This window comes from Streptomyces lothianensis (assembly GCF_047779955.1).
In the GTDB taxonomy this organism is placed as follows: Bacteria; Actinomycetota; Actinomycetes; order Streptomycetales; family Streptomycetaceae; genus Streptomyces.
In genome coordinates, this window is the sequence record NZ_JBLMKT010000057.1 from 53,912 (window position 1) to 109,544 (window position 55,633).

Genomic DNA, 55,633 nt, shown 5'->3' on the forward strand with positions numbered 1-55,633 from the left:
ACCGGCGACAATGTCCAGGTGACCGTCCCCGATCTCGCCGCCCTGCGGCCGCGGCTGCCCTCCCCGCTGCAGCCGCTGGCCGACGAGCGTTTCGCCCGCCACGGCGTCACGCTGCTGCTCAAGCGCGACGATCTGATCCACGAGGCGCTCCCCGGCAACAAGTGGCGCAAGCTCGCCCTGAACCTGCAGGCCGCCCAGGGCCGCCCGCTGCTCACCTTCGGCGGCGCCTACTCCAACCATCTGCGCGCGGTCGCCGCCGCGGGCCGGCTGTTCGGTTTCCCCACGATCGGCGTCGTACGGGGCGAGGAACTGGCCGACCGCCCCCTCAACCCCTCCCTGTCCCGATGTGCTGCCGACGGCATGCGTCTGGTCTTCGTCGACAGATCGACTTACCGCCTCAAGCACGAGCCCGGGACCGCCGCCCGCATCCTGGCGCAAGCGCAAGCGCAGACGGAAGCGCAGACGCAGGCGGAAGCGCAGACGCAGGCGGAAGCGCAGGCACAGGCGGAAGTGCCCGAGAGCTACGCCGTCCCGGAGGGCGGCTCCAACGCCCTCGCCGTAAGAGGCTGCACGGACCTGGGCCGCGAGCTGCACGACGAGGCCGATGTGGTGGCCGTCGCCTGCGGTACGGGCGGCACCCTCGCGGGCCTCGCCGCCGGCCTCGCCCCGGGCAGCAGCGCGCTGGGCATCCCGGTACTCAAGGGCGGTTTCCTGGCTGCCGAGATACGCCGGCTGCAGACCGAGGCCTTCGGCGCCCCGACCCCGAACTGGCGCCTCGACGACCGCTTCCACGCCGGCGGATACGCCCGTACGACACCCGGGCTCGAGGCGTTCGCGCAGGATTTCGAAGAGCGCCACGCACTGCCCGTGGAACGTCTCTATGTCGCCAAATTGCTGTACGGCCTGCACACGCTCACCGAGGAGGGCGCCTTCCCGCCCGGCACCCGCCTCGCCGCCGTGATCACCGGCAGCCCGGGCCCGGAAACCACCCACGGCTCAAAGGCCACGGACCGCGCCACCCACTGAAGCCCCCGCTACTCCTCCCGATAAGCCGCCGCCTCCTCCAGATCCAGCCGCCTCAGCAGCGTCCGCAGCATCTCGTCGTCGATCCGCCGTGCGTCCCGCAGCAGTACGAAGACCTCCCGCTCGGCGTCGATCATCTCGCCCGCGAGGCGTCGGTAGGTCTCGTCGGCGGACTCCCCCGTCACCGGGTTCACCGTGCCGAGCCGCTCCCACACGGCGTTGCGCCGCCGCTGGAGGACCGCCCGCAGCCGGTCGACCAGCGGGTCGGGCAGGGCGTTGCGCTCGTCGGCGAGCAGTATGTCGAGCCGTTCCTGCGCGGCCCGCGAGGCCTCGCTCTGCGCCTGCGCCTCGGCCAGGGTCTCGGCCCGCACATCCCGCCCGGGCAGCTTCAGGACCTTGATCAGTGCGGGCAGGCTCAGCCCCTGCACGACCAGCGTCCCGATCACGGTTGTGAAGGTCAGAAAGAGCACGAGGTTCCGCCCGGGGAACGGCGAGCCGTCGTCCAGGTGGTGCGGGATCGAGAACGCGATGGCCAGCGAGACCACCCCGCGCATCCCCGCCCAGCCCACGACCAGGGGCCCCTGCCAGCCGATGTCCGTCTCCCGCTCGCGGATCCGGGGGGACAGCCACTGCGGCAGGAAGGTCGCCGGGTACACCCACACGAACCGGGCGAGGACCACGACCACGAAGACGGCCACCGCGTACCAGGCTGCGGTGATCCCCTCGTAGGCCCCGAGTTCCCGCAGGACGACCGGCAGTTGCAGGCCGATGAGCGCGAAGACGGCGGACTCCAGGAGGAACGCGACCATCTTCCAGACCGCCGCCTCCTGCAGCCGGGTCGCGAAGTCGACCTGCCAGGAGCGGTGCCCGAGATACAGCGCGACCACGACCACGGCGAGCACCCCCGAGGCGTGCACCTCCTCGGCCGCCGCATAGGCGACGAAGGGGATGAGCAGCGAGAGTGTGTTCTGGAGCAGCGCCTCCTTGAGCCGCGTGCGCAGCCAGTGCAGCGGGACCATCAGCACCAGGCCGACGCCGACCCCGCCCAGCGCCGCGACCGCGAACTCGGTGATGCCGCCCGCCCAGCCGATGCCCTCACCGACCGTGGCGGCGATGGCCACCTTGTACGCGGTGATGGCGGTGGCGTCGTTCACCAGGGACTCGCCCTGCAGGATCGTGGTGATCCGCGAGGGCAGCCCCACCCGCCGGGCGATCGCGGTCGCCGCCACCGCGTCGGGCGGCGCGATCACCGCACCGAGCACCAGGGCGGCCGTGAGCGGCAGATCCGGAACGATCAGATGAACGGCGTATCCGACGGCCAGCGTCGCGAAGAGCACATATCCCACCGAGAGCAGCAGGACGGGCCGCCAGTTGGCCCGCAGATCCAGATAGGAGCTCTCCACCCCGGCCGTGTAGAGCAGCGGCGGCAGGATGAGCGGCAGGACGATGTGCGGATCGAGTTCGTACGCGGGTACGCCGGGCAGATACGAGACGGCGAGGCCGACCGCGACCAGGAGCAGGGGTGCGGGCACCGGCGTGCGGCGCGCGAACCCGGCGACCGCGGCGCTGCCCGCGACCAGAGTGAGCAGTGGCAAGACATCCATCGCGTTCCCCGTGCCCGTCCTTGTTCCCGGCTGCCCGATGATCCGCGTTCCCCGGCTGCGCGATGATCCGCGTTCTCCGGCTGCGCGATGATCCACGTCGTACGCTGCAATCATGAACGAGTGCACGCACGTCGAGCGGCTGCCCCACCCGGAACCGGCGGCCCTGACCGCCACCTGCCCGGACTGCGAGACGGCCGGCAGCCACCCCGTGCAGCTGCGGCTCTGTCTGACCTGCGGGCATGTGGGCTGCTGCGATTCGTCCCCGTTCCAGCACGGCACCCGCCACTTCAAGGAGACCGGGCACCCGGTGATGCGCACGTTCGAACCCGGCGAGAACTGGCGCTGGTGCTTTGTCGACGGCTCGATCGTCTAGGACCTGTCCGGACAGCGGGCCGCAGCCGCGAACGCCGGGACAGGAAAGCACCCGCAGCGGGCGCACGCGGGCGGGATTCGGCGGCGCGAGGCGCGGGTACGTCAATCCGGCGCGCTCCGTTGGCATTTGGGCCCGCAGACCCCTAGCCACTGTCCGCACACATGGGGTTACCATGAGTGACGCCAAGGAGTCTCAAGCGCAGGATCCCCCGGGACAGGGAGCCTCGGAGCACGATAGCGTCACCGCTGGACCACGCGGCGCGTTATCCACGCGACGCCGTGTAGTCGTCCGCCGCCCGTCGGCGGGCCGATGAGCCCGAAGACGCAGGCCGTCCGGCAGACCGGATGCGGCAGGCGTCCTCGGCCCGACATGTTCGAACACCTTGGAGGTGAGGGTGTCCCAGATCGCAGGCGAGCCCGCGGCCCAGGACTTCGTCGAAGTCCGGCTTCCGGCTGCCGGTGCCTACCTGTCCGTGCTGCGCACCGCCACGGCCGGACTCGCGGCACGTTTGGACTTCACTCTCGACGAGATCGAGGACTTGCGGATCGCGGTCGACGAGGCCTGCGCGATCCTGCTCCAGCAGGCCGTGCCCGGCTCCGTGCTGAGCTGCGTCTTCCGGCTCGTCGACGACTCACTCGAGGTCACGGTCTCGGCCCCCACGACCGACGGACGCGCCCCCGCGAGGGACACCTTCGCGTGGACGGTGCTCTCGGCGCTCGCGGGCAAGGTCGAATCCACGGTGGACGACGACAAGAACGTCGCCATCAGCCTGTACAAACAGCGCGGCGCGGGACCCGGGCCGGCGTGAGGGACGGGGACGGGCCGGTGCGAGGCGACAAACGTGGCGCATGGGGTCTGCCATCCGATGGCAGCGAATCCGGCGCGGCCACCGACGACAGGGTCGGCCCCGCCGGGGCCCGCGGCACGGGCCTTCCCGAGCAGCAGGCCCGGCCGCACCCGGAAGCGGAGGAGACTCCGCAGACAGAACAGCAGGCGAGCGACAGGGGCGAGCGCGGTGCGCTCTTCGGCCAGGCCGGGCACGGGCCGGGGACACCTCCCGGCGGCAGCCGGGGGAGGGCGGGACACATGACTGGGCACGATCCGCAGGACCGCAGCGGCGCGCGGGCGATGTTCGTCGAGTTGCGCAAGCTGCCCGCCGACAGTCCCGAGTACGCGGAGCTGCGCAACCGCCTGGTCCGGATGCACCTCCCGCTGGTGGAGCACCTGGCCAGGCGCTTCCGCAACCGTGGCGAGCCCCTCGACGACCTCACCCAGGTCGCCACGATCGGCCTGATCAAATCGGTGGACCGCTTCGACCCCGAGCGGGGCGTCGAGTTCTCCACGTACGCGACGCCGACCGTCGTCGGCGAGATCAAGCGGCACTTCCGTGACAAGGGATGGGCCGTCCGCGTACCGCGTCGTCTGCAGGAACTGCGTCTGTCGCTGACCACGGCGACGGCCGAGCTCTCCCAGCAGCACGGACGCTCCCCCACGGTCCATGAGCTGGCGGAGCGCCTCGCGATCTCCGAGGAGGAGGTCCTGGAGGGCCTGGAGTCGGCCAACGCATACTCCACGCTCTCCCTGGACGTGCCCGACACCGACGACGAGTCGCCGGCGGTCGCCGACACGCTCGGTGCGGAGGACGAGGCGCTGGAGGGCGTCGAGTACCGCGAATCCCTCAAGCCGCTGCTCGAGGACCTCCCGCCCCGCGAGAAGCGCATCCTGCTGCTGCGCTTCTTCGGGAACATGACCCAGTCCCAGATCGCCCAGGAGGTGGGCATCTCCCAGATGCACGTCTCCCGGCTGCTGGCCCGCACGCTGGCGCAGCTGCGGGAGCGGCTTCTGGTGGAGGAGTAGGCCCCCGCGCCGCACGGGCCTGCTCCCGCACCCGCGCCCCCACCACGCAGCTGGCGATCGGTGGCCCGCGCAACGTTCCGGCTGCCCGCCGGGGGGGTGCCGCTGTGCCCACCCTTCCCCAAGCTCTCAACTCCTTCCCCAAGCTCTCGGCTTCGCTCGAGCAGGGGAGACCCCACTGAGCAGGGGAGACCCCACTCGCCCTGCGGCACGACTGCCCACAGTCGGGTGAAGAGTAGGGGTGGACCCGGCCTGCGGTAAGGCCGCCCACAGCTGGGTGGGAGAGCGGGCCGCACGACTCCCCCACACCCAAGGGGGAGGGGTGAGGCACCCGTCCCGGGGTTCAGGGCTGCTTCGGGCCGATGCCCAGGGCCTGTGTGGTCGTCGGGTTGATCAGGAGGATCAGGGACGCGACCGCGACGACGGCGAGGGCGATGCCCGCCGGAATGGCGATGCTGTCGGCCTGCAGCAGCTGCCACGCGACCGGGAGCGCCAGGATCTGGGTGATGATCGCCGGCCCCCGGCTCCAGCTGCGCAGCCGCAGCAGCCCCCGCGCCGCAGACAGCGGAATCGCGGCCAGCACGATCAGGGTGACTCCCCCGGTCTCGGCCTGCGTCACATCGTCGACCGTGCCGCTGAGCCCCTGCATCAGCATCCACACGCCGAGGGCGAGCAGCGCGGCTCCCTCGGCCGCGGCGAGCCCCGCGGCCACGGTCACACGCGGAGGGCGCTCTACGGACGTCTCGGACCCGGCGGTCTGCTCACTGCTCACCCTTGCAGGGTAACGGGCCCTCCACCCCGGCCCGCCGCACCCGCCCCCTGTCCCCCGCCCCCTTGCCTCACCCCTCCCCCACCACCCCTCCCGGCCACCGCTCCCGGCCACCCCTGGGTATGGGCGAGATCAACCGCCCTGGGTACGCTTCCCGCATGCGCGCACTCCTCGTGGTCAACCCGGCAGCAACCACCACCAGTGCCCGCACGCGCGACGTACTGATCCACGCCCTCGCCAGCGAGATGAAACTCGAGGTCGTGACCACGGAGTACCGCGGCCACGCCCGCGACCTCGGCAGGCGGGCCGCGGAGGGCGGGAACGTGGAACTGGTCGTCGCCCTCGGCGGCGACGGCACCGTGAACGAGGTCGTCAACGGCCTGCTGCACGAAGGTCCCCGCCCCGAGAGCCTGCCGGGCCTCGCGGTCGTCCCCGGTGGCTCCACCAATGTCTTCGCCCGCGCCCTCGGCCTCCCGAACGACCCGGTCGAGGCCACCGGCGCTCTCCTCGACGCCCTGCGCACGGGCAGTCACCGCACCGTCGGCCTCGGCCTCGCCTCCGGCACGGAGGGCAGCGAGGACGAGGGTGTCCCGGCACGCTGGTTCACGTTCTGTGCCGGGCTCGGCTTCGACGCGAGTGTCATCGGCCGGGTCGAACAGCAGCGGGAACGCGGCAAGCGCTCCACCCACGCGCTGTACGTGCGCCAGATGGTCCGCCAGTTCCTCGGCGAGTCGAACCGCCGGCACGGCACGATCACGCTCAGCCGCCCCGGCGCGGACCCCGTCAGGGATCTTGTGCTGTCGATAGTCTGCAACACCTCCCCCTGGACCTACCTGGGCAATCGGCCCGTCTACGCGTCTCCGCGGGCGTCCTTCGACACCGGTCTCGACGTGCTCGGCCTGAGCAAGCTGTCGACGCCCGCGATGGCCCGGTATGCCACCCAGCTGCTCACCTCGTCCCCCGAGCGCGGCCCGCACGGCAAGCACGCCGAACTGCTGCACGATCTGACGGACTTCACCTTGCAATCCAAGGTTCCGCTCCCCCTTCAGATGGACGGTGACCACTTGGGGCTGCGTACGAGCGTCACCTTCACAGGCGTTCGCCGTGCACTGCGTGTGATTGTGTGAGTGGAAGGGCCCAAAGTCCTTTCACTCGAACGTTTAGACCAGGATCCACCCCATGGAAGTACGGCTGTGAGCTAGCCGACACCGAGGAATCAAAAAAAACTTTCCGGAAGGGGTTGTATCCGCCGTCGAGGTTTGCGAATCTCTTCTTGGCGCTCGACGCGGCTCGCACCACCAGCCCCACAGAGAGCCGAACCCCCTCCTCTTCTCACAGGACCTCCACCAGGAAACTGGCCAGGGCCCTTCCGTTGCGGAGGGATTCGTGAAAGCGTTCACATTCACAAGCAACCTGCCAAGAGCACTACCTAGGAGATGGAGCAGCCATGGACTGGCGTCACAACGCCGTTTGCCGCGAGGAAGACCCCGAGCTGTTCTTCCCCATCGGCAACACCGGTCCTGCGCTGCTGCAGATCGAGGAAGCCAAGGCCGTCTGCCGTCGCTGCCCCGTCATGGAGCAGTGCCTGCAGTGGGCGCTCGAGTCCGGCCAGGACTCCGGCGTCTGGGGTGGCCTCAGCGAGGACGAGCGCCGCGCGATGAAGCGCCGCGCCGCCCGCAACCGAGCCCGTCAGGCCTCCGCCTGACACTCCGCCCCGCACGGACCTGAGCCCGGCGGCGCGTACACCGCGTACGCACTCCCCCGCCCCCGAGCCGCAGCGCGCAGCACCCTCAGTGCGCCCCCACCGCCTCAGTGGGAGGTTCCTCTCGGAGCCGCATGAAGCTTTGAGCCCCCGACCGACCGGTCGGGGGCTTACTGCTGTCCGCCCTGCGCAGCCGAGCTGTCCGTCCCGCGCAGCCGAGCCCCGCACCGGTGGCGCTCCCCCGCCGACTCCTGCCTGCCGACGCGCGCTCGCCTACCGCTGCGCCCTTGCCTACCGCTGCGCGCTCACCGGAATGTCGAGGAGCACCTGCGTCCCCCGCTCCGGTGCGGGCCGCATGTCGAAGGTCCCTCCGAGCTCGCCCTCGACCAGGGTGCGCACGATCTGCAGACCGAGGTTGCCGGCGCGCTGGGCGTCGAAGTCCTCGGGCAGGCCGATGCCGTCGTCCTGGACCGTGATCAGCAGGCGGGCCTCCTTGCTGGTGCCGCCGCGGACCGCGGAGACCTCCACCGTGCCGTGCTCGCCTTCGCGGAAGCCGTGCTCCAGCGCGTTCTGCAGGACTTCGGTGAGCACCATCGAGAGCGGGGTGGCCACCTCCGCGTCGAGGATGCCGAAGTGCCCGGTGCGCCGGCCGGTGACCTTGCCCGGGGAGATCTCGGCGACCATCGCGAGCACCCGGTCGGCGATCTCGTCGAACTCGACGCGCTCGTCGAGGTTCTGGGACAGCGTCTCATGGACGATGGCGATCGAGCCGACCCTGCGCACCGCCTCCTCCAGCGCCTCCCGGCCGCGCTGCGACTCGATCCGGCGGGCCTGCAGCCGCAGCAGGGCGGCCACCGTCTGGAGGTTGTTCTTCACCCGGTGGTGGATCTCCCGGATGGTGGCGTCCTTGGTGATCAACTCGCGTTCGCGGCGGCGCAGTTCGGTGACGTCCCGCAGCAGCACGAGCGAGCCGATCCGGGTGCCCTTCGGCTTGAGGGGGATGGCGCGGAGCTGGATCACGCAGTCGGTGCCCTCGACCTCGGTCTCCCGCGGTGCCCAGCCGCTGGCCAGCTTGACCAGCGCCTCGTCGACGGGTCCGCGCGAGGGGGCGAGCTCTGCGGTGGCCTTGCCCAGGTGGTGGCCGACGAGGTCGGCGGCGAGGCCGAGCCGGTGGTACGCGGAGAGGGCGTTCGGCGAGGCGTACTGGACGATGCCGTCGGCGTCGAGCCGGATCAGCCCGTCGCCGACGCGCGGTGAGGCGTCCATGTCGACCTGCTGCCCGGGGAACGGGAAGGCCCCGGCCTCGATCATCTGCGCGAGATCCGAGGCGCTCTGCAGATACGTGAGCTCCAGGCGGCTCGGGGTGCGTACGGTCAGCAGGTTGGTGTTGCGCGCGATGACACCGAGCACCCGGCCCTGTCTGCGTACGGGGATGGACTCGACCCGGACCGGGACCTCCTCGCGCCATTCCGGATCGCCCTCGCGCACGATCCGGCCCTCGTCGAGCGCCGCGTCCAGCATCGGGCGGCGGCCGCGCGGCACCAGATGGCCGACCATGTCGTCCTGGTACGAGGTGGGGCCGGTGTTGGGGCGCATCTGGGCCACGGACACATAGCGCGTGCCGTCGAGTGTGGGCACCCACAGGACGAGGTCGGCGAAGGAGAGGTCGGAGAGCAGCTGCCACTCCGAGACCAGCAGATGCAGCCACTCGAGGTCACTGTCCCCGAGGGCGGTGTGCTGGCGTACGAGATCGTTCATGGAGGGCACGTGGCCGAGCGTACCCACACCCGCGGGCCGCGGCGCTGGGAGGGACCCTCAGCCCTCCCGGCACCGCAGCCCGGAGTTGCATCGGTCATCGGGCGTGCGGGCCCGGGGACCGAGTGGGGGGCGCGAGCGCGGTCAGGGCAGAGAGCGCCGCACCCCACTCCGCTCTTCTGTGCGGGAAGAGCGGAAGTTCATTGTTCACCACCTGCGTGGCGGCCTGCTCCCGCATTGTGGACTAGACCATTCTCGGATGTCCATGCGTCGGCAGCGGTTCGTTCCTGTCGATTCTCCCAGTGTCTACCCGCTGGTAAAAGTTCATGCCTGCGAGGGAAGTCTCGGTTCGGTACCGGATCGGACGGATCAGATGGTCTCCGTGACCTTGGCCAGGGCGCGCGGGGCGTCCGGGTCCTGGCCTCGGGCGATGGTGACCTCGTAGGCGAGGAGCTGGAGGGGAAGGATCTCCAGGACGGGCTGCAGCTCCTCCGGGAGGTCCCGGGTGGGCAGTTCGAAACCGCCCGAGGCGGCGGCGACCTGGCGGCCGGGCCCGATGACGACGAGGTCCGCTCCGCGGCCGCGGAGCCGGTCGAGCACGGGCTGCAGCGCCTCGCCACCCTTGCCGTCCGGGACGACCGCGATGACCGGGGAGATGTTGTCGACCATCGCGAGCGGCCCGTGCAACAGGTCCGCCCCGGAGTACGCGAGGGCGGGGATGTAGCTGGTCTCCATCAGTTTCAGCGCGGCCTCCTTCGCGGTCGGATAGCCGTAGCCGCGCGAGGTGATGACCATGCGCTCGGCGAAGCGGTAGCGGGCGGCCAGCTGCTTCACCTCGTCCCCGCGGGCGAGGAGGCCGGCGGCCAGGTCCGGCAGCCGGGCGGCCTCGGTGCCCGCACCGCCGCGCAGCCCCTCGACAAGGAGATGGAGGCTGAGCAGGGAGGCCGTGTAGGTCTTCGTCGCGGGGAGCGCCCTCTCGGGTCCGGCGAGGATGTCGATGTGGTGCTCGGAGAGCGCGGCCAGCGGGGAGTCGGGGTTGTTGGTCACGGCGAGCGTGATCGCACCGGCTTCGCGGGCGGCCTTCGTGGAGTCGAGCAGATCGGGTGAGCCGCCGGACTGGCTGACCGCGATCACGAGGACATCGCGCAGGTCGGGGCGGGCGCCGTAGGCCGTGGTGGTCGACATGGAGGCGAGGCCGCAGGGCAGGCCCAGACGGATCTCGAGCAGGTACTTCGCGTACAGGGCGGCGTGGTCGGAGGTGCCGCGGGCGGTGAGCAGGACGAAGCGGGGGGCGCGGGCGGCGATCCGCCCGGCGACGGCGCGGATCTTCGGTGCCCCCTGCTCCAGGATCCGGCGGAGGACGGCGGGCTGCTCCGCCATCTCGGCTGCCATGATCCGGCCCGCCTGATCACTGAGAGGCGACATGGGTGGCTACCTTCCCGGGTTGACCTGACCTCAGTCTCCCCCTGGGAGCGCCGGGGCGCCGCTCCGCGCACGGGCGGAGCAGTTCCGGGGGCAGGGCGGGCCCCGCTCTGTTAGATTGGTCTATACCACGAAACGTCTTCTCTCACCCACCGTCCAACTCTCCAGATCGGCAGGCCCAGCGTGGAAGTTGTCATCGTCAAGGACGCCAAGGCAGGCGGCGAGCTGATCGCGGGGGCCATCGTGGACCTCCTGGCCCGCAAGCCCGACGCGCTGCTCGGCGTGGCCACCGGCTCCACCCCGCTGCCCGTCTACGACGCACTGCTCGCCCGGGTGGGCGCCGGTGCGGTGGACGCCTCCAGGGCCCGCATCTGCCAGCTCGACGAGTACGTGGGACTGCCCGCCGGGCACCCCGAGTCGTACCGGGCGACCGTGCTGCGCCAGGTCGTCGAGCCGCTCGGGCTGCCCGCCGGCCAGTTCATGGGGCCCGACGGCAGCGCGGAGGACGTCCAGGCGGCCTGCGATGCCTACGACGCGGCGCTGGCCTCGGCCGGCGGGGTGGATCTGCAGATCCTCGGCATCGGGACCGACGGCCACATCGGCTTCAACGAGCCCTGCTCCTCGCTCGCCTCGCGTACGCGGATCAAGACGCTGACCGAGCAGACCCGGATCGACAACGCGCGCTTCTTCGACGACGACATCGACCAGGTGCCGCACCACGTGATCACCCAGGGCATCGGCACCATCCTCGATGCGCGGCACCTCGTGCTGCTCGCGACCGGCGAGGGCAAGGCGGAGGCGGTGGCGCAGACCGTCGAGGGGCCGGTCGCCTCCCTCGTGCCGGCCTCGGCGCTGCAGCTGCACCGGCACGCGACGGTCGTGGTCGACGAGGCCGCCGCCTCCAAGCTCAAGCTGGCGGACTACTTCCGCCACACCTTCGCCAACAAGCCGTCCTGGCAGGGGATCTGAGGGACCGCACCCCCTGAGGGGCCGCCCTCAGACCGGCTTGCGCCAGACGGAGATGTGCTTCGCGGAGTCCTGGGTGAACGGCGTGCCGTCCCAGTCCGCGAGGCGCCGCTCCGGCTCCAGACCGGCCAGCTTCGCCATCAGGTCCAGTTCGGCCGGCCAGGCGTACCGGTGGCGGGAGTTCTCGCGCCGGTAGCGGCCGTTCTCCCCGTCGCGCGTGAGGTGGTGCGAGGTGAGGACCTGTTCGACGAGGTCGAAGGTGTCGAAGCCCAGGTGGCGCTCGGAGACGTCGAAGGGCACGGCGACCTGGCCGGGCGGCAGCAACCGCAGGGGCGGTACGCCGAGTTCGATGACGAAGCGGCCGCCGGGCGCGAGGTGGCGGGCCGCGTTGCGGAAGCACTCGACCTGCTCGTCCTGTGTGAGCAGGTTCGAGATCGTGTTGTACACGAGATAGACCAGGGCGAATTCACCGGGCACGCGGGTGGTGGCCATGTCCCCGATGGTCACCGGGAGCCGCTCCGCGTCCACCTTGCGGCGCAGCACCGCCGCCATCGGCTCGGACAGCTCGATGCCCGCCACCGGTACGCCGCGCTCGCGCAGCGGGACGCCGACGCGTCCCGTACCGATGGCGAATTCCAGCGCCCGGCCGTCTCCGGCGAGTTCGGCGAGGAAGTCGAGGGCCGGTCCGAGTGCGGCGGCCGAGGAGGATTCGGCCTCCTCGGCGTCGTAGCGTTCGGCCATGGCCTGGGTCCACAGTTCGCTGCTCGTCACAGCAGAACACTCTGCCGTCGGGCGGGTGACCGTGTCGACGCGGTTTTCCGAGGACGGGAACGGCCCTGGCGTGGGGAATCCCCGTACCAGGGCCGTCCGGTGCGTGTCCGGCGGACGGAATCAGTGACCGGAACCCGCCGTCTTCGGCAGCTCCGCCTTGACGCCCGGGTCGCCCGCGTCCGCCGTGTAGTCGGCGGGGCTCGTCTCGTCGACGCCCTCCGGGGCCTTGGCCGCGCGGAGGACGAAGGTCAGGACGATCGTGACGACCGCGTTGAGCACGAAGGCCGTCAGGCCGATGTAGCCCATCTCGCCGATGCCCGGGATGTTCGCCTGCGAGCCGGCGAAGTGCTTCTGCGTCGGCGAGGAGACGTTGTACGCCGCGATCGTGCCGTAGAGCATGCCGACCGCCCAGCCGGCGAGCAGTGCCCAGCGGTGGAACCAGCGCGTGAACAGGCCGCCGACCAGGGCCGGGAAGGTCTGCACGATCCAGATGCCGCCGAGCAGCTGGAAGTTGATCGCGACCGTCTTGTCCATGCCGAGGACGAAGATCAACGCGCCCACCTTCACGAGCAGCGAGACCAGCTTGGAGACCTTGGTCTCCTGTGCGGCCGTGGCGTCCGGCCTGATGAAGTCCTTGTAGATGTTGCGCGTGAACAGGTTGGCCGCCGCGATGGACATGATCGCCGCCGGGACCAGCGCGCCGATGCCGATCGCCGCGAAGGCGACGCCCGCGAACCAGTCCGGGAACATGGTCTCGAAGAGCTGCGGAATGGCCAGCTGGCCGTTCTCCACCGTGATGCCGGCGGCGATCGCCATGAAGCCGAGCAGCGCGAGCAGACCCAGCATCACCGAATACAGCGGCAGGATCGTGGTGTTGCGGCGGATCACCTCGCGGCTCCTGGAGGAGAGCGTCGCGGTGATCGAGTGCGGGTACATGAACAGCGCGAGCGCCGAACCGAACGCGAGGGTGGCGTACGCCCAGTGGGAGGCCTCGCCGGGAATCAGCGAGCCCTTGCCGGTCTCGGCGAACTTCTCGCTCGCCGAGCTGAAGATGTCGTCGAAGCCGCCGAGCTTGATCGGGATGTAGATGATCGCGACGGCGATCACGATGTAGATCAGCGTGTCCTTGACGAACGCGATCAGCGCGGGAGCGCGCAGACCCGAGGAGTAGGTGTACGCGGCGAGCACACCGAAGGCGATGAGCAGCGGCAGGTCCTTGACGAACCAGTTGGTGTTCTCGCCGCCGCCGACGCCCATCACGTCCAGTACGGCCTGGATGCCGACCAGCTGCAACGCGATGTACGGCATCGTGGCGAGGATGCCGGTGACGGCGACCGCCAGCGACAGGCCCTTCGAGCCGAAGCGCCCGCGGACGAAGTCCGAGGTGGTCACGTAGCCGTGCCGGTGCGAGACCGACCACAGGCGCGGCAGGAAGGTGAAGATCAGCGGGTAGATCAGGATGGTGTACGGGACGGCGAAGAAGCCGGCCGCACCCAGGGAGTAGATCGCCGCGGGGACGGCCACGAAGGTGTAGGCCGTGTAGAGGTCGCCGCCGAGCAGGAACCAGGTGACCCAGGTGCCGAACGAGCGGCCGCCCAGGCCCCATTCGTCCAGGCTGTGCTCGTTGGCGGCTCTGCGCCAGCGTGCGGCCAGGAAGCCCATGACCGTGACGAGCACGAAGAAGAAGATGAAGACGGCGAGTGCGACGCCGTTCACGCCGTCGTTCATGCCGAGGCACCCCCGTCCTGCTGCGCGGCGGCCGCGGCGGCCTTGCGGGCGCGCTGGTCACGCTTCCACAGCTGGTACGCGGTCATCGTGAGTCCCGTGGAGATCACGACCCAGAGCATCTGGTACCAGTAGAAGAACGGGATGCCGATGAACTTGGGGTCCGTCTTCGTGTACGAGCTCACCCAGAGCATCGCCACGAACGGCGCGAACAGACACAGGCCGATGACGATGCGGACCGGTGTCACCACCGGTTCGTTCCGGTCCCGCGCGCCTGGTTTCTCCAACATGAAGCATCCCCCGATCGCTCTCGCTGCTGTTGATCACTCGGCTTGGTGCGCAGGCAATCTAGGGGATGCTTCTCGCGTGGCGGAACCCCCTGTCCGGTTATCGGTACCGAAGCAGGGGGCGTTGTCCGCACTTGTTCCTGTGGGTTCCCGTGGGGCCGGTCCTCGGCGGGGCTTGTTCCTTCGGCTTCCTTCGGCCTCAGTCCTGCGGGCGCTTGAGGCGGGCCACGAACTTGTAGCGGTCGCCGCGGTAGACGGAGCGGACCCACTCCACCGGCTTGCCCTCCGCGTCCAGCGAGTGGCGGGAGAGCATCAGCATCGGCAGCCCCACGTCCGTACCGAGCATCGCCGCCTCGGTGGGGGTGGCCAGGGAGGTCTCGATGGTCTCCTCGGCCTCCGCGAGATGGACGTCGTAGACCTCGGCGAGCGCGGTGTAGAGCGAGGTGTACTTGGCCAGCGAGCGGCGCAGCGCCGGGAAGCGCTTGGCCGACAGGTGGGTGGTCTCGATGGCCATCGGCTCGCCGTTGGCCAGACGCAGGCGCTGGATGCGCAGGACCCGGCTGCCCGCCGTGATGTCGAGCAGTCCGGCGAGCGAGTCATCCGCCGTCACGTAGCCGATGTCGAGGAGCTGCGAGGTGGGTTCGAGGCCCTGGGCGCGCATGTCCTCGGTGTACGAGGTGAGTTGGAGCGACTGCGAGACCTTGGGCTTGGCCACGAAGGTGCCCTTGCCCTGGATCCGTTCGAGGCGCCCCTCGACCACCAGTTCCTGCAGGGCCTGGCGCACGGTGGTGCGCGAGGTGTCGAACTCGGCGGCGAGCGTGCGCTCCGGCGGTACGGGGGTGCCGGGCGGCAGCGTCTCGGTCATGTCGAGCAAGTGCCGCTTGAGGCGGTAGTACTTGGGGACGCGCGCGGCACGCGGGGTGCCCGTCGCTTCCGTCCCCGTGGCGTTGCCGCCGGCGCTGCCCGGCTCGGTGCCCATACGTCCGCCCGTCTCCTGGCCGCCGCCGAGTGTGGCGCTCGCTCGCGGCTCCTGTGCTGCTGCCGTCACCGGCTCCTCCGTCTGTCGCGGCTCACATCCTGACACGGCCCTGTCCCGGCCTGCCGCTGTCGCTCAGGTGTCGGTCCGGTAACGGGATGAGGGACCCCTCTTATACACCCTTGACACCCCTAAAGGTCTAGGCCAAGCTCCCCGTACTGGTCTACACCATTAAAGATCAGGTCCCAGCCCCACGGGAGTACTTGGCGTATGTCACCGCAGGGGGCAGGGGGGTGGGCAGATCCCTGAGGAGGGTGACGTGAAGCGCAAGCTGATTGCGGCCGTGGGCGTCGCAGCGATGATGTCCGGTGTCGCGGCCTGTGGCTCGGACAGCGGCAGCGAAGGCACGAAGGACAAGGACGGTAACACCGTCCTCAAGGTCTGGGTCATGGACGGCTCCGCTCCGGAGGCCTGGATCAACGAGGTCAACAAGGAGTTCGAGGCCCAGCACGAGGGCGTCAAGGTCAAGGTCGAGACCCAGAAGTGGGACGGCATCCAGGAGAAGGTCACCACGGCCCTCTCCGAGGACACCCCGCCCGACGTCATCGAGCTCGGCAACACGCAGACCGCGGGTTACGCCGCCACCGAGGGTCTCGCCGACCTCAGCGGTGACAAGGAGCAGCTGGGCTACGACGGCTGGAACAAGGGCATGCTGCCCTCCGCCGAGATGGACGGCAAGCTGTACGCCGTGCCGTGGTACGCGGCCAACCGTGTCGTCATCTACGACAAGAAGGCCTACAAGGACGCCGGCGTCAGCGTGCCGAAGACCCGCGACGAGTGGATCGACGGCCTGAAGAAGCTCAAGGCCGACGGCGCCAAGCAGCCCATCTACCTCCCCGGCCAGAGCTGGTACGTACTCGCCGGCTTCATCTGGGACGAGGGCGGCGACCTCGCGGTCAAGGACGGCGACAAGTGGAAGGGCACCATGTCCTCCGCCGAGGCCACCAAGGCGATGAACTTCTACAAGGAGCTGCAGTCCTACTCCACCGCCCCCAAGGACAAGGACGAGGCGACTCCGCAGCAGTCCACCGACATCGTGCCCAAGGGTGATGTCGCGTCCTGGATCGGTCTGGGCTGGGAGGCCGGCGGCGCCATCGCGGCCATCGAAGAGGCCGGCGGCAAGGCCGACTTCGGCTACTTCCCGATCCCGGGCAAGACGGCCGACAAGCCGGGCAGCGTCTTCTTCGGCGGTTCCAACCTGGCCGTCCCCGCGCGCTCCGCGAACCAGGACCTCGCCAAGGAGTGGCTGGCCCTCGCCGCGGGCAAGGACCAGATGGCCAAGTACAGCGAGGCCGTCGCGGGCGGTCTGCTGCCGAACAACGAGGCATCGCAGTTCACGCCCGAGGCCGGCTCCTTCGCCGAGGCCATGGGCCAGGCCGCCTCGGTCGGCAAGATCACCCCGGTGACCCCGGGCTGGGCGAACGTCGAGACGAACCCCAACCCGATCAAGGAGTACATGACCAAGGTACTCAAGGGGACCGACCCGGCGAAGGCCGGCGAGGAAGCCGACAAGGTCATCACCGAGCGCATCAACCAGGAGTAGCACTCCCCCGGGCGGTACGGCCGGCGCCCTGACGCCGGCCGTACCGCCCGTTCATGCGGGGGTGGTGGACCCGCGTACTGCCGCAGAGCCGGGGGCGAGGTCGTCCCTGAACCGCGAGGAAGCCGGGGGCGAGGTCGTCCCTGAACCGCGAGGAAGCCGGGGGCGAGGGCGCCCCTGAACCGCGAGGAAGCCGGGGCGCGGGCGCCCCTGAACCGCGAGGAAGTAGACCATGACCGTGCACTCCGAACCAGTGGTGGCCTCCACGGTGGGGGACGCGCCCGGAAAGGTGTCGGAGACGACTCCGCCGCCCACCGCCGGATCCAAGGAAGTCCGTCAGCCGCCACGGGGCAGGCGTGTCCTGCCCCAGGGACTGCTGCCCTATCTGCTGATCGCGCCGGCAGTGATCAGCGGCGCGGTTCTGCTGCTCTATCCGCTGCTCCGCAATGTGATCCTCTCCTTCCAGCAGCTCAACCGGAAGGAACTGATCACCCGCGAGACCGTCTGGACCGGCTTCGACAACTACACGAAGCTGCTGAAGGATCCGGACTTCTGGACCGTCGCGCTGCGCAGCTTCCTCGTCACCGCGGTGAACGTCGCCCTGATCATGGCCATCGGCACCTTGATCGGCATCCTGCTCAACCGGCTGGGCAAGAAGATGCGCCTGGTGCTCTCCACCGCGCTGGTGATGGCGTGGGCGATGCCCATCGTGGCGTCGGTCACCGTCTTCCGCTGGCTCTTCGACGAGCAGTTCGGCGTCGCCAACTGGCTGATGCGCACGCTCGGTTTCGACGGCTACGAGCAGCACAACTGGTTCGAGACCGGCCTGTCGACGCTGACCATCATCACCGTGCTGCTGGTCTGGGGTTCGATCCCGTTCGTCGCGCTCAACATGTACGCCGCCCTGACGACCGTCGGCAGCGAGCTCTACGAGGCGGCCAAGATGGACGGCGCCAACGGATGGCGCACCTTCTGGGCCGTGGTCTTCCCCAACCTCAAGCCGTTCTTCCTCATCACCACGTTCCTGGAGATCATCTGGATCTTCAAGGCCTTCGCCCAGGTGTACGTGATGAACAGCGGCGGCCCGGACCGGGCGTCCGAGACCCTCCCGGTCTTCGCGTATGTCGAGGGCCAGAGCCAGGGGCACTACGGACTCGCCGCGGCGATCTCCGTCCTGACGATCCTGATGCTGATCGTCGTCATGTCCTTCTACTTCCGCCTGATCCTGAAGCAGGAGGAGGAGCAGTGAGCACCATGTCCCAGGCATCCGTGAGCACCAGGATTCCCGCACCGCGCCCCAACAAGAAGCCCGCCAGGTCCTTCGCCGCGGCCACCGGCAAGAACCTCACCGCGCTCGTTCTGGCGGTCGCGTTCCTGTTCCCCGTCTACTGGATGATCGCGTCCTCGCTGAAGCCGAAGACCGAGATCCTCACGAAGGACCCGGCCTTCGTCTTCACACCGACCTTCGACAACTACACGACGGCGACCGGCGTCGACCTCTTCTGGACCTACGTCGCCAACAGCTTCACCGTCACCGTCGGCGCCGTACTCCTCTCGCTCCTCGTCGCCCTGGCGGCCAGCTTCGCCATCGCGCGGATGAAGTTCCGTGGCCGCAAGGGCCTCGTACTCGCCGTGATGATGGCCCAGATGGCGCCGTGGGAGGTCATGGTGATCGTGATGTACCTGATCTCCCGCGACGGTGGGCTCCTGAACAGCATCCCGATGCTGACCGCGATCTACTTCGTGATGGTGCTGCCCTTCACGATCTGGACGCTGCGCGGCTTCATCGCCGCCGTGCCGAAGGAGCTGGAGGAAGCGGCCCTGATCGACGGCTGCAGCCGGGGCCAGGCCTTCCGCAAGGTGATCTTCCCGCTGCTCGCCCCCGGTCTGATGTCCACCTCGCTGTTCGGCTTCATCACGGCGTGGAACGAGTTCGCGATGGTCCTGATCCTCAACAAGGAGAAGGAGTCGCAGACGCTCACCCTGTGGCTGACCCAGTTCCAGACTGCGTTCGGCAACGACTGGGGGGCCACGATGGCCGCGTCCACGCTCTTCGCCCTGCCGGTGCTCGTGGTCTTCATCTTCCTCCAGCGACGTGCCGTGGGCGGCCTGACCGCCGGCGCGGTGAAGGGATAACGACACGCCATGACGACCCTGACACGCCGTACCGACACCCTGACCCGCGACGCCCTCGCCGTCCTGCAGCCCGGCTTCGTCGGAACCAGCGCGCCCGAGTGGCTGCTCCGCCGGATCGGCGAAGGCCTGCACTCGGTAGGGCTGTTCGGCCGCAACATCCACACGCCCGAGCAGCTGGCCGCCCTGACCGCGCAGCTGCGGGCCGAGCGCGACGGCGTCCTCGTCGCCATCGACGAGGAAGGCGGCGACGTCACCCGCCTGGAGGTGCGCACCGGCTCCTCCTTCCCCGGCAACCACGCGCTCGGCGCGGTCGACGATGCCGACCTGACGCACGACGTCGCGGCCGAGCTCGGCCGCCGGCTCGCGGCCTGCGGCGTCAACCTCAACTGGGCACCGTCCGCGGACGTCAACTCCGATCCGGGCAACCCGGTCATCGGCGTCCGCTCGTTCGGCGCCGAGACCGCCCTGGTGGCCCGGCACACCGCCGCATACGTCCGCGGCCTGCAGTCCTCGGGCGTCGCCGCCTGCACCAAGCACTTCCCGGGCCACGGCGACACGAACGTGGACTCGCACCACGCGCTGCCGCGCATCGACGTCACCGTCGACGTGCTGCGGGAGCGCGAACTGGAGCCGTTCCGCGCCGCGATCGCGGCCGGTACCAAGGCCGTGATGAGCGCGCACATCCTGCTGCCCGCGCTCGACACCGACCGCCCGGCGACCCTCTCGCGCCGCATCCTCACCGGGCTGCTGCGCGAAGAACTCGGCTTCGACGGTCTGATCGTCACCGACGGCATGGAAATGCAGGCGATTGCCGCGACCCACGGCATCGAACGCGGCAGCGTCCTCGCGATAGCCGCGGGCGCCGACGCGATCTGCGTCGGCGGCGGGCTCGCCGACGACGACACCGTGGTCCGCCTCCGCGACGCGCTCGTCGCGGCGGTCCGCAGCGGCGAACTCCCCGAGGAGCGTCTCGCGGACGCCGCCGCCCGGGTCCGCGCGCTCGGGGAATGGACGGCCGCTCCGGTACGGGCCGAACGCGCCCCGCAGCCGGACATCGGCCTGGTCGCCGCCCGCCGTGCCCTGAAGGTGACGGGCAAGCGCGAGGCCCTGACCTCCCCCGCCTACGTCGCCGCCTTCACTCCGATGGCCAACATCGCGGTGGGCCACGAGACGCCGTGGGGCGTGGCGGCGGAACTCACCCGCCGCCTGCCCGGCACAGGCACAGGCACCTACGGCGAGGGGGTCTCCGCCGACGAGGTCCTGGCCGCGGCGGGTGAGCGCCGCATCGTTGCCGTGGTCCGCGACGCCCACCGCCACGCCTGGATGTCCGCAGCCCTTGACGCCCTCCTCGCGGCCCGCCCCGACACGGCCGTCGTGGAAATGGGCGTCCCCCAGTCCCCACCCCGCGGCACCCCCCACGTGGCAACCCACGGCGCGGCCCGCGTCTGCGGCACAGCCGCGGCGGAGGTGCTCACCGAGGCCTGACCCTCGCGGTGAAGCGGGCGCGCCGGGGGGATCGGGCCCGCCGGCCCACCGCGGACACAGGGGACGGAGAACCGAACGGCGCCGGATGCAGTGGGGGCATCCGGCGCCGTTCGGCGTGTGTACGGATCCGAATCAGAACTCGTCGTCGAACGAGACCGAGCCCTCCACCGCGACCTGGTACGCGGAGGGTCGGCGCTCGAAGAAGTTGGTGAGTTCCTGGACGCCCTGGAGCTCCATGAAGGAGAAGGGGTTCTCCGAGCCGTAGACCGGGGCGAAGCCCAGGCGGGTCAGGCGCTGGTCGGCCACGCACTCCAGGTACTGGCGCATCGACTCGGTGTTCATGCCGGGCAGACCCTCGCCGCACAGGTCGCGGCCGAACTGCAGCTCCGCGGCGACGGCTTCCTTCAGCATGTCCGTGACCTGCTGCTGCAGCTCCTCGTCGAAGAGCTCCGGCTCCTCCTTGCGGACGGTGTCCACGACCTCGAACGCGAAGTTCATATGCATGGTCTCGTCCCGGAAGACCCAGTTCGTCCCGGTGGCGAGCCCGTGCAGCAGTCCGCGCGAGCGGAACCAGTACACGTACGCGAAGGCCCCGTAGAAGAAGAGGCCCTCGATGCAGGCCGCGAAGCAGATGAGGTTGAGGAGGAAGCGGCGGCGGTCCGCCTTGGTCTCCAGGCGGTCGATCTGCTCGACCGAGTCCATCCACTTGAAGCAGAAGTCGGCCTTCTCCTTGATGGAGGGGATGTTCTCGACGGCCGCGAATGCGGCGGCGCGGTCCTCCGGGTCGGGGAGGTAGGTGTCCAGGAGGGTCAGATAGAACTGGACGTGCACGGCTTCCTCGAAGAGCTGGCGCGAGAGATACAGGCGCGCCTCCGGGGAGTTGATGTGCTTGTAGAGGGTGAGCACCAGGTTGTTCGCCACGATCGAGTCGCCCGTCGCGAAGAAGGCGACCAGGCGGCCGATCATGTGCTGCTCGCCCGGGGAGAGCTTGGCGAGGTCGGCGACGTCCGAGTGGAGATCGACCTCCTCGACCGTCCAGGTGTTCTTGATGGCGTCCCGGTAGCGCTCGTAGAAGTCGGGGTAGCGCATCGGGCGGAGGGTGAGTTCGAAGCCCGGGTCGAGGAGGTTCTTCGCGGCACGGCTTTCGGCGGTCGATGCGGCCGATGTGGTCGATGCGGTCATTACTGGCAGGCCTCGCAGGACTCGGGGTTTTCCAGGGAGCAGGCGAGGGCTTCGGCTTCGCTCGCCTGCTGTACGGGGATGGGGGCCGCTGCCGCCGCGGGGGCGGAGCCGGCGGCGCGGGCGATCCGGGTGGCCGGGCGCGAGCGCAGGTAGTACGTGGTCTTCAGGCCCTGCTTCCAGGCGTACGCGTACATCGAGCTGAGCTTGCCGATGGTGGGCGTCTCCAGGAACAGGTTCAGGGACTGCGACTGGTCGAGGAACGGGGTGCGGGCGGCCGCCATGTCGATCAGGCCGCGCTGCGGGATCTCCCAGGCGGTGCGGTACAGGGCGCGTACGTCCTCGGGGATCCAGTTCAGGCCCTGGACCGAGCCGTTGGACTCGCGCAGCGCCTCGCGGGTCTGCGCGTCCCAGACGCCGAGCTTCTTCAGCTCGTCGACCAGATAGGCGTTGACCTGGAGGAACTCACCGCTCAGCGTCTCGCGCTTGAAGAGGTTGGAGACCTGCGGCTCGATGCACTCGTAGACGCCCGCGATGGAGGCGATGGTGGCGGTGGGGGCGATGGCGAGGAGGAGGGAGTTGCGCATGCCGGTGGTGGCGATGCGTTCCCGCAGGGCCGCCCAGCGCTCAGGCCAGTTCAGCGCCACGTCGTAGTGGTCGGGGTGCAGGACGCCGCGGGCCGCTCGGGTCCTGTCCCAGGCCGGCAGCGGACCCTCGCGTTCGGCCAGCTCGCAGGAGGCCTCGTAGGCCGCGAGCATGATGCGTTCGGCGATACGGGTCGAGAGGGCGCGGGCCTCGGGCGAGTCGAAGGGCAGGCGCAGTTTGAAGAAGACGTCCTGCAGGCCCATGGCGCCGAGGCCGACGGGCCGCCAGCGCGCGTTGGAGCGGCCGGCCTGCTCGGTCGGGTAGAAGTTGATGTCGACGACGCGGTCCAGGAAGGTGACGGCCGTACGGACGGTCGCGTCCAAGCGGTCCCAGTCGAGGTCGCCGGTCGGGAGCACGAAGGCGCCCAGGTTGACGGAGCCCAGGTTGCAGACGGCCGTCTCGCCGTCGTCCGTGACCTCGAGGATCTCGGTGCACAGGTTCGAGGAGTGGACGGTGTGGCCGGGCTCGGCGGTCTGGTTGGCGGTGCGGTTGGCGGCGTCCTTGAAGGTCATCCAGCCGTTGCCGGTCTGTGCGAGGGTCCGCATCATGCGGCCGTACAGGTCGCGGGCCGGGATGGTGCGCAGCGCCTTGCCCTCGGCCTCGGCCTTCTCGTACGCGGCGTCGAACTCCGTGCCCCACAGGTCGACGAGTTCGGGCACGTCGGCGGGCGAGAACAGCGACCAGTCCTGGTCGGCCTCGACGCGGCGCATGAAGGCGTCCGGGATCCAGTGCGCGAGGTTCAGGTTGTGCGTACGGCGGGCGTCCTCGCCGGTGTTGTCGCGCAGCTCCAGGAACTCCTCGATGTCCGCGTGCCAGGTCTCCAGGTAGACGGCCGCGGCGCCCTTCCTGCGGCCGCCCTGGTTCACGGCGGCGACGGAGGCGTCGAGGGTCTTCAGGAACGGGACGATGCCGTTGGAGTGCCCGTTCGTGCCGCGGATGAGGGAGCCGCGGGCGCGGATGCGGGAGTAGGCGAGGCCGATGCCGCCCGCGTGCTTGGAGAGGCGGGCGACCTGGTGGTACCGGTCGTAGATCGAGTCGAGTTCGTCGAGCGGCGAGTCGAGCAGGTAGCAGGACGACATCTGCGGGTGGCGGGTGCCGGAGTTGAAGAGCGTCGGTGAGGACGGCAGATAGTCGAGGCGGCTCATCAGGCCGTACAGCGCGGCCACTTCGTCCACGGCGGCGGCCGATTCGTCGGCGGCGAGCCCGGCGGCCACGCGCAGCATGAAGTGCTGCGGGGTCTCGATGACCTTGCGGGTGATCGGGTGGCGCAGCAGGTAGCGGGAGTGGACCGTGCGCAGGCCGAAGTAGCCGAAGCGGTCGTCGGCGCCTTCGGCGACGGAAGCCTCGACCAGGGCGTCGAGACGCTCGTGGTGCGCCCATACGAACTCGGCGGTGCGGTCGGCGATCAGGCCCTCGCGGTGACCGGCCGATACGGACTCGGTGAAGGTGCGCACACCCTGCGAGGCGGCCTCTTCGGCGATCGTCAGGGTGAGGAGGCGGGCGGCGAGCTTCGCGTAGGCGGGGTCCTCGGCGATCAGTCCGGCGGCTGCCTCCGTGGCGAGCTCGCGCAGCTCGGCCTCGTCGGCGGCGGCGCTGCGGCCGCGCAGGGCGGCGGCGGCGACCTTGCCGGGGTCGGTGTCGGGGAGGTCGGCGGTCAGCTCGGTGAGGGTGCGCAGGAGGGCGGTGCCGGGGCGGTCGGCGGGCTCGTGGGCGTCCGGCTTCTGAGCGGCCCGCTGCTGCGTGTCCGGCTCCTGCTCAGCGGTCTCCTCGCCGGTCCCCGCTGCGGCCGGATCCACTGGCGCGATGGTCACGTATGCACTCCCTCACTCGGCACAGGGCCGAGCGGGGGCGGCGGGTGCACGAGGCGTGCGCGGGCAGGGCGCAACGCTCCGCGTCCACCGGCCCATTCCGCGAGGCCCGGACGTCTCGGCGCCCGGCCGTCCGGCCCGGGCGCACCGTCGGCAGGTCTTCGGACTTCGCGGGCTCCGGGCCCGTTCACCGTTGCGGGTCAGTTCCGGAGTTTCACCGGATTCCCCTGCTGCGACAGCGAGGTCGAGCATACATGTTGTGGGTGGCAGCGGATGCCATGCCCACATCTTGTGTGTCGGCGGGCGATCAGAGCCTCAGCTCGTACGCCCACAGCTCCAGATCGTCACGGTCCGGAAGCGGATTCCAGTCGCGTTCCGGGGTCCGTACGAAGCCGAGGCGTTCGTAGATGCGGTGAGCGCTGTGCATCATGTGCTGGGTCGAGAGGACCACGCCCGCGCAGCCGGCCGCGCGGGCCCGGTCGACGCAGGCCCGCACGAGGGCCTCCCCCACCCCGCGCCCGCGGCCCCCGTGCGCCACCGCGAGCCCGCGGAACTCGGCCTCGTCGGGCCGCGCGATCTGCGCCGACGGCACGCCGTGCAGCGCGAACGTGACACCGCCGAGCAGCTGTTCGCCGTCGACGGCCACCAGGACCTCGGCGGTGGCGGCGCGGCCCGCGACATCGCGGAGGATCGGGATGTACGGGTCCTCCTCGCCGTAGTCGAGGAGGCCGTCCGCGAGATAGACCCGGACGGTCAGGTCTCCGAGGGGCTCGTACTCCTCGGGGCGTGCGGGTCTGATCGTGAAGTCCATGGCCGCATTGTGCCGCCGGGGCGGAGGGGACGATCAAGCGGATTACGCGGCGCGGGAGAAGCGCTCGCGCTGCGAGTGGCCCGTCCCTTCGTCGTTGCCGAGCGGCCGCCGCTCGGCCCTGGCCAGCTGCCGGTCCATCCGGCGGCCCTTGGCGTGGCCGATCACGGCCGGGACCACGAGCAGGGCGAAGAAGGCGAGAACGGTGATCCAGTCGAGAAGAGTCTGTGTCGTCATGTCCCCCACAGTGCCGCGCGCGACGATCAAGGGGCAGTGGCAGGACTGCCGCACACCCTCGATTTCCTGCCAGTCGCGCGGCACACTGGCAGGCATGCTGAAAAACGTCGCCGCAGTGCTGCTCAACGGTGTGCACCCCTTCGAACTCGGCGTGGTCTGCGAGGTGTTCGGACTCGACCGCAGCGACGAGGGGCTGCCCGTCTACGACTTCGCGGTGGCCTCCGCGGAAGGCCCCGAGCTCTCCACGCACGCGGGCTTCACCGTGCGCACGGAACACGGTCTCGACCGCCTGGAGGAGGCCGACCTGATCTGCGTGCCGGCCGGCGAGTCGTACACGGACCGGAGCTATCCGCCGGAGCTCCTGGAGGCCCTGCGCCGCGGGGCCGAACGGGGTGCGCGCGTGCTCTCCGTCTGCTCAGGGGTGTTCGTGCTCGGTGCGGCCGGGCTGCTCGACGGGCGGGAGTGCGCGGTGCACTGGAGGCACGTACAGGAGCTGTCGGTGCGGTATCCGCGGGCGAAGGTGCTGCCCGACGTGCTCTACGTGGACGACGGGCCGGTGATCACCTCGGCGGGGACGGCAGCCGGGATCGACGCGGCCCTGCACATCGTGCGCGAGGAGCACGGCACGGAGGTCGCCAACGCGATCGCCCGGCGGATGGTCGTACCGCCCCACCGGGACGGCGGGCAGGCGCAGTTCGTGGCGCGGCCGTTGCCGCGGACGTCCTGCGACACGGTCGGCGGCGTGCTGGCGTGGATGGACCGGCATCTCGACGAGGAGATCACCGTCGAGATGCTCGCGGAGAAGGCGCTGATGTCGCCGCGGACGTTCGCGCGGCGGTTCAAGGAGGAGACCGGGACGACGCCGTACCGGTGGCTGATGCGGCAACGGCTGCTGTTCGCGCAGCAGTTGCTGGAGGCGGGGGACGAGACGGTGGATGCGGTGGCGGGGCGGGCCGGGTTCGGGAACGCGGCGGCGATGCGGCATCAGTTCCTGCGGGTGCTGGGAACCACGCCGCATGCGTATCGGCGTACGTTCCAGGGGCCGCCGGCCCGCGCCGCCTGAACGGGGGGACGCGGGCCCGGCAGGGGTCAGTCGTTGGGGACCACCTCGTAGCGCGGGGTGCCCTCCTGCATCTGGCGGAGGGCGTCCTTGCGTTCGCGCTTCGAGAGGCGGTCGATGTACAGGTAGCCGTACAGGTGGTCCGTCTCGTGCTGCAGGCAGCGCGCGAAGTAGCCCGTGCCGCGCACCTTGATCGGGTTACCCTTCTCGTCCTGCCCGGTGACCTCCGCGTAGTCCGGCCGCGCGAGCGAGACGTACGCCGTGGGCACCGAGAGGCAGCCCTCGTTGTTGTCGTCGAGGACCCGCTGCTCGGCGGGCAGTTCGGCGAGCACCGGGTTGCAGACGACACCGACGTGCCGTACGCCCTGGTCGTCGGGGCAGTCGTAGACGAAGACCTTCTTGTCGACGCCGATCTGGTTGGCGGCAAGGCCCACGCCCTCGGCGGTGCGCTGGCTGGCGAACATGTCGTCGACCAGCCGCGCGAGCTCCTCGTCGAACTCGGTGACGTCCTTGCACTCCTTGTGCAGGACGGGGTTGCCGACGACGGTGATCGGGCGGGACGTGCCGCGCTCGCGGTACGCGGTCTCGCGCTCCTCGGGGTTCTCCGAGTCGATGACGTATCCCTCGTCGTCGACGGGGAGGACTCCAGCCGTCTGCTGCTGTTCGGTCATGGGGTCGTACGCCTTCCTCGACTCTCCACCTGGTGATGGGCCAAGCCTACGGGCACGGCGGAGTGCAGGATGCCCCGGTCCTCGGGATGCGGCCGGATCCGGTCCGGTCCGGTCGGCAGCGGCCGGGTCCGGCCCCGGCCGGATCGCGTCGGACGCGGTCAGCACACCTCTTCGAGGTCGCGCCAGTCGCGGGAGTCCGGGCTGTCGGCGACCCAGCCGTCCAGGAGCCCCCGTACGAGACCGGGCGGCGCCGCGATCCCGCACTCGCGCTCCGGCACCCACAGGGCGCCCGCGGTGCGGTGGCCGAGCGGTCCGGGGTGGCCGGGCTCGCTGTGGTCGTGCGGGTCCAGGTGCTCGCCGTCGCCCTCGTCGGAGGGCATCCGGGACTCGGAGCACATCCGGCAAAGCAGCCGCACCGACGAGGACCAGTCCTCGGCGGCGAAACCGGCGTCGGAGGCAAGCTTCTCCAGGGCGTCCCGGTCCGCCTCGGTGGCGGCTTCGAGGAGCACCACCCAGGTCGGTACGGGGGACGGCGCCCACAGCTCGATCTCGTCGAAGACGGGGTAGGACTGGCCGGAACCGGTGGTGCGTTCGCCGTGCGGTACGCCGTCGTGCAGGACGACCTCGCCCCAGCGGCGGCCCGAGCTGGGCAGCGGGATGGACAGCACCTCGATGCGGGCCGGGTCCAGGCGGCGGCCCCAGACGACCTCCGCCTCGCCCTCCGGCGAGAGCCGTACGGCGGCGCTGCCCAGATCCATGCCGAGCGGCTCGCCCGCGACCGCGGCGCCGCCGGGGACCTTCAGACCGTAGGCCTGCCAGGCACGGCGGGCCAGCGGCCAGTCCTGCAGGGCGGTGGCCGCGATGCCGACGTTCCACCAGTCGGGGGCGCCGGTCTCGCGGTCGAGCAGCGCGACGGCGCGCAGGCCCGCGGCCCTTGCCTGTTCCCAGTCGTGGCGGAACTTGTGCAGCAGGGCCAGGTTGAACCAGGACTCGGACAGCCACGGCTCGAGGTCCGCGGCGCGCGTGAGCAGCGCGCCGGCGTCCTCGTAGCGGCCGTCGCCGATGAGCGTGAACGCACGGTCGGTGGCCTGCCGCCATGAGGCGGAGGGCCGGTGCCGTCCCTTGCCGAAGATCCTCACGATTCCTGCCTGCGGTCGGTGTCCTGGGCGCCGTCTTGCCGTGCCGTTTCTGCGTACATTCGCATCCAACCATGCCAGGTTGGGGGGCCGCTCATTACCCATGGGTTACCCGGTCCCTCGGGGCCGCACCCGTTTCGTTCCGAACCCCGCGTCCATGGGTTCCGGACCTCGCATCTGTTGGTTCCGGATCCCGCATCCGTCCTTCGGCCGGATCGCCTCAAACGCCGGCCGGAGTGATGGCGCCCACCACCCTGGACAGGGATTCCACCACCCTCGGGTGGTAGTCGTGGCCGGTGGCCAGGCGGAGGTGTTCCAGGGCGGTGAGGGGGCCGGCGGGGCCCGCGGTGTGGGTGAGTTCGTCGTAGGCGTTGGCCGTGCGGATGATGCGGGCCGTGAGCGGCTGCTCGCGGAACGGATCCGCCTGGCGTTCCACGACGACCGCCACATCCGCGGGGACGCCCGTCTGCCGTACGACCGCGCCGCCGAGCATGGCGATCCGGCGCTGTTCGGCGGCGGGCAGCAGCGCGGTCGCGCCCGCCGGGACGGGGTCGACGAGGGAGAGCTGGCCGATGTCGTGCATCAGGGCCGCGTATTCGAGAACGGTGCGGTCCGCCTCGGAAAGGCCCAGGTCGCGGCCCATCGCACAGCTGAGCGCCGCGACCCGGCGGGCGTGGCCGGGGGGCGTGTAGCCGGCGATCTCGGTGGCGCGGGCCAGGGAGGTGATCGTCTGGCGGTAGGTGGTGCGGACGGCCGCGTACCGGCGGAAGGCCAGTTGGGTGAGGAGCAGCGGCGCGCTGAACACCGGCAGCGCCCAGAGCCCGGCGACGGCCACCGCGAGCGCCATCACGGCCCCGCTCGCCCCGACGGCCGAGCCGATGCCGGTGAGGGCCCGCAGTTCGTCGCGGAGGACCGGGCCGTACGGCCAGCGGGTGCGGGTCCGCAGCAGGGCCGCGGAGAGCACCGCGTCGAACAGGGCGGTGAGGACGAGCACGGCGACGAGCCACACCGCGTACCAGGGTCCGATGCCGACGAGGGCGCGCAGCTCGCCGGAGTTGTACAGCGGCTGGAAGCAGACGGCGGCGAAGCCGACCGCGAGGATCCGCCGTACGAGATGGTCGAGGCCGGGGCCGCGGCCGCGCGCGACATGCGGCACGATCCCCGCCAGGGTCGCCGCCGCGACCACGGCGACGGTCTGCAGGACGCCGTGGTGGGTGGGTGAGCCGGCGCTCTCGCCGAGCAGCGCGTAGGCGAGCGCTCCGGCGGCGCCGAGGGGCGCCGGTTCGCGTGCCGCCGCGCCGCCGGGTGCCCCGGTCGCCCGCGGGGTGCCGCGGCCGCCCCAGCGGGCCAGTTCGCCGATGGCGATGAGGAGGCCGAAGGCGAGGGCGGTACCGCGTTCCGCGAGGCCGTACCAGGCCGTGTACCCGATGCCCGCCACCGCGAGCACGCCCGCCGAGCCCGCCGCGAGCACGCTCACGGGCGAGCCGAACCGCCGCCCGTGCCCGGCCGCCGCCCCGTGCGCACCTCCTGTCGCCCCGCCGCGTACTGTCGCCCCGCCGCGTACTGTCGCCCCGCCGCGCGCCCGTCCCGTCGCCGCCCCCTGCGCCCGCCGCCCGGCCGCACCGCTCAGGTCACTCCTACCGCCCGCACCACCCGCACCGCCCGCGCCCCTCACGGCGCCGTCCCCGTGGCCGTCGGGTTGGCGGGGCGTCCGCGCGGGGCCGGGAGGCGGCCGGGGGGTTCGTCGGAGGTGACGTTCGGGTGCCAGCCGTGGCGGTCGAGGGCGCGCACCAGGGCCCGCACCATCTGCGGGTCGAACTGCTTGCCCGCGCAGCGCTTGAGCTCGGCGAGCGCCTTCGCCACGGGACGCGCCCGGCTGTACGAGCGCGTCGAGGTCATCGCGTCGAAGGCGTCGGCGACGGCCACGAGCCGCGCGAACTCGGGGATCTGGTGTCCCACGAGCCCGTACGGATAGCCGGTCCCGTCGAGCCGTTCGTGGTGGTGCAGGATCGCGCTGCGCGCCTCGCCGAGGAAGCCGATGCCGCGCACCATCTCGTGCCCGTACTCGGGGTGCAGTTCGATGATCCGCCGCTCCTCGGGCGTGAGCGGGCCGTCCTTGCGCAGCAGCCGGGTGGGCACGCCGAGTTTGCCGACGTCGTGCAGGATGCCGGCGAAGCGAAGCACCTCCACGCGCTCGTCGGGCATGCCGAGTTCGCGGGCGATGAGCACGGAGGCCTTGCCGACCCGTTCGCTGTGCCCGCGGGTGTACTCGTCCTTGATGTCCACGGCCTGGACGAGCGCCCGGATGGTGGCCTGGTGGGCGCCGCGTTCGCGGTGGTACTGCTCGAAGACCCAGTACGAGACGTACATGGGCAGCAGGACGAGCAGCGCGGCGACGGGGCCGTACGGGCTGACCCAGAGGACCGCCATCATCAGGCCCGCAAGCCCGTGCACCAGGGTGGGTGCGAGCGATCCGGCGAAACGGCCGCCCGCACCGTGTACGAGGCCCGTGAGCCTGCGCTCCGGACGGCCGGCCGCCGTGAGGATCATGCCGTCGAGCAGGGCCAGGACCAGGCAGAAGGCACCGGCGGCCGCGGCGGCGGGCAGCAGGGCGTACGGGAAGTCGGGGGCGGTGCCGCCCGTGCCGAGCGAGGCGGGACCGCCGAGCGCCCGGTGCACCTGGCCGGCCGCATGGCAGGCCAGCGCGAGCTGCCCCGCGCGCCAGATCCGGCGGGGCGCGACCGGCCGCTGCTCGACCCGGCCGAGCAGCGCGCCCGGCACGGCGGTGAGCGCGGCGGCGGGGGCCGGGAGCAGGAAGACGGCGGCGAGCAGTACGGGGAAGAACGCGCCCATCGAACGCGGTGCCTTCTCGCCCAGGAGGGGGCAACGGGTGAGCCATTCGCACAGCGCGTACAGCGCGGCGAGCAGTGCGACCGCGCCCCAGCGGATGCCGGGCAGCCCGGCGACCGGGAGGACGCACGCCGCCGACCCGAGCGCCACCGAAGCGATCAGCAGGCGCGCCGGGACAGGAAGCGGCCGCATGGCTTTCTCCTCCCCGTGATGTGACCGTGCCGGACCGATGCCGCGGCGTGCACCCAAGGGGCGACGCGCACGCCACACCCGTACGGCATGAGCACGCCCGTACGGCATGGGTACTCACGCCCGTACGACACCGGCGCTCACGCCCGTACGACATTCGGACCGGATCCGGAGAATAGGGCGGCGGCTGGTGGCGAGGGAGGCGGATCGGCACAAGAGGCCGGTCACGGGGGCGCGGATTAGCGCCAACGGGTGACAGGCGGCCGCGGCTGCCCCGAAGGACAGCCGCGGCCGGTCATCTCTGTGCTATGGGAGGCGGATTCGCCGGTGAACGGGACCGATCCGCCGACGGACGGGTCCGGAGCTACGCCTCGGCCGGACGGTCCGCCGAAACCGGCAGCTCGTGATCCGGCACGGCCTGCCCCGAGCGGATCAGGTCGATCCGGCCCATGACCTTGGCCCGCAGGTCGGCGGGCACGTCGTCCTGCCCGCAGCAGCGCTTGACCAGCTTCTTCACGGCCTGCTCGAGACCGTACTTCTCCAGGCACGGGGAGCACTCCTCGAAGTGCACCTCGAACTTGGTGCAGTCCGAATCGGGCATCTCGTGATCCAGGAACTCATACAGATGGTCCAGGACCTCGGAGCACTCCGTCTCGTGGTGCTCTCCGCAGCTCATGATCCCGAGCCTTTCGTTCCGTTCGTCGCGTTGTTCGCGTCCGACGCGCCCGCGGGCACGAGACCGCGGTCGCGGGCGTAGTCCTCGAGCATGCCCCGCAGTTGGCGCCGTCCCCGGTGCAGGCGGGACATCACCGTACCGATGGGTGTACCCATGATGTCGGCGATCTCCTTGTACGCAAAGCCCTCTACATCCGCCAGATACACGGCGATGCGGAACTCCTCGGGGATCGCCTGCAGCGCCTGCTTCACGTCCGAGTCCGGCAGGTGGTCGAGCGCCTGCGACTCGGCGGAGCGCAGCCCTGTGGACATGTGGGACTCGGCGCGCGCGAGCTGCCAGTCCTCGATCTCCTCGGCGGCGCTGCGCTGGGGTTCGCGCTGCTTCTTGCGGTACGAGTTGATGAACGTGTTCGTGAGGATGCGGTACAGCCACGCCTTGAGGTTGGTGCCCTCACGGAACTGGTGGAAGGACGCGTACGCCTTGGCATACGTCTCCTGCACCAGGTCCTCCGCGTCCGCGGGGTTGCGCGTCATCCGCAGCGCGGCGGAGTACATCTGGTCGAGGAATTCCAGCGCGTCCCGTTCGAAGCGGGCGTTGCGCTGTGCCGTCGACTCCGCTGCGGTCTCCTCCGTGTGGCCCTCGTCGGTACCGGTGACCGGACCCACCTCCTCAAACTGCGTCGCAGAACCGATACCGGCCCTGCCCGAATCGGAGGATAGACGACCAACCCGTCCGCCCGCCGCCCGAACAGGGGCGGTCCTGACCGTGGTCAGGGACTGCCGCTCCGTGGCGGAAGCGCCGGCGCGGCTGGGGCAGGCGACAGAACCCATCAGGCGAACACCTTCCACTTCGTCATGTGCCGGCGTCTGCCGACGCCTCGCACAACCTCCGTGGAGCGCTCAGCATTCCCGCAGACGCTTGATCCACCCGGTGACGGACCGCGTGATGAGGGCCACTGCCTCGTCCTGGCCGAGCTCGGCGCGCTTGGGCACGCCGAAGCTGTGGTCGCCGTACGGGATCTCGGTGAGCTCGTACGTGCCCTCGGGGAACTCGGCGGGCTTGCCGAAGGGGTCGTTGCCGCCCTGGACGACGAGGGTGGGGACGCCCGCGTCCAGGAGTTCGTCGGCGCGGGACTTCTCGGGCTTGCCCGGAGGATGCAGCGGGAAGCTCAGGGCGAGTACGGCCGCGGCGCCCAGTTCCTTCGCCGTACGGCAGGCGACGCGGGCCCCGGCGCTGCGGCCGCCGGAGATCACGGGCAGGCCGGGCCCGGTGAGGGCGGGCCAGAGGCCGCGCCAGCCGGTGTCGAGCATCTTCGGCGCGGGCGCCACCTTCTTCCCGGCCACGCGCCAGGGCTGCTCCACAAGGGCGACGGTGACGCCGTGCGCCGGCAGCTCCTCGGCCAGCGCCCGCAGGTCCCTGACCTCGATCCCGCCGCCGGCGCCATGGCTCACGGCGAGGACGAGGTCGGGGTTGTCGGCGGGATGCCAGGTGATGCGGGCCTCGCCCGCGTCGGTGGCCACGGTCTGTGTCTTCTGCTTGCTCACCCGCTCATCTTCGTACGGGCGGGGATCCGGCCGGGAGTCACCACTCCGGAGCGCTCACCGGCCCGGAACTCTCACCGGCCCGGAACGCTCACCAGCCCAGCAGCCAGCGCCCGCCGCCGACCAGCGAAGCCAGCGACACCGTGTGGAAGAGGAAGAACCACAGCGCGGCCGGTACGTGCGTGAGCCGCGACAGCTGGTCCGCGTCCGAGTCCGGCGCACCCCCGTGCCTCCGCTTCGACTGCAGCTCGAACGCCGGACGCACCCCGCCGAGCAGCAGGAACCAGACGACCGCGTACGCGAACGCCGCCTGCACCTGCGGGTCCGCGAGCCAGGAGATCAGCAGGAAGGCGCCGCCCGTGACGATCACCGTGACCGCTCCGTACACGTTGCGGATCATCACCAGCATCGCGATGAGCAGCGCCGTCGCCAGCCACAGGAGCGCCGTGATGTGGTTCGCGGCGAGCAGCCAGGCGCCGCCGAGTCCGAGCAGCGGCGGCGCGGTGTAACCAGCGGCCGCCGTGAGGATCATGCCGATGCCGTGCGGCTTGCCGCGGCTGACGGTGAGTCCGCTGGTGTCGCTGTGCAGCCGTATCCCTTCGAGCTTGCGCCCGCTGAGCAGCGCCACGAGCCCGTGCCCGCCCTCGTGCGCGATGGTGATCGCGTTGCGCGAGATCACCCACAGCCGGTGCGGCAGGATCACCGCGAGCGCCGCCACACCCGTGACGACGACGAGCCACTGCTCGGGATCGGGCTGGGTGCCGAACACGCGGTCCCAGAGACCGGCCAGAGACGAGGCGGCGAGGCTTTGCATGGCGGGACCGGGCTCCTTCGGACGGCAAGGTCTGGCAGTGTGGCACGTATGTGCGGACGGTATGCATCGAGTCGTAAGCCCGAGGACCTCGCGACGATCTTCGAGGTCGAGAAGTGGGAGCCCGAGGAGGCCCTGGAGCCCGACTACAACGTGGCCCCCACCAAGGAGGTCTACGTCGTACTCGACCGTCCCCTCAAAGACGCAGAATCCCGTGAACCGGTTCGCCAGCTGCGCAAGCTCAAGTGGGGGCTCGTGCCGTCCTGGGCGAAGTCGCCGGAGGGCGCCGCCCGGATGATCAACGCGCGGGCGGAGACGGTGCACGAGAAGCCCTCGTACCGCAAGGCCTTCGCCTCGCGGCGCTGCATCATCCCGGCGGACGGCTACTACGAGTGGGTCACCGCGGCGGCCGAGCGCGATCTGGAGGTCGAGGGGAAGAAGAAGCGGCCGCGCAAGCAGCCGTACTTCGTGCTGCCGGCGGACGGTTCGGTCTTCGCGATGGCGGGCCTGTACGAGTTCTGGCGGGACCGTACGCTCGCCGACGATCATCCGCTGGCCTGGTGGGTGACCTGCTCGGTCATCACCACGGAGGCGGAGACCGGTCCGCTCGGGGTCGCCCCCGCGGAGGGGCCGCAGTCACTCTCGGACATCCATCCGCGGATGCCGCTGATGCTCACCCCGGACCGCTGGGACGCCTGGCTCGACCCCGCGCGCACGGACATGGACGAGCTGCGCCCGCTCCTGGACCCGCCGCCGGAGGGCCTGATGCGGGCGTACCCGGTCTCGACGGCGGTGAGCAACGTCCGCAACAACGGCCCGGAGCTGCTGAAGGAGCTGGAGGGGCCGGAGGAGGGGACGTTGTTCTAGTGCCGCGTCAGGGAACCTTTGCCCGTCAAGGAGCGGCGTCCGGTGCGTGCTCTCGGCGTGCGGGCCGGAAGTCCTCGTACTGGACGTACTCGGGCTTTCGGCACGTGCGGCGAGAGTGCGTGCCGGGCGTCGCGACGGGGCAAAGGTTCCCTGATGCGGCACTAGCGCGTCCGCCGCAGGTCTGCGCTCGGGCACTCGGGACCCGTCCCAGCGGGTGGCACGGAACAACCCGCCCGTCGGCACCCCATTAAAGTGGGCGCATGACCGAAACCCCCGCGCACAGCCCCCTCTGGCCCGCCCCGCTCGCGAGCGGCGCCGTCGACAGCACGGTTCATGTGCCCGGTTCCAAGTCGGTCACCAACCGCGCGCTCGTCCTGGCCGCCCTGGCCGCCGAGCCCGGCTGGATCCGCCGCCCGCTGCGCAGCCGCGACACGGTGCTGATGGCGGGGGCGCTGCGCGCTCTGGGCGTCGGCATCGAGGAGGGCGTCGGCCCGGACGGTTCGGGCGAGGCCTGGCGCGTGATCCCCGCGGGGCTCGCGGGCCCGGCCACGGTGGACGTGGGCAACGCGGGCACGGTCATGCGCTTCCTGCCGCCCGTCGCCACGCTCGCCGACGGGGACATCCGCTTCGACGGCGACCCCCGCTCGTACGAACGCCCGCTGCACGGCGTGATCGACGCCCTGCGCGCGCTCGGCGCCCGGATCGACGACGGCGGCCGGGGCGCGCTGCCCCTCACCGTGCACGGCGGTGGCGCGCTCGACGGCGGCACGGTCGAGATCGACGCCTCGTCCTCCTCCCAGTTCGTCTCCGCGCTGCTGCTCTCCGGCGCCCGCTTCAACCAGGGCGTCGAGGTCCGGCACACCGGCGAGCGGCTGCCGTCGATGCCGCACATCCGGATGAGCGTCGACATGCTGCGCGCGGTCGGCGTGCAGGTGGACGAGCCGGAGACGGGCGGCGAGCCGAACGTCTGGCGGGTCACACCGGGCGCCCTGCTCGGCCGCGACCTGGTGGTGGAGCCGGACCTGTCCAACGCCCAGCCGTTCCTCGCCGCCGCCCTGGTCACCGGCGGCCGGGTGACCATCCCTGACTGGCCCGCGCACACCACCCAGCCCGGTGACGCGCTGCGCGAGATCTTCACGGAGATGGGCGGCAGCTGCGAACTGACTGAGCAGGGCCTGGTGTTCACCGGTTCCGGCCGGATCCACGGCATCGACATCGACCTGGGCGAGGTCGGCGAGCTGACCCCGGGCATCGCGGCGGTCGCGGCCCTCGCCGACTCCCCGTCCACGCTGCGCGGTGTCGCGCATCTGCGCCTGCACGAGACGGACCGGCTCGCCGCGCTCACCAAGGAGATCAACGAACTGGGCGGCGATGTCACCGAGACCGCCGACGGTCTGCACATCCGCCCGCGCCCGCTGCACGGCGGCGTCTTCCACACCTACGACGACCACCGGATGGCCACGGCGGGTGCGGTGATCGGTCTGGCCGTGGAGGGTGTGGAGATCGAGAACGTGGCGACCACCGCCAAGACCCTGCCCGACTTCCCGGCCCTGTGGACCGGGATGCTGACCGGAACGCACGCGGCGGCAGGGGCGGCCGGGACCGCAGAGGCGGCCGGGGCGTAGGGGACCAGCACGATGCGCCGCTACGGCAAGCACACCGACGAGGACGACATCCGCCAGCGCCCGGGCCGCAAGGGCACCCGGCCGCGGACGAACATCCGCCCCAAGCACGAGGACGCGGCCCAGGGCATGGTCCTCACCGTGGACCGCGGGCGGCTCACCTGCCTGGTCGAGGACCGGATCGTGGTCGCCATGAAGGCCCGTGAGCTGGGCCGCAAGGCCGCTGTCGTGGGCGACCGGGTGGCGCTCGTCGGCGATCTGTCCGGCAAGAAGGACACGCTCGCGCGGATCGTACGGATCGAGAAGCGCAGCTCCGTGCTGCGCCGCACCGCCGATGACGACGATCCCTACGAGCGGGTGGTCGTCGCCAATGCCGACCAGCTGGCCATCGTCACGGCGCTCGCCGACCCCGAGCCGCGGCCGCGCCTGATCGACCGCTGCCTGGTCGCCGCGTTCGACGCCGGGCTCGAACCGCTGCTCGTCCTGACGAAGGCGGACCTCGCGCCGCCGGACACGATCCTGGAGTCCTACGGGGCGCTCGACTTCCCCCATGTGATCACCAGCCGTCAGGAGCTGGAGGACGGCGGTGCGGCCGAGCGGGTGAGGGAGTTTCTGGCCGGGCGTACGACGGCGTTTGTCGGGCACTCCGGTGTAGGCAAGACGACGCTGGTGAACGCACTGGTACCGGAGGACCGCAAGCGCACCACCGGCCATGTCAACGCGGTGACGGGCCGCGGCCGGCACACCACCACCTCGGCGCTCGCGCTGCCGCTCGACGGCGCGGACGGCTGGGTGATCGACACGCCGGGCGTACGGTCCTTCGGGCTGCACCACGTGGACCCCTCGCGGGTGATCCACGCCTTCCCGGACCTGGAGCCCGGCACCGGGGGCTGTCCGCGCGCCTGCAGCCACGACGAACCCGACTGCGCCCTGGACGCCTGGGTCGAGGAGGGCCACGCGGACCCGGCGCGCCTCTACTCGCTGCGCCGGCTGCTCGCGACGCGCGAGCGGCGCGAAGGGGACTGAGGCGGCGCAGCCGGACCGTGGGTTCTGCGTGCGGCTTCAGCGCGGGGCGAGCGGCTCGGGGCCGGGCCAGCGGCTCGGGGCGGGGCGTACGCCACGATCTTCGGCGCAACCTTGTTTACGCACATGGCGTCTCGGTAAGTGCATAATCGCACCCGAGCCCTGAGCGAAACGCACCAACCAACCCCGAGCAAGGCCGACGACGCGGTCACCGAGTTCCTGGAGGCGTACACCATGGCGTGGCTGCTGGTCATCGTCGCCGGACTCCTGGAGACCGGCTTCGCCGTGTCCCTCAAGCTGTCCCACGGGTTCACCCGGCTCTGGCCGACGGTCGCCTTCTGCACCTTCGCGCTCTCCAGCTTCGGCCTGCTCACCCTGTCCCTCAAGCGGCTCGACGTCGGTCCGGCGTACGCGGTGTGGACGGGGATCGGGGCGGCCGGAACCGCGATCTACGGGATGGTCTTCCTGGGTGATGTGGTGTCCACGCTGAAGCTGGTGTCGATCACGCTGGTGATCGTGGGCGTGATCGGGCTGCAGCTCTCGGGGGGCGCGCACTGAGGGTGCCGCCGCAGCGGGTGCCCCGCAGGCGGGTGCCGTGGTGGCGCGGAGCCCCTACGCCGTGCTCCCCAGCGTCTCGCGTACCAGGCGCCGCACTCCCCCGTCTCCCGCGGGCGCGAGCACGCACGAGAGCGCGAGGCGCAGGGCGAGGTCGCAGTCCTGGCGCGTCCAGGCCGCGAAGGCGGCCGCCCGGTCCCGTACGAGCGCGAGCAGTTCCCCCGGCGAGGGCAGCGGACCGGCGGCCCGGCGCTGGGCCGGCAGCGGCGAGGCGGAGGGGACCGCGGCGAGCGGGGGCGAGGGCAGGCTCGGGGACCAGCAGCCGGTGAGCAGGGCGTGCACCAGCGCGTTGGAACGGGCCGCGACCACCGTCCACTCGGCGAGCGAGGACAGTCCGCCCTCGGCAAGCGCCCGGTCGGCGCCCGCGAGATACGTGTCCGTCTCGCGCCTCACGAGGGCGCGGGCCAGGCCGTCCTTGGAACCGAACTCGTTGTACAGGGTCTGCCGCGAGACCCCCGCGGCGGCCGCCACATCGACCATCCGGACGGTCCGCCAGGGCTTGTGCCGGAGCGCCTCGTACGCGGCGTCGAGCAAGGAATCCCGTGCGGGCATGGTTCGCCTCCCCCTGCCGAGCTCTTACAGCGAGCGTTGACTCGCCCCGGCACACTGTCAAGAGGGCCTGCCAAGAGGACCCGCCAAGAGGACCCGTCAAGAGGACCCGTCAAGCGCGCGAAGCCCCGCGGGTGTCTCGCGGACCGGGTCCGTGTGGTCCCGTACGCGCGCGATCGCTACTGTTCGACCATGCCCGACTACCACGATGATCTGCGTCTTGCCCATGTCCTCGCCGACGCCGCGGACCGCGCCACGATGGACCGGTTCAAGGCGCTCGACCTCAAGGTCGAGACCAAGCCGGACATGACGCCGGTCAGCGAGGCGGACAAGGCCGCCGAGGAGCTGATCCGCGGCCAGCTGCAGCGGGCGCGGCCGCGCGATGCGATCCTCGGGGAGGAGTACGGCATCGAGGGCACCGGCCCGCGCCGCTGGGTGATCGACCCGATCGACGGCACGAAGAACTACGTGCGCGGGGTGCCGGTGTGGGCCACGCTGATCTCCCTGATGGAGGCCGGTGAGGGGGGCTACCAGCCGGTCGTCGGCGTGGTCTCGGCGCCCGCGCTGGGCCGCCGCTGGTGGGCGGCGAAGGGCGCCGGCGCGTACACCGGGCGCAGCCTCACCTCGGCGACACGGCTGCGGGTGTCAAGCGTCGGCCGGGTCGAGGACGCCTCGTTCGCGTACTCCTCGCTGACCGGCTGGGAGGACCGCGGGCAGCTCGACGGTTTCCTCGAGCTGTCGCGGGCGGTGTGGCGCACACGGGCCTACGGTGACTTCTGGCCGTACATGATGGTCGCCGAGGGCTCCGTGGACATGTGCGCCGAGCCCGAGCTGTCACTGTGGGACATGGCGGCGTGCGCGGTCGTGGTGAGCGAGGCGGGCGGCACGTTCACCGGCCTCGACGGGCAGCCGGGGCCGCACAGCGGGAACGCGGCGGCTTCGAACGGGCTGCTGCACGAGGAGCTGCTCGGGTATCTGAACGAGCAGTACTGACGCGGACGAGCAGGTGGACGCGCGCTCCTGCGGGGTGTGCGCCTCGTGCGCCCCCAACCGGCCACGCACTCCCCCTTGTTGACCAAGTCTTGACCTGTCACCCTGAACCCACCCCCACATTGTGAACTTGTGAATCAGTTCCCGAAGTCGTTTCGGGAACGCGGGTTCACCACTAGGAGGTGGCTTCCGCCCATGCTCGTCCGTGACGCCATGAGCACGATGGTCCTCACCATCGGCCCCGACCACACCCTCCGCCAAGCCGCCCACCTGATGTCCACGCGCCACGTCGGCGCGGCCGTCGTCCTCGACGTGGACGCCGACGGCATCGGCATCCTGACCGAACGCGACATCCTCATCTCGCTCGGAGCCGGGCAGAACCCGGACTTCGAGACGGCCGGAGGCCACACCACCACCGACGTCGTCTACGCGGCCCCCGGCTGGACCCTCCAGGACGCCGCCGAGGCCATGGCGCACGGCGGCTTCCGGCACCTCATCGTGCTCGACGAGCGCGAGCCCGTGGGCATCGTCTCGGTCCGCGACATCATCCGCTGCTGGGCCCCGGCCCGGCGTCAGCCGACGAGCCTCGCCGCGGGCTGACACGGCACGGCGGTGCGACCCCACCTTGGACCGGGTTCAAGGTGGGGAGCATTCCAAAGTCATACCCAATCGGGGCCAAGGACCCTTGAGCTGTTAGGGTTCGGCGCATGAGTGACCTTCTGGAACGCCTGCGCGGACGCGGCTGGCGCATGACCGCCCAGCGGCGGGTCGTGGCCGAGGTCCTCGACGGGAAGCATGTGCATCTGACCGCCGACGAGGTGCACGCCAGGGCGGCCGAGCGGCTGCCGGAGATCTCCCGTGCCACCGTGTACAACACGCTCGGCGAGCTCGTCTCGCTCGGCGAGGTCCTCGAAGTCGCGACGGACCGCCGCGCCAAGCGGTACGACCCGAACGCCCACCGCCCCCACCAGCACCTGGTGTGCACGCAGTGCGGCGCGATCCGCGACGTCCACCCCACGGGCGACCCCCTGGCGGCCCTGCCCGCCACGGAAAGCTTCGGCTTCACGATCACATCCGCCGAAGTGACCTACCGCGGCACCTGCCCCACCTGCACAAACGCGTAGCCGCGAACGGCCGCGCCGACCACCCTCCGCACCCGGCCGCGGGCAGTCGTGCCGCGCGGGCAGTCGTGCCGGTGAAGGCGCCCCCTCCCCCACCTGGCCGCGGACGGTCGTGCCTCACACACGGCAAAGGGCCCGGATCCTGAGGATCCGGGCCCTTGCCTTCAGTAGCGGGGACAGGATTTGAACCTGCGACCTCTGGGTTATGAGCCCAGCGAGCTACCGAGCTGCTCCACCCCGCGTCGGTGAATATGACTCTACGGCAGGGCGACGACCAGTGCAAATCACTTCCGGCACCGCGCCGCCGACGCCCCGGGCGGCGCCCCCGGAGGGGGCGCCGGCCTCACGCCGTCAGCTCCTGCTGGAGCGCCTCGCTCAGCCGGGCCGCCCGCTCACTGACCTCCGCCGGACCGTACGAGACGGCCTTGGCGCACCAGTTCTGCGCCTCGGGAAGCGCCCCACGGCGGGCGTGCAGCAACGCGAGGCGAAGAGCCGCGCGCCCGTGCCCAGCCTCCGCCGCGCGGGTCCACCAGACGAGCGCCTCCGGCTCACTGCCCTCTCGGGCCAGCAGCAGCCCGAGATTGAACGCACCGCCGAGGCTGCCCGCCTCCGCGGCCGCCCGGTACCAGCGCGCCGCCGCGACCACGTCGTCCCGCGCGGCGGCGAACATGCCCATCCGCACCTGCGCCCGGCGGTGCCCCAGCTCGGCGGCCCGCTCGTACCACTCCTCGCACTCGGTCCGGCCGCCAGCGGCCTGGCCGAGCACCACGTCCTCGCGGCGCGTGCCCTGGTCGAGCAGGGCCGCCAGACGGTACGCCGCCTCGGCGCTGCCGCCGCCGGCGGCGCAGCGCAGATGCCGCTCGGCGCCGCGGCGGTCGTCCGCACGCAGCAGCGCGATGCCGACCTGCAGCGCGGCCTCGGTGTGCCCGGCCGCGGCGGCCCGTTCGTACCACTTGAACGCCGTCTGCTCGTCCTCGCGGCCCGCGTGGAGGATGCCGAGGTTGAAGGCGGCGTCCACGCTGCCGGCCTCGGCCGCCTTGGAGAACCAGGGCTCGGCACCCGAGGTGTCACCGGCCTGCATCAGCAGGATGGCGAGCGCGTTGGCGGCCTCTCGGTGGCCCGCGTAGGCGGCGCGGCGGTACCACTGCTCGGCCTGACGGCCGCGCTTCTGGCCGGCGCAGAGCAGGCCGAGGTTGTACGCGCCGTTCACATCACCCGCGTCGAGGGCTGCCCGGTACCAGCGCTCGGCGGTCTGTGTCTCGCCACGCTCGGCGTGCAGGGCGCCCAGCGCATTGGCCGCGTTGCCGTCGCCGTCCTGGGCGGCTTTCAGCCACCACACGGCAGCGCTGTCCTCGTCGCCGGCGTCCCGGAGCAGGAAGCCGAGCGCGCAGGCGGCGCGGGCCTCGCCGTCCTTCGCGGACGTGAGGTACCAGCGGCCGGCCTCCTTGAGGTCGCCGCGGCGCTCCAGGATCTCGCCGAGCTGCAGGGCGGCCCTGCGGTGGCCGCGGGCGGCGGCCTGCCGGTAGAACTGCTCGGCCTCGGCGAGCAGGCTGCCACCGAGGATCCGGCTGCCCGTGTCCGGTACGGCGCCTGGCCGCGGGGAGCCGGTTTCGGTGCCCGGCCGCGGGGAGCCGGTTTCGGTGCCCGCCCGCGCGAAGCCCGCTGCGGCGCCCGCCCGCGAGCGCAGGGGGTCCGTGCCCTGCTGCCGGGGCAGCGGCGTCACGCCCGTCACCGCTTCGCGGGTCTCGGCGGCGCGGCGCTCCAGGGAGCGGGCGAGCCGGTAGGCGGCCTCGCGGTGGCCGCGCTCGGCGGCCGTACGCATCCAGCGCTCGGCGGTGACGTCGCTGCGGTGTTCGAGCAGGTCGGCGAGGGCGTAGGCGCCGAGCGTGTGGCCCTGTTCGGCGGACTGGCGCAGCCAGTACTCGGCGGCGGGCTCGTCGCCCCGCTCGCGGTGGTGGCGGCCGAGCGCGTGGGCGGCCGCGGCGGAGCCCGCGACGGCGGCGATCCGCCACCAGCCGGCCGCCTCGTCGGCGTAGCCGCGCTGGTGGAGGAGGACTCCGAGGTTGTTGGCGGCGGCGCGGTCGCCCTCGGCGGTGGCCTTGCGCAGGTACGGCTCGGCTCCGTCCAGATCACCGCGGCGCAGCAGCAGTGAGCCGAGGATGCTCATCGACTCGATGTCGCCGCATGCGGCGGCTTCGCGATGGCGTGCCTCTTCGGCGGCCGTGGCCGGATCCTCCCGGTCGGCCGACTGCGGAAGTCGCCCCGTCTCCAAAAGAGTTGTCCTGTCCCCCATAGTTTCCATCGTCGCACCACCTGCAACCCGGGTACACCTGGTATACCGCGACCCGTGAGGTCACTTCAGCGTTTTGTCGACATGCCCACAGGGAGATAAGTCAAACACAGATCTCCCAACTCCCCTCGCACGGCGCACTTGTCCCGCGAAGGCGGCGTCAACGGGCCTCCCCGGCCCCGGACATGACCGATGCCCGAACGGGGCTGCGGCCCGCACGGGGCCGATGCCCGAACGGGGCCGCGGCGCCCGTGACATCACCGAGGCACCCGGACATGACTGAGGCCCGGATCCCTGTAAGGAATCCGGGCCTCGGTCGTTCAGTAGCGGGGACAGGATTTGAACCTGCGACCTCTGGGTTATGAGCCCAGCGAGCTACCGAGCTGCTCCACCCCGCGCCGTTGTGTTGAAACCGTACCACGGCGCGGGGTGGTGCTGTGACCAGCTCAGCGGCGTCGCGACCTGCTCACTCGTCCTGGCGGGCCTTCCCCTCGGCCTCGATGGCGCGCTTCACGGCGTCCTGGGCCTTCTTCATGGCGTCCTCGTAGCCCGAGAGGTCGCCTTCCTTGAGCGCCTTGTCGGCTTCGGCGAAGGCCTTCTCGGCCTCGTCGAGCGCTTCCTTGACGGTGGGGTCGCCGGACGGCGGCGGCTCGGGCTTGTCCGGATCCTCCGGTTCCTCGGCCGGCGGCTCGGCCGGGCTCTCGGCCTCGGCCCCGAAGACCGCGTCGAAGGCCTCGGGCAGGGTGTCCTTGAACACCGGATCGCGGGCGCCCGTGTACGCGACGCCGACCTTCTTCAGGAGCGGGTAGTTGGCGCTGCCGCCCTTGACGTAGACCGGCTCCACGTAGACGAAGCCGTCGTCCATGGGGATCGTCAGGAGATTGCCGTAGACGATGTCGGAGTCGGTGCCTCTGAGGTCACGGACGAACGTGGCCACTTCGTTGCGTCCGTTGAGCTCGGACTGGAACTGTCCGGGTCCCGCGACGTCCGACTTCACGTTGAGGACTCTGATGGTGCCGTAGCCCTTGCTCGTGGCATCCGCGTCGACCGCCATGAACGCCTGCAGATTGGGCCTGCCCTTGGGCGTGAACGTGGTCGTCAGGGAGAACTCCTTCTCCAGCTGATCGGCCGTCTTGCCCTCCTGCGGCATCTTCAGGCTCTGGTAGTACGGCGGGACCGCGTTCTTCTCCTCCTTGTTGGTCGGGTCGTCCGGGACCTCCCAGACGTCCGAACCGCGGTAGAACTGGCGCGGGTCCTCGACGTGGTAGCGGGTCAGCAGCTCACGCTGGACCTTGAACAGGTCCTGCGGGTAGCGCATGTGCGCCTTGAGCTCCTCGGAGATGGCGCTCTTCTTCTCGACGGTGCCCGGGTACGCCTTCATCCACGTCTTGAGTACCGGGTCCTTCTCGTCCCACTGGTACAGCTTCACGGTGCCGTCGTACGCGTCGACGGTGGCCTTCACCGAGTTGCGGATGTAGTTGACCTGGTTCTGCTGGGCCACCACCGCACGCTGGTCGTTGGCCGCGGTCAGCGAGTCGGCCGTGGTGTCGCCCAGCGTCGTACGGGAGGCGTACGGGTAGCCGTTGGTCGTCGTGTAGGCGTCGACGATCCACTGGATCTTGCCGTCGATCACGGCCGGGTAGGCGTCACCGTCGATGGTCAGCCACGGGGCGACCGATTCGACGCGCTCCTTGGGCGTGCGGTTGTAGAGGATCTTCGAGCCGTCGCCGATCGCGCCCGAGTACAGGATCTGCGGCTCGCTGAACGCGACCGCGTACGCGGCCCTGCTGAACGGGTTGGAGAGGCTGACGCCGCTCTCGCCCTCGTAGCTGGTGGTCTTCTCCTCGCCGGACTCCTGGCCGACCGGGTAGTCGAGCTCCTTCTGCGGGCCGCCGACGATCGAGTACTGCGTGGTCTTCTCGCCGTAGTAGACGCGCTGCTGGTAGTTGTCCGGCAGCTCGCCGCTGGTCGGCAGGCCGTTCTCCGTGAAGTCCGGGGAACCCGCCGGGTCGGCGTTCGGGTCCGTCGCCGTGCCCTTGGCCGAGACGGCGCCGAAGCCGTGCGTGTACGTGAAGTGGTCGTTGATCCAGTTCCGCTTCGGGATGCCGTCGAGGTCGAGCTCGCGCAGACCGATGACGGTGTCCTGCTCGTTGCCCGCCGGGTCCGTGTAACGGTCGACGTCGAGCGTGTCCGGGAACTGGTAGTACTCGCGCTTGCGCTCGAGCTGATCGAAGGTCGGGCCGACGACATTGGGGTCGATCAGGCGGTAGCTCGCCTGGGCCGCGGCCTGCTCGCGCTGGCCGGACTTCCCGGCCTCCGTGTCGGGGACCTTGCCCTTGCCGCCGTACTCCTGGAGCTCGACACCGTCGATGCCGTACGCCTTGCGCGTGGCCTCGATGTTCTTGGCGATGTACTCCTGCTCCTTGGTCTGCTCGTTCGGCTCGACCTGGAACTTCTGCACGATGGCCGGGTAGAGGCCGCCGATCAGGATCGCCGAGAGCACCATCAGGCCGAAGCCGATGACGGGCAGCTGCCAGGTGCGGCGCCACAGCGTCGCGAAGAACAGCACGGCGCAGATCGCCGCGATGAAGAACAGGATGGTCTTCGCCGGCAGATACGCGTTGGCGTCGACGTAGCGCAGACCCGTCCAGTTGCCGGTGGCCTTGAAGTCACTCGACTTGACCGCGAGCCCGTACCGGTCGAGCCAGTACGCGACGGCCTTGAGCGCCACGAACAGTCCGAGCAGCACCGAGAGGTGCCCGGTCGCGGCCGAGGTGGCGCGGGCGCCGCCGGTGACGCGCAGGCCGCCGTACAGGTAGTGCGTGAGCGCGGCGGCGATCAGCGAGAGCACCGCGGCGGCGAAGCCGAAGCCGAGCAGGAAGCGGTACCAGGGCAGGTCGAAGGCGTAGAACGCGACGTCCAGGCCGAACTGGGGGTCCTTCTGGTCGAAGGGCACCCCGTTCACCCACATCAGCCACGTGCGCCACTGGCCTCCCGCGGAGGCGCCGGCGATCAGGCCCACCAGGGCGGTGACCCCGAGCAGGATCCACTTCTTGTACGGGGCGATGCTCATGCGGTAGCGGTCGAGGCTCTGCTGCTCCAGCGACATCGCGCTGAGCGGCGGCCTGAGCCGGTGCGCCAGCCAGATGTTGACGCCGACGACCACGGCCATGAGCAGACCGAAGACGGCGAACAGGCCGATCTTGGTCCACAGGGTCTTGGTGAAGACCGAGGAGTAGTTGACCGACCGGTACCAGAGCCAGTCGGTCCAGAACCCGGCGAACATCACGAACGCCATGGCCAGCACGGCGAGGACGCCGAGCGTCATGAGCAGGGTGCGGACACGCCGGGACGGACGGCCCACTCTGATCCGTGGCCCCGACGGGGGGCCTGAGCCGCGGTCCGGCATCTGGAAAGCCAAGGTGCGCACCTCGAAGTTCGGCGTTGTTACTCGACGTTGTCACTCGCGTGGTTACCCGACGGAGCAGGCTCCGCGATCGTAGAGCCCACTCGTGCAACTTACTGAAGCTTTACTCAGTTCCCGGACCCGGGTGGCGTTTCCGATCCGTGATCTGGATTCCCGGCCGCACCGGAGGCCGGATTGCCGTTCCCGGGCCCGAACCAGGCAGGATATGGCGCATGTCGAATGTTTCGCCCTCCGGCCCCCCGATGGCCGCCAGCCCGCTGACCCGTGCCGTACTCGAGATCGACGAGTACGCCGCGAGCCTCGGCTGGGACCGGCCCGCCCGTCTGTTCGCCCTGGTGGACACCGCCAGGCTGCGCGCACAGGAACCGGGCCTGGCCGGGCGGCTCGGCCTGACCGGCGAGGAGGGCGCCGATGCGCTGACCCCGATCGAGCAGGAGGAACTGCCCGCGGGCACCCCGCTCGACGAGTTCCTCGCCACGGTCGCCTGGCCGGACGCGGTGGCCGGGTGCGCGCTCACGGTGGAGCGGCTGATGCTGCCGCCGTCGGCGGAGGCCGCGGTTCCGGACGGTCTGGACGAGGCCCAGCTCGCGAAGTGGGTCGGCCGGCATCCGGACCGCCAGGAGGTGCGGATGACCGTGGCGGTGCTGCGGAACGGCACCAGGGAGTCGGCGCTGCGGCTGCGCGAGAAGGACTCGGCCACGGAGGTCCTGACCGGCTCGGACCTGGTGCCGGGCCTCGCGGAGGCGCTGGCGGCGACGTTCGCCGAGTAGCGCACGTACGTACGGGGAGGGGGCGCCGCGGCGGATGCGGCGCCCCCCCTCCCCGTACGGCTGCTCGGCTCCTCGGCTCCTCGTACGGCTGCTCGGCGCGCCCGGCTTCGGCGCCCGGCCGCCAGTGGTCCGTCTGTCAGCCGGCCGCCTGACAGTCGCTCGTCTGTCCGTCGCTCGTCTGTCCGTCGCTCGTCTGTCCGTCGCTCGCCTGTCAGCCGGTCGTGCAGGACGGCAGTTCGGACGTCTCGCCTTCGCGGATCTTGGCGAGGGAGTCGAGGGCGTCGTCGATGTTCTTCACCTTGACGAGGCTGAGGCCGTCGGGGACGTCGGAGGCGGCGCTCTCGCAGTTCGCCTCGGGCGTGAGGAAGTACTCGGCACCCTGCTTGCGGGCGCCGACCGTCTTCATCTCGATGCCGCCGATCGGGCCGACCTCGCCGTCGTTCTCGATGGTGCCGGTGCCCGCCACGAAGGCGCCGCCGGTGAGGTCCTCGGGGGTCAGCTTGTCGACGATGCCGAGCGCGAACATCAGACCGGCGCTGGGGCCGCCCACATCGGGCAGGTTGATGTCGATGGTGAACGGGAAGGTGTGGTCGGTGCCCGCCCGGATGCCGACGACCGCGCGGCCGTCCTCCGGGGCCTTCTCGGTGGTGATGGTGACCTGCTCGGTGGCCTCGGCCGCCGTGTCGAGCTCCTCGCCGGCCTTCTCGGCCGCGGCCGCCTCCTCGGCCGGGACGATCGTGAACACGACGTCCTCGCCCGCCTTGTGCTTGGTGACGAGCTTCGCGACGTCCTCGGGTTCCTCGACCTTCGTGCCGTCCACGTCCGTGATCACGTCCCCGGCGTGCAGCTTCCCTTCGGCGGGGGTGTCCTTGAGGACGCTGCCGACGACGACGCGGGACTCGACCGGGATGCCCAGCTCGCCCAGGGCGGCGACCTTGGCGCTCTCCTGGGACTGGCTGAACTCCTCGGCGTTCTCCTGCGTCGACTCCTGCTCCGTCTTGCCGTCGGGGTAGAGGGTGTCGTGCGGTACGACGACGTTGTCGTGCGCGATCCAGCCGTAGACCGCCTCGAAGAGGTTCATCCGGTAGTCGGCGCTGGTCACGCGGACCGTCGTCATGTTGAGGTGCCCGCTCGTCGGATACGTCTTGCGGCCCGAGATCTGCAGCACGGCCTCGCCGTCGCGCTCGCCCAGGGTGTTGACCGTGGGGCCCGGGGTCATCTCCGAATACGGGACCTTGATGAGCAGACCCGCGCAGATCAGGGCGATCAGCATCAGGGTGGAGGCGAGCATGGTCGCGGTGCGGCGAGGCATGGCACGACAGTACGGGACGCGCCTGTGTGTGCACCCCCGGGGCCGTCCGTCCGGGGTTGGGAGACAGGCTCTCAGGCGCTGTCGGTGGTGGCGCGGGCCGGTGCGGGCTCCGGCTTCGGGGCGCCGTCCATCGCAGCGCGGAAGCGCGCGTATCCGGCGAGCTCGGTGACATCACCGATGCGTCCGGACTTACGGGCGCGGGTGGCCCAGTTTCCCCACAGGGCCGCACCGATCGCGGCGAAAAGCGGAATCAGCAGCCATGCGAGTGACGCCATACCGGCCTCCCGACCCGAAGTGACCGATCACTGCTGATCGCTGTGGAACGATCAGCAGATTAACCATCCGTGGGGACAACGCTCACGGCAGGGGCCGGGTTACGCAACCGGAACCGCAGGGGTCGACGGGGACACGTGGGTCAGCAGGCGCCGACCCATTCCTCCGTGCCGTCGGAGAACTTCTGGTGCTTCCAGATCGGGACCTCGTGCTTGAGGGTGTCGATCAGCTTCCGGCTCGCCTCGAAGGCCTCGCCGCGGTGCGGGCAGGAGACGGCGACGACGACCGCGATGTCACCCACCTCGAGGTCACCCACACGGTGGACGGCGGCCAGCGCACGGACCGGATAGTCGGCGCAGACCTTCTCGGCGATGCGGCGCAGCTCGGCCTCGGCGGTGGGGTGGCAGGAGTAGCCGAGCGAGTCGACGTCGGCGCCCGAGTCGTGATTGCGCACGGTGCCCACGAAGAGGGTGGTGCCGCCCGCGGCATGGTCACCGACGGCCGCGAAGACCTCGTCGACGGAGAGCGGGGTCTCGCGGATCGCGAGCAGCCGGATCGGGTCGTGCGCCGCCTGCTCGCCTGGGTGGTCATACCGTGCAGCCATGTCACCCATGGTGCCGTACGGGTGTGACATCGCGGAATAGCGGAATCGACGGGGTGGGCGGGGCGGGGTTCGGAGGGTCCTACAGGGTGCCTGGACAGTCCCCTCCCTCCCGGGGGCCGAAGCCCTTCTCAGGCTATCGCCACCCACTGACAACGCCCCCGGCCGGACACCCCGACGCCCCCGCTCAGACCCCCCGCCGCTTCCGCGCCCGCCGTACCACCGCCGCCGCACCGAGCAGCGCCACCGTCGCACCGGCCGCGCCCGCGGCCGTGGCGTCCTTGCGGCCCAGGCGGCGGCCCGCGAGCGTGTGGCGGCCCCGAACCTCCTCCAGGAGTTCCGCGAGGACCTCCTCGTTGGTCCACTGCGGACGCCAGCCCGCATCGTGCAGTCCGCCGACGCTGACCACCCACGGGTGCATCGTGTACGCGAGGTCGCCCGCCGGCGAAGGCGTGAGCCCGATCCGGTGAAGGCGGGCCGCCGCCCCCAGGGCGACCGTGGAGGGCAGTTCCATCCGGCGGATCCCGCTGAGCTCCTCGACCTCCTCCTGCTCCAGCCAGCCCTCGCAGCCGACGGCGAGTTCCCCCTCGGCCTTCTCCAGGACCGCGTACTCGAAGGCGCTGCAGAGATCGTCGACATGACAGAACTGCCAGGTCGGACGGGATCCGGCGACGACGAGCAGGCGCGGCGACTCGAAGTAGCGGGTCAGCGCGGTGTCGGTGTCGCCGACGAGGACGGCGGGACGCAGCACGGTGACGTTGAGACCGGGGTGCGCGCGGGGCGCGCGGCGGGCGAGCCGCTCGATCTCCAGCAGGTCGCCGACGCCCGTGGCCTCCGCGGTGGCCTTGAGCTCGGCGTCCTCCGACAGCGGCAGCTCGTTCTCGGGCAGCGCCCCGTAGACCATCGCGGAGGTGCACAGCACCACACGGTGCACGCCGGCCGCCGCGGCCGCGGTCAGCACGGTCTGGGTGCCGCGCACGTTGTACGCGGTGCGGGCGGCGGCGTCGGACTCCAGATCCAGGTCGAGGGCGAGGTGCACCACCACGTCGGCGCCGCGCAGCTTCTCGGCGATCGCCGGGTCCCGTACGTCCAGGATGTGCCACTTCGCGTCGGCGCATTCGCCGCGCCGCTCGTCGATGGCGATGACCTGCTTGATCTCGTCGGATGCGGCGAGGCGCTCGACGAGCCGCGCGCCCACGCCGGTGGCCGCGCCGGTCACGGCGACCACCGGGCCGCGCACGGACGAGGAGCTGCCGTCGCGAAGCGACGCCGGTGAGGGGCGGTGGTCGGGCGACGGGCGGTCGGTTGAGTCCGTTCGCGCTGCGCGAATCTTCGGATCCGGGGAACTCACCAGGCGTCTCCAGCGGTTGTCTTCAGTACGTGCGTGATGGAACGCGTACGTACGAGGTGCCGTCCATCCTGCCGCAGCCGGTGCGGTGGCGGAGCACCGAGGCCCGAAGCGGGCCGGGTGTCTACGCTGGAGGGCAGGACCTACGCCGGTAGGTCGCAATTCGGACCTGCACCGGCAGGTCCACGTCGGGCAGTCGCCGTCGGCAGTCAGTCGGCGGCCCTACGAGCCGAGGATTCCCGTGAGTGACACCCCATTCGGATTCGGCCTTCCGCCGGAGGAGCCGGAGGACGGCGACGAAGGCAGGAAGAAGGACCAGCAGGGCGGCGGTGGCCAGGGCGGCGCTGCGGGGAATCCCTTCGGTTTCGGCTTCCCGGGAGCCGGCGGCCCGGGCGGCGGCGACAACCCGTTCGCCGCGATGTTCGGCTCCATGAACCCGGGTGACCTGGGCGCCGCCTTCCAGCAGCTCGGCCAGATGCTGTCGTACGAGGGCGGCCCGGTGAACTGGGACATGGCCAAGCAGATCGCCCGCCAGACCGTCGCGCAGGGCACCGAGGACGGCACGAAGGACGCGAGTGTCTCCGCGGCCGAGCGCGGCGCGGTCGAGGAGGCCGTGCGCCTGGCCGATCTGTGGCTGGACGGCGTGACCTCGCTGCCCTCGGGGGCGAACACGGCGGTGGCCTGGTCGCGTGCCGAGTGGGTCGAGGCGACCGTCCCGGTGTGGCAGGAGCTGGTCGATCCGGTCGCCGAGCGCGTCGGCAATGCGATGGGTGATGTGCTGCCCGAGGAGATGCAGGCCATGGCGGGCCCGCTGATCGGGATGATGAAGTCCATGGGCGGCGCCATGTTCGGCCAGCAGATCGGACAGGCGGTCGGGGTGCTCGCGGGCGAGGTCGTCGGTTCCACCGACATCGGCCTGCCGCTCGGCCCGGCCGGGAAGGCCGCGCTGCTGCCGGTGAACATCCGGTCCTTCGGCAAGGACCTGGGCATCGACCAGGACGAGGTACGGCTCTACCTCGCGCTGCGCGAGGCCGCCCATCAGCGGCTCTTCGCCCATGTGCCGTGGCTGCGCTCGCATCTGTTCGGCGCGGTCGAGGGCTATGCGCGCGGCATCAAGGTGGACACCTCGAAGCTGGAGGACGTGGTCGGCCAGTTCGACCCGCAGAACCCGGAGGAGCTGCAGAGCGCGCTGCAGCAGGGCATGTTCCAGCCGCAGGACACCCCCGAGCAGAAGGCCGCCCTGGCCCGCCTGGAGACGGCGCTCGCGCTCGTCGAGGGCTGGGTGGACGCGGTGGTGCACGCGGCCTCGAAGGACCGTCTGACCTCGGCGAACGCGCTGCGCGAGACGCTGCGCCGGCGCCGCGCGAGCGGCGGTCCGGCGGAGCAGACCTTCGCCACCCTGATCGGCCTCGAACTGCGTCCGCGGCGCCTGCGCGATGCCGCGCGCCTGTGGGCCTCGCTCACCGACGCCCGCGGTCTCGACGGCCGGGACGGCCTGTGGGCACACCCCGACATGCTGCCGACGGCGAAGGACCTGGACGACCCGGACGGCTTCGTGCACCGCGGCGAGACGGGGTCGAACGGCTCGGCCGACGACGAGCCGAAGCTCGACTTCGACGCCATCGACAAGATGCTCGGCGAGGCGGCGGGCTCGGGCCCGGACCTCCGTAAGAAGGACGACGACCAGGGCAAGGACGACGACAGCAAGTGAGCCTGCACGAGAACGCCACCCTCGTACTGAAGTCGTACGAGGATCAGGCAGACCTGCGTCAGCTGTACCTGGACCACCTCGCCTCGCACCCCGACGGCATGTGGAAGGCCTGCGAGGCCGGGCATCTGACGGCCTCCGCGCTGGTCATCGACCCCACCCGGGGCAAGGTGCTGCTCACGCTGCACAAGAAGCTGAACATGTGGCTGCAGATGGGCGGCCACTGCGAGCCGGGCGATGCCTCCCTCGAGGCCGCAGCGCTGCGGGAGGCCACCGAGGAGTCCGGGATCGAGGGGCTGAGCCTGCTCGCGGGCGGCCCGGTGCGCCTGGACCGGCATCCGATCCCGGCGCCCTGCAACTGGCATTGGGACGTCCAGTACGCGGCGCTCGCACCGGCCGGTGCCCTGGAGGCGATCAGCGAGGAGTCCCTCGACCTGCGCTGGTTCGCTTACGACGAGGTGGCGGGTGTGGCCGACGAGTCGGTCGTACGGCTGACGGAGCGGGCGCGGGCCAGGCTCTGACCGACAGGTGAGGGGGGCGGGTACCAAGGCACCCGCCCCCCTCACGCATGTCCGACTGTCCTGCTAGGACCAGGCGTTGCCCTGGTTCTGGCCGTGGGCGCCCTGCTGGCCCAGGCCGTACTGGGCGGCCATGCCCTGGCCGATCACCGCGTTCTGCGGCGGCATGACCTCGCTGGGCTGGACCAGGACGTAACCCTGGCCGAGGAAGCTCAGTTCCCAGCCCTCGCCGGTGCTGCCGCGGCGGCGGCGCACGGCGGAGTTCGTCGTCTGCGCCTGCATCTGGACGCGCAGCGAGCTCGACCAGGCCACGATCGCGTCCGCGTCCACGCTCACGTACTTCTCGGGCGTGACCTGCATCATCAGCGGCTGGCCCGAGGTCATGAGCGCGGCCTGGCCGGTTCCGGTGATGTTCAGCTGGTACTTGCCGGATCCGGAGACCCCGTACTGGCTGTCGACCGCGATGACCTCGTGGTTGAGGTGGGTGTCGAGGGCGAGGACGTACTGGCTGTCCACGGTCAGGCCCTCGCTCTCCACGTCCACGATGTGGATGTACTGGGCGAGGTTCGCGAGGTAGACGGTGCCCTGGCCGGAGCAGCGCATCAGGTCGAGGCCCTCGCCCGTGCGCATCCGGGCGCTGTGCTGGCTGTGCGACTGGTACTCGCCGTCGAATTCGACGAGGCCCTGGTAGGCGACCATGGCGCCCTTGCGGGCGAGCAGGTCGTCATGGCCCTCCAGGGAAACCCGCAGGAGCTGCGGGTTCTGCAGGGCGTAGCGCTCCTGCGTCTGGTTCTCCGTATTGCTGAAAAGCGGGCTCTGCATGGTGTGTTCGCTCCCCCTCAGCCCCGGGACCGCAGGCGGTCGGAGCTGTCCTCGCTCGGCTGTACGACGACGATGCCCTGGCCGGAGAAGGCCATCTGGTAGGCCTCTCCGCTGCCCCGCCCGATGAGGGAGGAGGCCTTGAAGCTGCGCTTGCCCTTCACCTTGAGGTTCGGGGACCAGGCGAGCAGGGCGTCGGGGTCGACGTAGGTCTCGTCCTCGCCGCTGCCGCAGTCGACGACGAGCGGGGTGCCGCGGGAGGTGATGGCCACCCAGCCGGTGCCGGCGACCGACACGTTCCACAGGCCCTGGCCGGCGAACTTGGCCATGCCCTTGACCCGCTCGACACCCCACTGCAGGTGGGCGTCGAAGGCCAGGAGGTTGGTGCCGTTGACGGAGAGCGATTCGTTGTTGAGGTTGAGGACGACGACATCCGCGCCGTAGTCAGCGAGGTAGAGCAGACCGTCGCCGGTGCACTTCATCAGCGGAGTGCCCTCGCCGGTGATCCACTGCGAGGCCATCTGGCGGACAGCCGGCGGATTCGCCTCGTACTGGATGAAGCCTTCGTACGACACCATCGAGCCGGTGCGTGCGTAGAGGTCCTGGCCGGAGGCCATGGCAACCTTGAGCATCGTGCTGCCGTGGTTCTCCATGCGCGCTGCCATGGGGGTCGGGGCGTAGCCCGCGAGTTGCTGCATCATGTTCCGGGCTCCCTCAGACCTCGTAGGGCTGGACGACGATGAAGTTGCCGGGTGCTCCCCGGAACTGGAGGTTCACGGTCTCGCCGCTGTGACCGGGGAACGAGTTCCGGCGCAGGCGGACCTGGCTGGAGACGATCACCTGGGAGGCGGCGGACCAGGCCACGACCGCGTTGCTGTCCGCGTACGTGGTGGGCGTGACCGGCAGGACCACGGGCTCACCCTGCGTCTTGACGACGACCGTGCCCGTGCCCTGGAACTGCATGGTGAACAGGGCGCCGCCGGGGATGCCGTGGCCCTCGATGCGGCGCACTTCGTGCTGCAGCGTCTCGTCGAAGGCCAGCACGTTCTCCGCGGAGACGCAGATGGCGTCGCCCTGCAGCTCGATGGGGTGCAGCTGGGCGGCGTTCTCGGCGAGGAAGACCTGACCGCGGCCGGAGCAGCGCATCAGCTGCATCTCCTGGCCGGTGGCGTTGCCGATGATCCGGCCGGCGAAACCGGCGCCCTTGTACGAGAAGTCGACCTTGCCCTGGTACATCACCATGCTGCCCTGGCGGGCCAGGACCGGGGTGCCGCCCACGTTGAGGTCGGCGCGCACCATCTGCTTGCTCTGCGGGGTCCAGCGGGCGCCCGTCGCGGTCTCCTTGTACAGCTGGAGCGCGGCGGCGAGGCCGGGGCCGGTGGGCTGCGGCTGCTGCATGGGCGGGGCGGCGGGGGCGGGATGGCCCATTTGACCGGGGTGTCCCGGCTGGGCGGGCTGACCGGGGTGTCCCGGCTGGCCCGGGAAGCCGGGCTGTCCCGGCTGTCCCGGCTGGCCGAACTGGCCCGGTGCGCCCGGCTGCTGGCCGTATCCCGGCGGCGGGGTGGGCTGGCCCGGGACCTGGCCCGGCTGCTGCGGCTGGCCGTAACCCGGCTGCTGCGGCGGCTGACCGTAGCCGGGTGGCGGGGTGGGCCGGCCGGGTGCGGGGGCGGGGGCCGGCGGCGGGACCGTTCCGCCGGGCGGGGTCATCGGGGCCACGACCG

Annotated in this window: 52 protein-coding genes, 2 tRNA genes and 1 riboswitch (1 of these 55 only partly in view); of the genes, 22 read left to right on the top strand and 32 right to left on the bottom strand. The window is 70.9% G+C overall.

Annotated features, from left to right (window positions below):
• Nucleotides 1-18: 18 nt before the first annotated feature.
• Entirely contained in the window at nt 19-1,026 is a 1,008-nt protein-coding gene (locus ACLF6P_RS19980; protein WP_415951909.1) for a 1-aminocyclopropane-1-carboxylate deaminase/D-cysteine desulfhydrase, read from the top strand.
• 8 nt (nt 1,027-1,034) lie between these two features.
• Here ACLF6P_RS19980 and ACLF6P_RS19985 read toward each other — a convergent pair whose 3' ends face one another.
• Nucleotides 1,035-2,627: a Na+/H+ antiporter gene (locus ACLF6P_RS19985; RefSeq protein ID WP_415951910.1), complete on the bottom strand. Its 1,593-nt coding sequence runs from the start codon at nt 2,625-2,627 to the stop codon at nt 1,035-1,037.
• A 112-nt stretch (nt 2,628-2,739) separates the two neighbouring features.
• On the opposite strand from ACLF6P_RS19985, the gene ACLF6P_RS19990 reads away from it, so the two are divergent.
• The 3 genes from ACLF6P_RS19990 (at nt 2,740) to ACLF6P_RS20000 (ending at nt 4,857) form a co-directional block, all read left to right on the top strand.
• Nucleotides 2,740-3,000: a UBP-type zinc finger domain-containing protein gene (locus ACLF6P_RS19990; protein WP_415951911.1), complete on the top strand. Its 261-nt coding sequence runs from the start codon at nt 2,740-2,742 to the stop codon at nt 2,998-3,000.
• Between the two features lie 394 nt (nt 3,001-3,394).
• Nucleotides 3,395-3,808: an ATP-binding protein gene (locus ACLF6P_RS19995; RefSeq protein ID WP_415951912.1), complete on the top strand. Its 414-nt coding sequence runs from the start codon at nt 3,395-3,397 to the stop codon at nt 3,806-3,808.
• Nucleotides 3,805-4,857, top strand: a complete 1,053-nt coding sequence (locus tag ACLF6P_RS20000) for an RNA polymerase sigma factor SigF (protein ID WP_415951913.1) — start codon at nt 3,805-3,807, stop codon at nt 4,855-4,857. The genes ACLF6P_RS19995 and ACLF6P_RS20000 overlap by 4 nt, the downstream gene beginning before the upstream one ends.
• 340 nt (nt 4,858-5,197) lie before the next feature.
• On the opposite strand, the gene ACLF6P_RS20005 is transcribed toward ACLF6P_RS20000, so the two are convergent.
• Nucleotides 5,198-5,626, bottom strand: a complete 429-nt coding sequence (locus tag ACLF6P_RS20005; RefSeq protein WP_415951914.1) for a hypothetical protein — start codon at nt 5,624-5,626, stop codon at nt 5,198-5,200.
• Between the two features lie 155 nt (nt 5,627-5,781).
• Between ACLF6P_RS20005 and ACLF6P_RS20010 the strand changes: the two genes are divergently transcribed.
• Nucleotides 5,782-6,750 carry a diacylglycerol/lipid kinase family protein gene (locus ACLF6P_RS20010; protein WP_415951915.1) on the top strand — a complete coding sequence of 323 codons (969 nt, stop codon included), beginning with the start codon at nt 5,782-5,784 and terminating at the stop codon, nt 6,748-6,750.
• A 320-nt stretch (nt 6,751-7,070) separates the two neighbouring features.
• Nucleotides 7,071-7,328 (top strand): WhiB family transcriptional regulator, encoded by a 258-nt coding sequence (locus ACLF6P_RS20015; RefSeq protein ID WP_016639615.1) that lies wholly within the window; start codon nt 7,071-7,073, stop codon nt 7,326-7,328.
• Nucleotides 7,329-7,616: 288 nt separating this feature from the next.
• Here the strand turns inward: ACLF6P_RS20015 and ACLF6P_RS20020 are convergent, their stop codons facing one another.
• Both ACLF6P_RS20020 and ACLF6P_RS20025 read right to left on the bottom strand, forming a co-directional pair.
• Nucleotides 7,617-9,083, bottom strand: coding sequence for a sensor histidine kinase (locus tag ACLF6P_RS20020; RefSeq protein WP_415951966.1), 1,467 nt, complete (start codon nt 9,081-9,083; stop codon nt 7,617-7,619).
• 366 nt (nt 9,084-9,449) lie between these two features.
• On the bottom strand, nt 9,450-10,505 hold the full coding sequence (locus ACLF6P_RS20025; RefSeq protein WP_415951916.1) for an SIS domain-containing protein: 1,056 nt from the start codon (nt 10,503-10,505) through the stop codon (nt 9,450-9,452).
• A gap of 180 nt (nt 10,506-10,685) precedes the next feature.
• On the opposite strand from ACLF6P_RS20025, the gene nagB reads away from it, so the two are divergent.
• Nucleotides 10,686-11,471, top strand: coding sequence for a glucosamine-6-phosphate deaminase (gene nagB, locus ACLF6P_RS20030; protein WP_415951918.1), 786 nt, complete (start codon nt 10,686-10,688; stop codon nt 11,469-11,471).
• Nucleotides 11,472-11,498: 27 nt separating this feature from the next.
• On the opposite strand, the gene ACLF6P_RS20035 is transcribed toward nagB, so the two are convergent.
• The 4 genes from ACLF6P_RS20035 to ACLF6P_RS20050 all read right to left on the bottom strand — a co-directional run bounded on the left by ACLF6P_RS20035 (nt 11,499) and on the right by ACLF6P_RS20050 (nt 15,230).
• Entirely contained in the window at nt 11,499-12,239 is a 741-nt protein-coding gene (locus tag ACLF6P_RS20035; protein ID WP_415951919.1) for a class I SAM-dependent DNA methyltransferase, read from the bottom strand.
• 120 nt (nt 12,240-12,359) lie between these two features.
• Nucleotides 12,360-13,967: a monocarboxylate uptake permease MctP gene (gene mctP, locus ACLF6P_RS20040; protein WP_415951921.1), complete on the bottom strand. Its 1,608-nt coding sequence runs from the start codon at nt 13,965-13,967 to the stop codon at nt 12,360-12,362.
• On the bottom strand, nt 13,964-14,254 hold the full coding sequence (locus ACLF6P_RS20045; protein WP_415951922.1) for a DUF3311 domain-containing protein: 291 nt from the start codon (nt 14,252-14,254) through the stop codon (nt 13,964-13,966). Before ACLF6P_RS20045 ends, mctP begins: the two co-directional genes overlap by 4 nt.
• A 196-nt stretch (nt 14,255-14,450) precedes the next feature.
• Nucleotides 14,451-15,230: a GntR family transcriptional regulator gene (locus ACLF6P_RS20050; RefSeq protein ID WP_415951968.1), complete on the bottom strand. Its 780-nt coding sequence runs from the start codon at nt 15,228-15,230 to the stop codon at nt 14,451-14,453.
• A gap of 316 nt (nt 15,231-15,546) precedes the next feature.
• On the opposite strand from ACLF6P_RS20050, the gene ACLF6P_RS20055 reads away from it, so the two are divergent.
• From ACLF6P_RS20055 to ACLF6P_RS20070, 4 genes are all read left to right on the top strand, one after another.
• Entirely contained in the window at nt 15,547-16,830 is a 1,284-nt protein-coding gene (locus tag ACLF6P_RS20055) for an extracellular solute-binding protein (protein WP_415951923.1), read from the top strand.
• A gap of 229 nt (nt 16,831-17,059) precedes the next feature.
• Nucleotides 17,060-18,076: a carbohydrate ABC transporter permease gene (locus ACLF6P_RS20060; RefSeq protein WP_415951925.1), complete on the top strand. Its 1,017-nt coding sequence runs from the start codon at nt 17,060-17,062 to the stop codon at nt 18,074-18,076.
• Between the two features lie 5 nt (nt 18,077-18,081).
• Nucleotides 18,082-18,963 carry a carbohydrate ABC transporter permease gene (locus tag ACLF6P_RS20065; protein ID WP_415951969.1) on the top strand — a complete coding sequence of 294 codons (882 nt, stop codon included), beginning with the start codon at nt 18,082-18,084 and terminating at the stop codon, nt 18,961-18,963.
• 9 nt (nt 18,964-18,972) lie between these two features.
• On the top strand, nt 18,973-20,448 hold the full coding sequence (locus tag ACLF6P_RS20070) for a glycoside hydrolase family 3 protein (protein ID WP_415951926.1): 1,476 nt from the start codon (nt 18,973-18,975) through the stop codon (nt 20,446-20,448).
• Between the two features lie 132 nt (nt 20,449-20,580).
• On the opposite strand, the gene ACLF6P_RS20075 is transcribed toward ACLF6P_RS20070, so the two are convergent.
• From ACLF6P_RS20075 to ACLF6P_RS20090, 4 genes are all read right to left on the bottom strand, one after another.
• On the bottom strand, nt 20,581-21,630 hold the full coding sequence (locus ACLF6P_RS20075; protein ID WP_415951927.1) for a ribonucleotide-diphosphate reductase subunit beta: 1,050 nt from the start codon (nt 21,628-21,630) through the stop codon (nt 20,581-20,583).
• Nucleotides 21,630-24,083 (bottom strand): ribonucleoside-diphosphate reductase subunit alpha, encoded by a 2,454-nt coding sequence (locus ACLF6P_RS20080; protein WP_415951928.1) that lies wholly within the window; start codon nt 24,081-24,083, stop codon nt 21,630-21,632. The genes ACLF6P_RS20075 and ACLF6P_RS20080 overlap by 1 nt, the downstream gene beginning before the upstream one ends.
• Before the next feature lie 132 nt (nt 24,084-24,215).
• Nucleotides 24,216-24,338, bottom strand: a riboswitch (cobalamin riboswitch).
• A gap of 49 nt (nt 24,339-24,387) precedes the next feature.
• Nucleotides 24,388-24,891 (bottom strand): GNAT family N-acetyltransferase, encoded by a 504-nt coding sequence (locus ACLF6P_RS20085; RefSeq protein WP_415951929.1) that lies wholly within the window; start codon nt 24,889-24,891, stop codon nt 24,388-24,390.
• A gap of 42 nt (nt 24,892-24,933) precedes the next feature.
• On the bottom strand, nt 24,934-25,125 hold the full coding sequence (locus tag ACLF6P_RS20090) for a hypothetical protein (protein WP_415951930.1): 192 nt from the start codon (nt 25,123-25,125) through the stop codon (nt 24,934-24,936).
• A gap of 94 nt (nt 25,126-25,219) precedes the next feature.
• On the opposite strand from ACLF6P_RS20090, the gene ACLF6P_RS20095 reads away from it, so the two are divergent.
• On the top strand, nt 25,220-26,188 hold the full coding sequence (locus ACLF6P_RS20095; RefSeq protein WP_415951932.1) for a helix-turn-helix domain-containing protein: 969 nt from the start codon (nt 25,220-25,222) through the stop codon (nt 26,186-26,188).
• 26 nt (nt 26,189-26,214) lie between these two features.
• Here the strand turns inward: ACLF6P_RS20095 and def are convergent, their stop codons facing one another.
• The 8 genes from def to ACLF6P_RS20135 form a co-directional block, all read right to left on the bottom strand.
• Complete coding sequence (def, locus tag ACLF6P_RS20100) at nt 26,215-26,856, bottom strand: peptide deformylase (protein ID WP_415951933.1); 642 nt, start codon at nt 26,854-26,856, stop codon at nt 26,215-26,217.
• A 158-nt stretch (nt 26,857-27,014) separates the two neighbouring features.
• Nucleotides 27,015-27,995, bottom strand: a complete 981-nt coding sequence (locus tag ACLF6P_RS20105) for a tetratricopeptide repeat protein (RefSeq protein WP_415951934.1) — start codon at nt 27,993-27,995, stop codon at nt 27,015-27,017.
• Between the two features lie 217 nt (nt 27,996-28,212).
• A complete protein-coding gene (locus ACLF6P_RS20110; RefSeq protein WP_415951935.1) occupies nt 28,213-29,469 on the bottom strand; it encodes an HD-GYP domain-containing protein in 1,257 nt (418 codons plus the stop codon).
• 194 nt (nt 29,470-29,663) lie between these two features.
• On the bottom strand, nt 29,664-31,034 hold the full coding sequence (locus ACLF6P_RS20115; protein WP_415951936.1) for an HD-GYP domain-containing protein: 1,371 nt from the start codon (nt 31,032-31,034) through the stop codon (nt 29,664-29,666).
• Between the two features lie 361 nt (nt 31,035-31,395).
• Nucleotides 31,396-31,707 (bottom strand): mycothiol system anti-sigma-R factor, encoded by a 312-nt coding sequence (gene rsrA, locus ACLF6P_RS20120; protein WP_415951937.1) that lies wholly within the window; start codon nt 31,705-31,707, stop codon nt 31,396-31,398.
• A complete protein-coding gene (locus ACLF6P_RS20125; RefSeq protein WP_415951938.1) occupies nt 31,704-32,372 on the bottom strand; it encodes a sigma-70 family RNA polymerase sigma factor in 669 nt (222 codons plus the stop codon). Before ACLF6P_RS20125 ends, rsrA begins: the two co-directional genes overlap by 4 nt.
• A 234-nt stretch (nt 32,373-32,606) precedes the next feature.
• Entirely contained in the window at nt 32,607-33,251 is a 645-nt protein-coding gene (locus tag ACLF6P_RS20130) for an alpha/beta hydrolase family protein (protein WP_415951939.1), read from the bottom strand.
• A gap of 88 nt (nt 33,252-33,339) precedes the next feature.
• On the bottom strand, nt 33,340-34,062 hold the full coding sequence (locus ACLF6P_RS20135) for a M50 family metallopeptidase (RefSeq protein WP_415951940.1): 723 nt from the start codon (nt 34,060-34,062) through the stop codon (nt 33,340-33,342).
• A 48-nt stretch (nt 34,063-34,110) separates the two neighbouring features.
• Here ACLF6P_RS20135 and ACLF6P_RS20140 point away from each other — a divergent pair, with 48 nt between their 5' ends.
• From ACLF6P_RS20140 to ACLF6P_RS20155, 4 genes are all read left to right on the top strand, one after another.
• Nucleotides 34,111-34,926: an SOS response-associated peptidase gene (locus ACLF6P_RS20140; RefSeq protein ID WP_415951941.1), complete on the top strand. Its 816-nt coding sequence runs from the start codon at nt 34,111-34,113 to the stop codon at nt 34,924-34,926.
• 260 nt (nt 34,927-35,186) lie between these two features.
• Nucleotides 35,187-36,551 (top strand): 3-phosphoshikimate 1-carboxyvinyltransferase, encoded by a 1,365-nt coding sequence (aroA, locus tag ACLF6P_RS20145; protein ID WP_415951942.1) that lies wholly within the window; start codon nt 35,187-35,189, stop codon nt 36,549-36,551.
• A 12-nt stretch (nt 36,552-36,563) separates the two neighbouring features.
• A complete protein-coding gene (rsgA, locus tag ACLF6P_RS20150) occupies nt 36,564-37,574 on the top strand; it encodes a ribosome small subunit-dependent GTPase A (RefSeq protein WP_415951943.1) in 1,011 nt (336 codons plus the stop codon).
• A gap of 231 nt (nt 37,575-37,805) precedes the next feature.
• Entirely contained in the window at nt 37,806-38,129 is a 324-nt protein-coding gene (locus tag ACLF6P_RS20155; protein ID WP_415951970.1) for a DMT family transporter, read from the top strand.
• A 54-nt stretch (nt 38,130-38,183) separates the two neighbouring features.
• On the opposite strand, the gene ACLF6P_RS20160 is transcribed toward ACLF6P_RS20155, so the two are convergent.
• Entirely contained in the window at nt 38,184-38,738 is a 555-nt protein-coding gene (locus tag ACLF6P_RS20160; RefSeq protein ID WP_415951944.1) for a TetR/AcrR family transcriptional regulator, read from the bottom strand.
• A 189-nt stretch (nt 38,739-38,927) separates the two neighbouring features.
• On the opposite strand from ACLF6P_RS20160, the gene hisN reads away from it, so the two are divergent.
• From hisN to ACLF6P_RS20175, 3 genes are all read left to right on the top strand, one after another.
• Nucleotides 38,928-39,728, top strand: a complete 801-nt coding sequence (hisN, locus tag ACLF6P_RS20165) for a histidinol-phosphatase (protein ID WP_415951945.1) — start codon at nt 38,928-38,930, stop codon at nt 39,726-39,728.
• Between the two features lie 192 nt (nt 39,729-39,920).
• Nucleotides 39,921-40,325 carry a CBS domain-containing protein gene (locus ACLF6P_RS20170; RefSeq protein WP_415951946.1) on the top strand — a complete coding sequence of 135 codons (405 nt, stop codon included), beginning with the start codon at nt 39,921-39,923 and terminating at the stop codon, nt 40,323-40,325.
• Nucleotides 40,326-40,432: 107 nt separating this feature from the next.
• Nucleotides 40,433-40,849: a Fur family transcriptional regulator gene (locus ACLF6P_RS20175; RefSeq protein WP_415951947.1), complete on the top strand. Its 417-nt coding sequence runs from the start codon at nt 40,433-40,435 to the stop codon at nt 40,847-40,849.
• Between the two features lie 165 nt (nt 40,850-41,014).
• On the opposite strand, the gene ACLF6P_RS20180 is transcribed toward ACLF6P_RS20175, so the two are convergent.
• The 4 genes from ACLF6P_RS20180 to ACLF6P_RS20195 form a co-directional block, all read right to left on the bottom strand.
• A tRNA-Met gene (locus ACLF6P_RS20180) sits at nt 41,015-41,088 on the bottom strand.
• A 101-nt stretch (nt 41,089-41,189) separates the two neighbouring features.
• Nucleotides 41,190-43,148 (bottom strand): tetratricopeptide repeat protein, encoded by a 1,959-nt coding sequence (locus ACLF6P_RS20185; RefSeq protein WP_415951948.1) that lies wholly within the window; start codon nt 43,146-43,148, stop codon nt 41,190-41,192.
• A 312-nt stretch (nt 43,149-43,460) separates the two neighbouring features.
• Nucleotides 43,461-43,534: transfer RNA gene (locus ACLF6P_RS20190), tRNA-Met, on the bottom strand.
• A 68-nt stretch (nt 43,535-43,602) separates the two neighbouring features.
• On the bottom strand, nt 43,603-46,545 hold the full coding sequence (locus ACLF6P_RS20195; protein ID WP_415951972.1) for a UPF0182 family membrane protein: 2,943 nt from the start codon (nt 46,543-46,545) through the stop codon (nt 43,603-43,605).
• A 230-nt stretch (nt 46,546-46,775) separates the two neighbouring features.
• On the opposite strand from ACLF6P_RS20195, the gene ACLF6P_RS20200 reads away from it, so the two are divergent.
• Complete coding sequence (locus tag ACLF6P_RS20200) at nt 46,776-47,333, top strand: PPA1309 family protein (RefSeq protein WP_415951949.1); 558 nt, start codon at nt 46,776-46,778, stop codon at nt 47,331-47,333.
• Between the two features lie 211 nt (nt 47,334-47,544).
• Here ACLF6P_RS20200 and ACLF6P_RS20205 read toward each other — a convergent pair whose 3' ends face one another.
• From ACLF6P_RS20205 to ACLF6P_RS20220, 4 genes are all read right to left on the bottom strand, one after another.
• Entirely contained in the window at nt 47,545-48,645 is a 1,101-nt protein-coding gene (locus ACLF6P_RS20205; protein WP_415951950.1) for a YlbL family protein, read from the bottom strand.
• Nucleotides 48,646-48,716: 71 nt separating this feature from the next.
• Complete coding sequence (locus ACLF6P_RS20210; RefSeq protein WP_415951951.1) at nt 48,717-48,920, bottom strand: hypothetical protein; 204 nt, start codon at nt 48,918-48,920, stop codon at nt 48,717-48,719.
• A 140-nt stretch (nt 48,921-49,060) separates the two neighbouring features.
• Nucleotides 49,061-49,522, bottom strand: coding sequence for a molybdenum cofactor biosynthesis protein MoaE (locus ACLF6P_RS20215; protein ID WP_415951952.1), 462 nt, complete (start codon nt 49,520-49,522; stop codon nt 49,061-49,063).
• A 184-nt stretch (nt 49,523-49,706) separates the two neighbouring features.
• Nucleotides 49,707-50,870: an SDR family oxidoreductase gene (locus tag ACLF6P_RS20220; protein ID WP_415951953.1), complete on the bottom strand. Its 1,164-nt coding sequence runs from the start codon at nt 50,868-50,870 to the stop codon at nt 49,707-49,709.
• Between the two features lie 238 nt (nt 50,871-51,108).
• Here ACLF6P_RS20220 and ACLF6P_RS20225 point away from each other — a divergent pair, with 238 nt between their 5' ends.
• Entirely contained in the window at nt 51,109-52,578 is a 1,470-nt protein-coding gene (locus tag ACLF6P_RS20225) for a zinc-dependent metalloprotease (RefSeq protein ID WP_415951955.1), read from the top strand.
• Complete coding sequence (locus tag ACLF6P_RS20230) at nt 52,575-53,096, top strand: NUDIX hydrolase (protein WP_415951956.1); 522 nt, start codon at nt 52,575-52,577, stop codon at nt 53,094-53,096. The genes ACLF6P_RS20225 and ACLF6P_RS20230 overlap by 4 nt, the downstream gene beginning before the upstream one ends.
• Nucleotides 53,097-53,159: 63 nt before the next feature.
• Here the strand turns inward: ACLF6P_RS20230 and ACLF6P_RS20235 are convergent, their stop codons facing one another.
• The 3 genes in view from ACLF6P_RS20235 to ACLF6P_RS20245 are tightly spaced (at most 17 nt apart) and all read right to left on the bottom strand, a layout consistent with a single transcriptional unit that may run on beyond the window.
• The gene (locus ACLF6P_RS20235; RefSeq protein WP_415951957.1) at nt 53,160-53,915 is read right to left on the bottom strand and encodes an AIM24 family protein; all 756 of its coding nucleotides are present in this window, start codon (nt 53,913-53,915) and stop codon (nt 53,160-53,162) included.
• A 17-nt stretch (nt 53,916-53,932) separates the two neighbouring features.
• Complete coding sequence (locus tag ACLF6P_RS20240) at nt 53,933-54,613, bottom strand: AIM24 family protein (RefSeq protein WP_415951958.1); 681 nt, start codon at nt 54,611-54,613, stop codon at nt 53,933-53,935.
• A 13-nt stretch (nt 54,614-54,626) separates the two neighbouring features.
• On the bottom strand, nt 54,627-55,633 hold the 3' portion of the coding sequence (locus tag ACLF6P_RS20245) for a TerD family protein (protein ID WP_415951959.1). The gene runs 778 nt beyond the window's last position; the window shows 1,007 of its 1,785 coding nt (coding positions 779-1,785); its start codon lies off the right edge, out of view; it ends in the stop codon at nt 54,627-54,629.

What these genes read in the sequence shown, in the direction of transcription:
- ACLF6P_RS19985 (WP_415951910.1), bottom strand. Translation starts at nt 2,627, where the DNA reads ATGGATGTCTTGCCACTGCTCACTCTGGTCGCGGGCAGCGCCGCGGTC.
- ACLF6P_RS19990 (WP_415951911.1), top strand. Translation starts at nt 2,740, where the DNA reads ATGAACGAGTGCACGCACGTCGAGCGGCTGCCCCACCCGGAACCGGCG.
- ACLF6P_RS20010 (WP_415951915.1), top strand. Translation starts at nt 5,782, where the DNA reads ATGCGCGCACTCCTCGTGGTCAACCCGGCAGCAACCACCACCAGTGCC.
- ACLF6P_RS20015 (WP_016639615.1), top strand. Translation starts at nt 7,071, where the DNA reads ATGGACTGGCGTCACAACGCCGTTTGCCGCGAGGAAGACCCCGAGCTG.
- ACLF6P_RS20020 (WP_415951966.1), bottom strand. Translation starts at nt 9,083, where the DNA reads ATGAACGATCTCGTACGCCAGCACACCGCCCTCGGGGACAGTGACCTC.
- ACLF6P_RS20025 (WP_415951916.1), bottom strand. Translation starts at nt 10,505, where the DNA reads ATGTCGCCTCTCAGTGATCAGGCGGGCCGGATCATGGCAGCCGAGATG.
- mctP (WP_415951921.1), bottom strand. Translation starts at nt 13,967, where the DNA reads ATGAACGACGGCGTGAACGGCGTCGCACTCGCCGTCTTCATCTTCTTC.
- ACLF6P_RS20045 (WP_415951922.1), bottom strand. Translation starts at nt 14,254, where the DNA reads ATGTTGGAGAAACCAGGCGCGCGGGACCGGAACGAACCGGTGGTGACA.
- ACLF6P_RS20050 (WP_415951968.1), bottom strand. Translation starts at nt 15,230, where the DNA reads ATGGGCACCGAGCCGGGCAGCGCCGGCGGCAACGCCACGGGGACGGAA.
- ACLF6P_RS20060 (WP_415951925.1), top strand. Translation starts at nt 17,060, where the DNA reads ATGACCGTGCACTCCGAACCAGTGGTGGCCTCCACGGTGGGGGACGCG.
- ACLF6P_RS20065 (WP_415951969.1), top strand. Translation starts at nt 18,082, where the DNA reads ATGTCCCAGGCATCCGTGAGCACCAGGATTCCCGCACCGCGCCCCAAC.
- ACLF6P_RS20070 (WP_415951926.1), top strand. Translation starts at nt 18,973, where the DNA reads ATGACGACCCTGACACGCCGTACCGACACCCTGACCCGCGACGCCCTC.
- ACLF6P_RS20075 (WP_415951927.1), bottom strand. Translation starts at nt 21,630, where the DNA reads ATGACCGCATCGACCACATCGGCCGCATCGACCGCCGAAAGCCGTGCC.
- ACLF6P_RS20085 (WP_415951929.1), bottom strand. Translation starts at nt 24,891, where the DNA reads ATGGACTTCACGATCAGACCCGCACGCCCCGAGGAGTACGAGCCCCTC.
- ACLF6P_RS20090 (WP_415951930.1), bottom strand. Translation starts at nt 25,125, where the DNA reads ATGACGACACAGACTCTTCTCGACTGGATCACCGTTCTCGCCTTCTTC.
- ACLF6P_RS20095 (WP_415951932.1), top strand. Translation starts at nt 25,220, where the DNA reads ATGCTGAAAAACGTCGCCGCAGTGCTGCTCAACGGTGTGCACCCCTTC.
- def (WP_415951933.1), bottom strand. Translation starts at nt 26,856, where the DNA reads ATGACCGAACAGCAGCAGACGGCTGGAGTCCTCCCCGTCGACGACGAG.
- ACLF6P_RS20115 (WP_415951936.1), bottom strand. Translation starts at nt 31,034, where the DNA reads ATGCGGCCGCTTCCTGTCCCGGCGCGCCTGCTGATCGCTTCGGTGGCG.
- rsrA (WP_415951937.1), bottom strand. Translation starts at nt 31,707, where the DNA reads ATGAGCTGCGGAGAGCACCACGAGACGGAGTGCTCCGAGGTCCTGGAC.
- ACLF6P_RS20135 (WP_415951940.1), bottom strand. Translation starts at nt 34,062, where the DNA reads ATGCAAAGCCTCGCCGCCTCGTCTCTGGCCGGTCTCTGGGACCGCGTG.
- ACLF6P_RS20140 (WP_415951941.1), top strand. Translation starts at nt 34,111, where the DNA reads ATGTGCGGACGGTATGCATCGAGTCGTAAGCCCGAGGACCTCGCGACG.
- aroA (WP_415951942.1), top strand. Translation starts at nt 35,187, where the DNA reads ATGACCGAAACCCCCGCGCACAGCCCCCTCTGGCCCGCCCCGCTCGCG.
- rsgA (WP_415951943.1), top strand. Translation starts at nt 36,564, where the DNA reads ATGCGCCGCTACGGCAAGCACACCGACGAGGACGACATCCGCCAGCGC.
- ACLF6P_RS20155 (WP_415951970.1), top strand. Translation starts at nt 37,806, where the DNA reads ATGGCGTGGCTGCTGGTCATCGTCGCCGGACTCCTGGAGACCGGCTTC.
- ACLF6P_RS20160 (WP_415951944.1), bottom strand. Translation starts at nt 38,738, where the DNA reads ATGCCCGCACGGGATTCCTTGCTCGACGCCGCGTACGAGGCGCTCCGG.
- hisN (WP_415951945.1), top strand. Translation starts at nt 38,928, where the DNA reads ATGCCCGACTACCACGATGATCTGCGTCTTGCCCATGTCCTCGCCGAC.
- ACLF6P_RS20170 (WP_415951946.1), top strand. Translation starts at nt 39,921, where the DNA reads ATGCTCGTCCGTGACGCCATGAGCACGATGGTCCTCACCATCGGCCCC.
- ACLF6P_RS20175 (WP_415951947.1), top strand. Translation starts at nt 40,433, where the DNA reads ATGAGTGACCTTCTGGAACGCCTGCGCGGACGCGGCTGGCGCATGACC.
- ACLF6P_RS20185 (WP_415951948.1), bottom strand. Translation starts at nt 43,148, where the DNA reads ATGGAAACTATGGGGGACAGGACAACTCTTTTGGAGACGGGGCGACTT.
- ACLF6P_RS20195 (WP_415951972.1), bottom strand. Translation starts at nt 46,545, where the DNA reads ATGCCGGACCGCGGCTCAGGCCCCCCGTCGGGGCCACGGATCAGAGTG.
- ACLF6P_RS20200 (WP_415951949.1), top strand. Translation starts at nt 46,776, where the DNA reads ATGTCGAATGTTTCGCCCTCCGGCCCCCCGATGGCCGCCAGCCCGCTG.
- ACLF6P_RS20205 (WP_415951950.1), bottom strand. Translation starts at nt 48,645, where the DNA reads ATGCCTCGCCGCACCGCGACCATGCTCGCCTCCACCCTGATGCTGATC.
- ACLF6P_RS20210 (WP_415951951.1), bottom strand. Translation starts at nt 48,920, where the DNA reads ATGGCGTCACTCGCATGGCTGCTGATTCCGCTTTTCGCCGCGATCGGT.
- ACLF6P_RS20215 (WP_415951952.1), bottom strand. Translation starts at nt 49,522, where the DNA reads ATGGCTGCACGGTATGACCACCCAGGCGAGCAGGCGGCGCACGACCCG.
- ACLF6P_RS20235 (WP_415951957.1), bottom strand. Translation starts at nt 53,915, where the DNA reads ATGCAGAGCCCGCTTTTCAGCAATACGGAGAACCAGACGCAGGAGCGC.
- ACLF6P_RS20240 (WP_415951958.1), bottom strand. Translation starts at nt 54,613, where the DNA reads ATGATGCAGCAACTCGCGGGCTACGCCCCGACCCCCATGGCAGCGCGC.